Origin of the sequence: Micromonospora sp. C31 (genome assembly GCF_018070575.1) — a bacterium.
Classification (GTDB): domain Bacteria; phylum Actinomycetota; class Actinomycetes; order Mycobacteriales; family Micromonosporaceae; genus Micromonospora.
This window is the reverse complement of record NZ_JAGPXN010000002.1, coordinates 236,131-291,618: the sequence shown is the minus strand read 5'-3', so window position 1 is coordinate 291,618 and position 55,488 is coordinate 236,131. Positions and strand designations below refer to the sequence as shown.

Annotated in this window: 56 protein-coding genes and 2 riboswitches (1 of these 58 only partly in view); of the genes, 19 read left to right on the top strand and 37 right to left on the bottom strand. The window is 74.4% G+C overall.

What is annotated here, in order from left to right; translation table 11 throughout:
• Nucleotides 1-1,071: the 5' portion of a serine protease gene (locus tag KBX06_RS06205; RefSeq protein ID WP_210833207.1), read on the bottom strand. The gene continues 159 nt to the left of window position 1, outside the view; only the first 1,071 of its 1,230 coding nucleotides appear in the window; its start codon is at nt 1,069-1,071; the stop codon falls past the left edge of the window.
• A 196-nt stretch (nt 1,072-1,267) separates the two neighbouring features.
• Entirely contained in the window at nt 1,268-2,875 is a 1,608-nt protein-coding gene (locus KBX06_RS06200; RefSeq protein ID WP_210833206.1) for an amidohydrolase, read from the bottom strand.
• A gap of 201 nt (nt 2,876-3,076) precedes the next feature.
• On the opposite strand from KBX06_RS06200, the gene KBX06_RS06195 reads away from it, so the two are divergent.
• Both KBX06_RS06195 and KBX06_RS06190 read left to right on the top strand, forming a co-directional pair.
• Entirely contained in the window at nt 3,077-3,643 is a 567-nt protein-coding gene (locus KBX06_RS06195; protein WP_210833205.1) for a sigma-70 family RNA polymerase sigma factor, read from the top strand.
• An 89-nt stretch (nt 3,644-3,732) separates the two neighbouring features.
• The gene (locus tag KBX06_RS06190; RefSeq protein ID WP_210833204.1) at nt 3,733-4,488 is read left to right on the top strand and encodes a zf-HC2 domain-containing protein; all 756 of its coding nucleotides are present in this window, start codon (nt 3,733-3,735) and stop codon (nt 4,486-4,488) included.
• 38 nt (nt 4,489-4,526) lie between these two features.
• On the opposite strand, the gene KBX06_RS06185 is transcribed toward KBX06_RS06190, so the two are convergent.
• The 12 genes from KBX06_RS06185 to KBX06_RS06130 form a co-directional block, all read right to left on the bottom strand.
• Nucleotides 4,527-4,892, bottom strand: a complete 366-nt coding sequence (locus KBX06_RS06185) for a hypothetical protein (RefSeq protein ID WP_210833203.1) — start codon at nt 4,890-4,892, stop codon at nt 4,527-4,529.
• Nucleotides 4,889-5,656, bottom strand: a complete 768-nt coding sequence (locus KBX06_RS06180) for an ABC transporter ATP-binding protein (protein WP_210833202.1) — start codon at nt 5,654-5,656, stop codon at nt 4,889-4,891. Before KBX06_RS06180 ends, KBX06_RS06185 begins: the two co-directional genes overlap by 4 nt.
• The gene (locus KBX06_RS06175; protein WP_307854451.1) at nt 5,656-6,783 is read right to left on the bottom strand and encodes an iron chelate uptake ABC transporter family permease subunit; all 1,128 of its coding nucleotides are present in this window, start codon (nt 6,781-6,783) and stop codon (nt 5,656-5,658) included. Before KBX06_RS06175 ends, KBX06_RS06180 begins: the two co-directional genes overlap by 1 nt.
• 5 nt (nt 6,784-6,788) lie before the next feature.
• Nucleotides 6,789-7,802 carry an ABC transporter substrate-binding protein gene (locus tag KBX06_RS06170; RefSeq protein ID WP_210833201.1) on the bottom strand — a complete coding sequence of 338 codons (1,014 nt, stop codon included), beginning with the start codon at nt 7,800-7,802 and terminating at the stop codon, nt 6,789-6,791.
• Nucleotides 7,803-7,830: 28 nt separating this feature from the next.
• A riboswitch (cobalamin riboswitch) is annotated at nt 7,831-8,012 on the bottom strand.
• Nucleotides 8,013-8,123: 111 nt separating this feature from the next.
• A complete protein-coding gene (locus tag KBX06_RS06165; protein ID WP_210833200.1) occupies nt 8,124-8,795 on the bottom strand; it encodes an ABC transporter ATP-binding protein in 672 nt (223 codons plus the stop codon).
• A gap of 48 nt (nt 8,796-8,843) precedes the next feature.
• Entirely contained in the window at nt 8,844-9,938 is a 1,095-nt protein-coding gene (locus KBX06_RS06160; RefSeq protein WP_307854450.1) for an ABC transporter ATP-binding protein, read from the bottom strand.
• Nucleotides 9,935-10,804 carry an ABC transporter permease gene (locus KBX06_RS06155; RefSeq protein WP_210833199.1) on the bottom strand — a complete coding sequence of 290 codons (870 nt, stop codon included), beginning with the start codon at nt 10,802-10,804 and terminating at the stop codon, nt 9,935-9,937. The genes KBX06_RS06160 and KBX06_RS06155 overlap by 4 nt, the downstream gene beginning before the upstream one ends.
• Nucleotides 10,797-11,840 (bottom strand): ABC transporter permease, encoded by a 1,044-nt coding sequence (locus KBX06_RS06150; protein WP_307854449.1) that lies wholly within the window; start codon nt 11,838-11,840, stop codon nt 10,797-10,799. The genes KBX06_RS06155 and KBX06_RS06150 overlap by 8 nt, the downstream gene beginning before the upstream one ends.
• A complete protein-coding gene (locus KBX06_RS06145; protein WP_210833198.1) occupies nt 11,837-13,438 on the bottom strand; it encodes an ABC transporter substrate-binding protein in 1,602 nt (533 codons plus the stop codon). The genes KBX06_RS06150 and KBX06_RS06145 overlap by 4 nt, the downstream gene beginning before the upstream one ends.
• Before the next feature lie 304 nt (nt 13,439-13,742).
• Nucleotides 13,743-14,501 carry an SRPBCC domain-containing protein gene (locus tag KBX06_RS06140; RefSeq protein WP_210833197.1) on the bottom strand — a complete coding sequence of 253 codons (759 nt, stop codon included), beginning with the start codon at nt 14,499-14,501 and terminating at the stop codon, nt 13,743-13,745.
• 2 nt (nt 14,502-14,503) lie between these two features.
• The gene (locus tag KBX06_RS06135) at nt 14,504-15,112 is read right to left on the bottom strand and encodes a helix-turn-helix domain-containing protein (RefSeq protein ID WP_210833196.1); all 609 of its coding nucleotides are present in this window, start codon (nt 15,110-15,112) and stop codon (nt 14,504-14,506) included.
• Between the two features lie 69 nt (nt 15,113-15,181).
• Complete coding sequence (locus KBX06_RS06130) at nt 15,182-17,407, bottom strand: heavy metal translocating P-type ATPase (RefSeq protein WP_247685263.1); 2,226 nt, start codon at nt 17,405-17,407, stop codon at nt 15,182-15,184.
• Between the two features lie 141 nt (nt 17,408-17,548).
• Here KBX06_RS06130 and KBX06_RS06125 point away from each other — a divergent pair, with 141 nt between their 5' ends.
• From KBX06_RS06125 to KBX06_RS06110, 4 genes are all read left to right on the top strand, one after another.
• Entirely contained in the window at nt 17,549-18,004 is a 456-nt protein-coding gene (locus KBX06_RS06125) for an ATP-binding protein (RefSeq protein WP_210833195.1), read from the top strand.
• A 175-nt stretch (nt 18,005-18,179) separates the two neighbouring features.
• Complete coding sequence (locus KBX06_RS06120; protein ID WP_210833194.1) at nt 18,180-19,013, top strand: MEDS domain-containing protein; 834 nt, start codon at nt 18,180-18,182, stop codon at nt 19,011-19,013.
• Nucleotides 19,010-19,969, top strand: coding sequence for a sensor histidine kinase (locus KBX06_RS06115; protein WP_210833193.1), 960 nt, complete (start codon nt 19,010-19,012; stop codon nt 19,967-19,969). Before KBX06_RS06120 ends, KBX06_RS06115 begins: the two co-directional genes overlap by 4 nt.
• 322 nt (nt 19,970-20,291) lie before the next feature.
• Nucleotides 20,292-21,533 (top strand): DUF2786 domain-containing protein, encoded by a 1,242-nt coding sequence (locus KBX06_RS06110; protein WP_210833192.1) that lies wholly within the window; start codon nt 20,292-20,294, stop codon nt 21,531-21,533.
• Nucleotides 21,534-21,647: 114 nt separating this feature from the next.
• Here the strand turns inward: KBX06_RS06110 and KBX06_RS06105 are convergent, their stop codons facing one another.
• The 5 genes from KBX06_RS06105 to KBX06_RS06085 all read right to left on the bottom strand — a co-directional run bounded on the left by KBX06_RS06105 (nt 21,648) and on the right by KBX06_RS06085 (nt 26,184).
• Nucleotides 21,648-22,148, bottom strand: coding sequence for a hypothetical protein (locus tag KBX06_RS06105; protein ID WP_210833191.1), 501 nt, complete (start codon nt 22,146-22,148; stop codon nt 21,648-21,650).
• A gap of 185 nt (nt 22,149-22,333) precedes the next feature.
• Nucleotides 22,334-22,507: a CsbD family protein gene (locus tag KBX06_RS06100; RefSeq protein ID WP_210833190.1), complete on the bottom strand. Its 174-nt coding sequence runs from the start codon at nt 22,505-22,507 to the stop codon at nt 22,334-22,336.
• A gap of 178 nt (nt 22,508-22,685) precedes the next feature.
• Nucleotides 22,686-24,935 (bottom strand): cation-translocating P-type ATPase, encoded by a 2,250-nt coding sequence (locus KBX06_RS06095; protein ID WP_210833189.1) that lies wholly within the window; start codon nt 24,933-24,935, stop codon nt 22,686-22,688.
• 11 nt (nt 24,936-24,946) lie between these two features.
• Nucleotides 24,947-25,945: a hypothetical protein gene (locus KBX06_RS06090; protein WP_210833188.1), complete on the bottom strand. Its 999-nt coding sequence runs from the start codon at nt 25,943-25,945 to the stop codon at nt 24,947-24,949.
• A 29-nt stretch (nt 25,946-25,974) separates the two neighbouring features.
• Nucleotides 25,975-26,184 carry a heavy-metal-associated domain-containing protein gene (locus KBX06_RS06085; protein ID WP_210833187.1) on the bottom strand — a complete coding sequence of 70 codons (210 nt, stop codon included), beginning with the start codon at nt 26,182-26,184 and terminating at the stop codon, nt 25,975-25,977.
• 150 nt (nt 26,185-26,334) lie between these two features.
• Here KBX06_RS06085 and KBX06_RS06080 point away from each other — a divergent pair, with 150 nt between their 5' ends.
• Entirely contained in the window at nt 26,335-26,637 is a 303-nt protein-coding gene (locus KBX06_RS06080; RefSeq protein WP_089002271.1) for a metal-sensitive transcriptional regulator, read from the top strand.
• Nucleotides 26,638-26,840: 203 nt separating this feature from the next.
• Here KBX06_RS06080 and KBX06_RS06075 read toward each other — a convergent pair whose 3' ends face one another.
• Together KBX06_RS06075 and KBX06_RS06070 are read right to left on the bottom strand one after the other, a co-directional pair.
• Complete coding sequence (locus KBX06_RS06075; RefSeq protein ID WP_210833186.1) at nt 26,841-27,467, bottom strand: DUF305 domain-containing protein; 627 nt, start codon at nt 27,465-27,467, stop codon at nt 26,841-26,843.
• A gap of 80 nt (nt 27,468-27,547) precedes the next feature.
• Nucleotides 27,548-28,075, bottom strand: coding sequence for a hypothetical protein (locus KBX06_RS06070; RefSeq protein ID WP_210833185.1), 528 nt, complete (start codon nt 28,073-28,075; stop codon nt 27,548-27,550).
• A gap of 289 nt (nt 28,076-28,364) precedes the next feature.
• Here KBX06_RS06070 and KBX06_RS06065 point away from each other — a divergent pair, with 289 nt between their 5' ends.
• Nucleotides 28,365-29,714, top strand: a complete 1,350-nt coding sequence (locus KBX06_RS06065) for a YibE/F family protein (RefSeq protein WP_210833184.1) — start codon at nt 28,365-28,367, stop codon at nt 29,712-29,714.
• 166 nt (nt 29,715-29,880) lie between these two features.
• Nucleotides 29,881-30,012: riboswitch (cyclic di-AMP (ydaO/yuaA leader) on the top strand.
• Nucleotides 30,013-30,015: 3 nt separating this feature from the next.
• Nucleotides 30,016-31,032 carry a hypothetical protein gene (locus KBX06_RS06060; RefSeq protein WP_210833183.1) on the top strand — a complete coding sequence of 339 codons (1,017 nt, stop codon included), beginning with the start codon at nt 30,016-30,018 and terminating at the stop codon, nt 31,030-31,032.
• 75 nt (nt 31,033-31,107) lie between these two features.
• Here the strand turns inward: KBX06_RS06060 and KBX06_RS06055 are convergent, their stop codons facing one another.
• Nucleotides 31,108-31,860, bottom strand: coding sequence for a carbonic anhydrase (locus KBX06_RS06055; RefSeq protein WP_210833182.1), 753 nt, complete (start codon nt 31,858-31,860; stop codon nt 31,108-31,110).
• 249 nt (nt 31,861-32,109) lie between these two features.
• On the opposite strand from KBX06_RS06055, the gene KBX06_RS06050 reads away from it, so the two are divergent.
• Entirely contained in the window at nt 32,110-32,451 is a 342-nt protein-coding gene (locus KBX06_RS06050; RefSeq protein ID WP_210833181.1) for a helix-turn-helix domain-containing protein, read from the top strand.
• Nucleotides 32,452-32,578: 127 nt separating this feature from the next.
• Here KBX06_RS06050 and KBX06_RS06045 read toward each other — a convergent pair whose 3' ends face one another.
• Nucleotides 32,579-33,826 (bottom strand): S8 family serine peptidase, encoded by a 1,248-nt coding sequence (locus KBX06_RS06045; RefSeq protein ID WP_210833180.1) that lies wholly within the window; start codon nt 33,824-33,826, stop codon nt 32,579-32,581.
• Nucleotides 33,827-33,908: 82 nt separating this feature from the next.
• Nucleotides 33,909-34,091, bottom strand: coding sequence for a hypothetical protein (locus tag KBX06_RS06040; protein WP_210833179.1), 183 nt, complete (start codon nt 34,089-34,091; stop codon nt 33,909-33,911).
• Between the two features lie 57 nt (nt 34,092-34,148).
• Here KBX06_RS06040 and KBX06_RS06035 point away from each other — a divergent pair, with 57 nt between their 5' ends.
• The 6 genes from KBX06_RS06035 to KBX06_RS06010 all read left to right on the top strand — a co-directional run bounded on the left by KBX06_RS06035 (nt 34,149) and on the right by KBX06_RS06010 (nt 38,153).
• Complete coding sequence (locus KBX06_RS06035) at nt 34,149-34,508, top strand: hypothetical protein (protein ID WP_210833178.1); 360 nt, start codon at nt 34,149-34,151, stop codon at nt 34,506-34,508.
• 250 nt (nt 34,509-34,758) lie between these two features.
• Nucleotides 34,759-35,577 (top strand): hypothetical protein, encoded by an 819-nt coding sequence (locus tag KBX06_RS06030; RefSeq protein ID WP_210833177.1) that lies wholly within the window; start codon nt 34,759-34,761, stop codon nt 35,575-35,577.
• 46 nt (nt 35,578-35,623) lie between these two features.
• A complete protein-coding gene (locus KBX06_RS06025) occupies nt 35,624-35,950 on the top strand; it encodes a DUF1232 domain-containing protein (protein ID WP_210833176.1) in 327 nt (108 codons plus the stop codon).
• Between the two features lie 31 nt (nt 35,951-35,981).
• Complete coding sequence (locus KBX06_RS06020) at nt 35,982-36,389, top strand: pyridoxamine 5'-phosphate oxidase family protein (protein WP_210833175.1); 408 nt, start codon at nt 35,982-35,984, stop codon at nt 36,387-36,389.
• A gap of 355 nt (nt 36,390-36,744) precedes the next feature.
• Entirely contained in the window at nt 36,745-37,413 is a 669-nt protein-coding gene (locus KBX06_RS06015; protein WP_210833174.1) for a C39 family peptidase, read from the top strand.
• Between the two features lie 137 nt (nt 37,414-37,550).
• Nucleotides 37,551-38,153 (top strand): hemerythrin domain-containing protein, encoded by a 603-nt coding sequence (locus KBX06_RS06010; protein ID WP_210833173.1) that lies wholly within the window; start codon nt 37,551-37,553, stop codon nt 38,151-38,153.
• Between the two features lie 87 nt (nt 38,154-38,240).
• On the opposite strand, the gene KBX06_RS06005 is transcribed toward KBX06_RS06010, so the two are convergent.
• From KBX06_RS06005 to KBX06_RS05995, 3 genes are all read right to left on the bottom strand, one after another.
• Nucleotides 38,241-38,477, bottom strand: a complete 237-nt coding sequence (locus tag KBX06_RS06005) for a ferredoxin (RefSeq protein ID WP_210833172.1) — start codon at nt 38,475-38,477, stop codon at nt 38,241-38,243.
• Between the two features lie 4 nt (nt 38,478-38,481).
• A complete protein-coding gene (locus KBX06_RS06000) occupies nt 38,482-39,687 on the bottom strand; it encodes a cytochrome P450 (protein WP_210833171.1) in 1,206 nt (401 codons plus the stop codon).
• Between the two features lie 195 nt (nt 39,688-39,882).
• The gene (locus tag KBX06_RS05995; protein ID WP_089002298.1) at nt 39,883-40,065 is read right to left on the bottom strand and encodes an antitoxin; all 183 of its coding nucleotides are present in this window, start codon (nt 40,063-40,065) and stop codon (nt 39,883-39,885) included.
• A gap of 199 nt (nt 40,066-40,264) precedes the next feature.
• Here KBX06_RS05995 and KBX06_RS05990 point away from each other — a divergent pair, with 199 nt between their 5' ends.
• Nucleotides 40,265-41,386 carry an AI-2E family transporter gene (locus KBX06_RS05990; protein ID WP_210833170.1) on the top strand — a complete coding sequence of 374 codons (1,122 nt, stop codon included), beginning with the start codon at nt 40,265-40,267 and terminating at the stop codon, nt 41,384-41,386.
• A 15-nt stretch (nt 41,387-41,401) separates the two neighbouring features.
• Here KBX06_RS05990 and KBX06_RS05985 read toward each other — a convergent pair whose 3' ends face one another.
• Nucleotides 41,402-42,061 carry a dienelactone hydrolase family protein gene (locus KBX06_RS05985; RefSeq protein ID WP_210833169.1) on the bottom strand — a complete coding sequence of 220 codons (660 nt, stop codon included), beginning with the start codon at nt 42,059-42,061 and terminating at the stop codon, nt 41,402-41,404.
• Between the two features lie 166 nt (nt 42,062-42,227).
• Between KBX06_RS05985 and KBX06_RS05980 the strand changes: the two genes are divergently transcribed.
• Complete coding sequence (locus KBX06_RS05980; RefSeq protein WP_210833168.1) at nt 42,228-42,404, top strand: hypothetical protein; 177 nt, start codon at nt 42,228-42,230, stop codon at nt 42,402-42,404.
• A 45-nt stretch (nt 42,405-42,449) separates the two neighbouring features.
• On the opposite strand, the gene KBX06_RS05975 is transcribed toward KBX06_RS05980, so the two are convergent.
• From KBX06_RS05975 to KBX06_RS05935, 9 genes are all read right to left on the bottom strand, one after another.
• On the bottom strand, nt 42,450-44,822 hold the full coding sequence (locus KBX06_RS05975; RefSeq protein WP_210833167.1) for a glycoside hydrolase family 65 protein: 2,373 nt from the start codon (nt 44,820-44,822) through the stop codon (nt 42,450-42,452).
• On the bottom strand, nt 44,819-45,571 hold the full coding sequence (locus KBX06_RS05970; RefSeq protein ID WP_210833166.1) for an HAD-IA family hydrolase: 753 nt from the start codon (nt 45,569-45,571) through the stop codon (nt 44,819-44,821). The genes KBX06_RS05975 and KBX06_RS05970 overlap by 4 nt, the downstream gene beginning before the upstream one ends.
• A gap of 61 nt (nt 45,572-45,632) precedes the next feature.
• Complete coding sequence (locus tag KBX06_RS05965; protein WP_210833165.1) at nt 45,633-46,097, bottom strand: DUF4442 domain-containing protein; 465 nt, start codon at nt 46,095-46,097, stop codon at nt 45,633-45,635.
• A gap of 46 nt (nt 46,098-46,143) precedes the next feature.
• Nucleotides 46,144-47,439 carry an ABC transporter ATP-binding protein gene (locus tag KBX06_RS05960; RefSeq protein WP_210833164.1) on the bottom strand — a complete coding sequence of 432 codons (1,296 nt, stop codon included), beginning with the start codon at nt 47,437-47,439 and terminating at the stop codon, nt 46,144-46,146.
• A 191-nt stretch (nt 47,440-47,630) separates the two neighbouring features.
• A complete protein-coding gene (locus KBX06_RS05955; RefSeq protein ID WP_210833163.1) occupies nt 47,631-49,835 on the bottom strand; it encodes a bifunctional glycosyltransferase family 2 protein/CDP-glycerol:glycerophosphate glycerophosphotransferase in 2,205 nt (734 codons plus the stop codon).
• 16 nt (nt 49,836-49,851) lie between these two features.
• Nucleotides 49,852-51,843, bottom strand: a complete 1,992-nt coding sequence (locus KBX06_RS05950) for a DUF5941 domain-containing protein (RefSeq protein ID WP_210833162.1) — start codon at nt 51,841-51,843, stop codon at nt 49,852-49,854.
• Nucleotides 51,840-52,589 carry an ABC transporter ATP-binding protein gene (locus KBX06_RS05945; RefSeq protein ID WP_210833161.1) on the bottom strand — a complete coding sequence of 250 codons (750 nt, stop codon included), beginning with the start codon at nt 52,587-52,589 and terminating at the stop codon, nt 51,840-51,842. Before KBX06_RS05945 ends, KBX06_RS05950 begins: the two co-directional genes overlap by 4 nt.
• 2 nt (nt 52,590-52,591) lie before the next feature.
• On the bottom strand, nt 52,592-53,419 hold the full coding sequence (locus KBX06_RS05940; protein WP_210833160.1) for an ABC transporter permease: 828 nt from the start codon (nt 53,417-53,419) through the stop codon (nt 52,592-52,594).
• Between the two features lie 59 nt (nt 53,420-53,478).
• Nucleotides 53,479-54,849, bottom strand: a complete 1,371-nt coding sequence (locus tag KBX06_RS05935) for an L-serine ammonia-lyase (RefSeq protein ID WP_210833159.1) — start codon at nt 54,847-54,849, stop codon at nt 53,479-53,481.
• A gap of 315 nt (nt 54,850-55,164) precedes the next feature.
• On the opposite strand from KBX06_RS05935, the gene KBX06_RS05930 reads away from it, so the two are divergent.
• Nucleotides 55,165-55,371, top strand: a complete 207-nt coding sequence (locus KBX06_RS05930) for a PspC domain-containing protein (protein ID WP_210833158.1) — start codon at nt 55,165-55,167, stop codon at nt 55,369-55,371.
• The last annotated feature ends 117 nt before the right edge of the window (nt 55,372-55,488 follow it).

Genomic DNA, 55,488 nt, shown 5'->3' with positions numbered 1-55,488 from the left:
GCTGATGTTCCAGCTGTTGTAGTTCGCGTTCTTGACGGTGCACGTCGCGCCGTTCTGGGTGTCCTCGAAGATCGAGAGGCGCTTGGGCCTGCCGTCGCCGTGCGCCGGGATGTACATCCGCGTGCCGGTGCTGGTGGCGGTCGTCGCGAGGTACAGCGTGCCGAAGCTCTGGATGCTGGTGAAGTTGTTCACCGAGTACAGCGCGTAGTCCAGCTCGCCGGATCCGCCGCTGCTCACCTTGTAGAGCGTGGCGCCGCTGACCTTGGTGCCGGCGCCGGGGTTGTTGCCGCCGCAGGTGGCGCACTGGTAGTTGAACTGCATCTCACTGCCGCTGACGGCGGACTGCGTGGAGAAGCAGTGCTTGTTGGTCAGCATGCGGTTGGTGTTGCCGACCCGCCAGGTGGTGCACATGCCGCCGCCGCTGATCAGCAGCCGCGCCACGGCCCTGCCGCGCGCGTACTCGGTGGGGTGGCTGTTCTGGTAGCAGACCGCGTCGCGGCGGGCGTCGGTGCTGCAGACGGACTGCGTGGAGAGGTTGTGCTGCGCGATCTCGGTGCGGTCGTAGCCGCGCCAGAACCGGTCGATGGTCGCGACGTTGCCACGGGAGGCGCGGCTGCTGTGCAGCGTCACCACCGCCGTGTCGCCCTCCACCGACATCGCCCAGAAGCCCGGCAGACCGTCGGTGGTGTAGTCCGAGCCCGTGGCCCGGTTCAGGTAGCGGTCGTAGCGGTGGCTCTCGCGGCCGTCGGGGCTCGACACCGTGACGTAGTCGCCGTGGGCGAGCCGCAGCGCGCTGAAGTGCACCTTGACGTACGACGCGCCGGGGTGCCGGATGATCTGCGTACGGCCGTCGCTGGCGGCGGAGAGCGAGCCCTCGACGGTGCGCAGCTCACCGACGGTGGTGACGCCCTCCGCTTGGAACTGGTCCGCTTCGGGCGCCCGCTGGGAGTGCGGTGCCAGAGGTTGCACCGCGGACGCCTCGGCGGCGGGTACCGACAGCACACTCAGCCCGAGCGTGCAGGCGCCGAGTGCGACCGCCGCCGTTCGCAGGCGGCGTAGGGCGTGTTTCATCGTCGCTCCCTCCAAGAACCAGCACCGGACGTGCTTCCCGTCTTCATACACGAGGGCAGGCAAGACATGCAAATATATCAATGGCTTTTCGAGGCCTCGGAGGAGTTGCGCGGCGGGTGGCGACGCGGTCAGCGGCGCAGGGTGCTCCTCGATGCACAACATCGACGAGACGGCGCACCGCCGAGCGCGCCGCCGGTCAGCGCTGCCAGCGCACGACCCCGCCGACCACGGTGAGCGCCACCGTGAGGTCGCGCAGGGCCGCCGGCTCGACCTGGTACGGGTCGGTGGGCAGCGCGATGAAGTCCGCGAGCATCCCCGGGGTCAGCCGCCCCTTCAGGTGCTCCTCGTAGGAGGCGTACGCGCCGGCCTCGGTGAAGCAGCGCAGCGCGGTGTCGAGGTCCACCCGCTCGTGCGGGTCCACACCGCCGGGCGGGGTGCCGTCGGGCTGCTGCCGGGTCACCGCGGCGTGGATGCCGAAGAACGGATCCGGGTCCTCCACCGGGGCGTCCGAGCCGAACGCCACCGTCGCGCCGGCGTCCAGCAGGCTCCGCCAGGCGTACGAGGCGAGGTCCCGGCCGGCGAGCATCCGGCTGGTCAGGGGGATGTCGCTGGTGCAGTGGGTGGGCTGCATCGAGGCGGTCACGCCCAGCCGGGCCAACAGCGGCACGTCCACCGGCCGCAGGTGCTGGGTGTGCTCGATCCGGTGCCGCAGCCGCCGTACCGCCCCGGCGACGGTCGGGTCGGTGCGCGCCGACTCCTGCCAACGGGCGTACGCCCGCAGCACCATCTCGTTCGCCGCGTCGCCGATCGCGTGCGCCGCGACGGCGATGCCGGCGCCGGCCGCCTTCGCCACCAGCCGCTCGAACTCCTCCGCCGGGGTCACCGCGATGCCGTGGTTGTGCGGCTCGCCCTCGTACGGCTCGGTCATCAGGCAGGTGTGCGAGCCGAGCGCCCCGTCGGTGAAGATCTTGACCGGGCCGGTGCTCAGCCACCGGTCCCCGTCACCGGTGGCCCAGCCCCGGTCGATCACCTCGTCCAACGCGGTCGACGGGATCGACTTGTGCACCCGCAGCGGCAGCTCACCCCGGGCGTACAGGGTCTCGTAGGCGGCCCGGCAGTCCTGCCCGTCGAGGTCGTGGATGCTGGTGAGGCCGGCGGCGAGCAGCCGGGGCAGGTGGGTACGCAGCTGCGCGACCAGGTCACCGGCGAGCGAGGAGCGCATGACGTCGTACGCCGCGTCCCCGGCCGCCTCCCGCAGGATGCCGGTCGGCTCGCCGCGTTCGTCGCGGGCGATCTGCCCGCCGATCGGGTCGGGGGTGTCGGCGTCGATGCCGAGCCGCCGGAGGGTGGCGGTGTTGACCCAGGTGGTGTGCCCGTCGATGCTGGGCAGCACGGCGGGCCGGTCCGGGCAGACGCGGTCCAGGTCGGCGCGGGTCGGCTGCACCGGCCGGTCCCACTTGTGGCTGTCCCAGCGCCCGCCGAGGAGCCAGGCGTCGGGCGACAGGGTGGCGGCGTGCCGGGCGATCCGCGTCAGCGCCTCGTCGAGGCTGGTCGTGCCGCGCAGGTCCACCTGCTCCAGGCCGCGCACGTAGAGCGCCGAGTGCAGGTGGCTGTCGATCAGCCCGGGCAGCACGGCCATGCCGGCGAGGTCGACCCGGCGTACCCCGGCGCCGGCGCGGTCGCGGCACTCGTCGAGGTCCCCGACGGCGACGATGCGCTCGCCGCGCACCAGCATCGCCTCGGCATGTGGACGGGCGGGGTCGAGCGTGTGGATCCGGGCGTTCTCGAACACCGTACCGGTCATGGGCTGCCTGCTTCGACGGTCGGGCGGGGGCCGTCCATGCTAGACAGCTCCCGGCCTTGGACGCCGGGCACCCGGGGTGTGCGGCGGTGAGGACGGGCCCGCGCGGGGGCCGCTTGCGGTACGCTACCCGGCAGTTACTACTACAACCTGTCGTGATTGTCGTCGGACATCACCTCCGGCGGCCCGACGCGGAGGTGCCGGATGGCCGACGACGCGGAGTTGACCGCGTGGGCGCTGGCCGCCGGCCGGGGTGACCGCAGCGCCGCCGCCTGCCTCGTCCGGGCTACGCAGCAGCAGGTGCGGCGCTTCCTCGCCGCGCTGGTCTCGCCCCGCGAGGCCGACGATCTGACCCAGGAGACCTTCCTGCGGGCGGTGCGGTCGTTGCCGTCGTACGCCGGACGTTCCTCGACGCGGACGTGGCTGCTCGCCATCGCCCGCCGGGTCGCGGCGGACCACGTCCGCACCCTGACCTCACGGCCGCGCACGGTGTCGATGCCGGCGGGCTACGACGCACCCGACCCGGCGCACAGCGGCTTCGACCGGCAGGTCGTGCTCGAACGCCTCATCGCGGCGTTGCCCCGCGACCGGCGGGAGGCGTTCGTCGCCACCCAGGTGCTCGGCCTGTCCTACGCCGAGGCGGCGCAGGTGTGCGGCTGCCCGGTGGGCACCATCCGTTCCCGGGTGGCGCGGGCCCGGGAGGATCTGGTCGCCGCCGCGCGGAGCTGGTCCGAGCCGGGCGCACGCCGGGGCGGCGACGCCACCGGATGAGCCGCGCTCCCCCGCGCTGACCTGCGGGCGGGCGATGGCCCGCCAAACTGCGCGGGAACCAACCACGCCTTCGCGCCGACTACCGGTACATGGGGTGTGAGCAATGGCGCGAGGTGCTGTCGGCGCGGTTGGACGGGGAGGAGACCGCCGCCGAGCGGGCGGCGGTGGCGGACCACCTGGCCGGCTGCGCCGGCTGCCGCAGGTGGTACGACCAGGCCACCGCGGTGACCCGCCGGGCCCGGCTCTCGGTCGCCGTCGCCGGTGACGACCTCACCGACGTCATCGTCGCCGCGCTGCCCACACCGTCCCCACGCCGTTGGCGGGATCGGGTCGTGGTCACCCTGCGGGCGGTCCTGGGTCTGGTCGGGGCGCTGCAACTCGTGCTGGGCCTGGCGCAGGTCGGACGCGGCACCGCGAGCGCGCACGCGCACGCGGCGCCCGGCGGGCTGGTGTCGGGGCACCTGTGGCACGAGTCGGCGGCGTGGAACGTCGCCGTGGGCGCCGGCTTCCTGTTCGTCGCGGCCCGGCGCACACCGCCGACGGGGCTGGTGCCGATGCTGAGCGCCTTCGTCGGCATGCTGGCGCTGCTGTCGGTCAACGACCTGCTGACGGAGCGGGTGGACACCACCCGGCTGGTCAGCCACGGCTTCCTCCTCGCGGGCTACCTCATCGTCGTCGCCCTGTCCCGCCCGGGGCTGCGCCCCGACGGTCCCGCCCGGCGCAGCCGTCCGGACGAGCCCCGCTGGAGCCTGCCCGCCGACGAGCCCACGGAGTCGCCGGGGCTGCGGCTGCTCCCGTCGCCGTACCCCGGCTCGGCGTGCGCCTCCGACCGCCGCGCGGCCTGAGGCGGTCCCGGGGCGCGGCGCAACCGGCTGAGGCCGCCTCACCGGCCGGGGCGCAGCGCCGGGGTGACCACCGACAGCTCCAGCGCGGCGGGCAGCGGCGCCACGCCCGGCCCGCCCGCCCGGACCCACCCGGTGATGTCGTCGACGACGGTGTCGTGCAGGACCAGGCCGAACCAGACCGGCCGCGCACCGGCGCGGCGGGCCGCCGGCGCGGGGTGGACGACGACGAGGTTCGACTGCGCGCAGAGGTCGAGGCAGTCGCTGACCCGTACCCGGTGCGGTGCCGGCAGCCCGGCGCGCAGCCGCCGCAACTGCGCGTCGTGGTCGACGGACGGGTGCTTGCGGGTGCTGCCGCAGCAGCAGTCGCGGCAGACGGTGACGAGGCAGCCCGGTGCGACGGTCATGGCGCGGGCGGGTGGTAGGTGATGGCGGGCCGCCCGGTGACCGGGTGCGCCACCACGTCGGCCCGTACGCCGTAGACGTCGGCGAGCAGCCCGGGGGTGAGGACCTCGGCGGGCGTACCGGCGGCGACGACCCGCCCGGCGGCCAGGACGACCACCGCGTCGCAGAACATGGCGGCCAGGTTGAGGTCGTGCAGCGCGGCCAGGGCGGTGATGCCCGAACGGCGGACCAGGTGCAGCAGGTGCAGCTGGTGGCCGATGTCGAGGTGGTTGGTGGGCTCGTCGAGCAACAGCAGCAGCGGTTGCTGGGCCAGGGCCCGGGCCAACTGCACCCGCTGCCGTTCGCCGCCGGAGAGGGTGTGCCAGCGGCGGTCGGCGTACCCGTCCAGGTCCACCCGGGCCAACGCGTCGGCCGCCGCGACGCGGTCGGCGGCGCTGTCCGACCAGCGCGAGCCGCGGTGGGGCGTACGGCCGAGCAGCACCACCTCGCCGACGGTGAGGTCCAGTTCCGTGTCGGCGTGCTGGGCGAGCAGCGCGGCGCGGCGGGCCAGCGTGCCCCGGGACAGGGTGGCGACGTCGTCGCCGCCGACCGTGACCAGCCCGGCGTCCGGCGCGGCGAGCCGGGCGACGATCCGCAGCAGGGTGGTCTTGCCGCAGCCGTTGGGGCCGAGCAGCCCGACGAGGCCGCCCGCCGGCACCGCGCAGGTGACGTCGTCGAGGATCCGCCGGGCCGCGACGGACCAGGACACTCCGGTGACGGTGAGCATCAGCCACGCACCTTCCGGCGGCGCAGCAGCACCACGAAGGCGGGCACCCCGAGCAGCGCCGTCAGCACGCCGACGGGCAGTTCCCGGGGCGCGAACAGGGTCCGCGCGGCGGTGTCCACCCAGACCAGGAAGATCGCCCCGGCGAGGACGGCGACGGGCAGCAGGCGCCGGTGGTCCGCCCCGGTGAGGAACCGGGCGGCGTGCGGCAGGATCAGCCCGACGAAGCCCACCGCGCCGCTGACGGCGACCAGCGCCGCGGTGAGCAGCGCGGTGGCGACCAGCAGCAGCCACCGCACCCGGCCGACGGGGACACCGAGGGTCGCCGCGGCGTCCTCGCCGAAGGCGAACGCGTTGAGCGTGCGGGCGTACGCCGCCACCAGGGCGAGCACGGCGGCCAGGACCGGCGCGGCCCAGGCCAGGGCGGCCCAGTCGACGCGGGCCAACGAGCCGGAGAGCCAGAAGGTGATGCTCTGGGTGGCGTGCGGGTCGGCGACCCAGATGATGACGAACGAGGTCGCGGCCCCGCAGAGCTGCGCGACGGCCACGCCGGCCAGCACCACCCTGGTGGGGGCCAGTGCGGCCCGCCGGCCGGCCACCGCGGCCACCACCGCGAACGCGGCCAGCGCCCCGGCGAAGGCGCCCCCGGTGAGCGCGGCGACCCCGCCGCCGAAGCCCAGGACGAGGACCGCGACCGCGCCGAGCGACGCCCCGGAGGAGACCCCGAGCAGGTACGGGTCGGCCAGCGGGTTGCGGGTGACGGTCTGCATGACCGCGCCGACGGCCGCCAGCCCGCCCCCCACCGCGGCGGCCCCGAGCACCCGGGGCAGGCGCAGCCGCCAGACGATGTGCTCGCGCAGCAGGGGCACCTCGGCGTGCGGAAGCCCCAGGCGGTCGGCCACGACCGACCAGACGGTCGACACGGGGATGTCGGCCGGCCCGATGGTGACGGCCACGCCGATCGACACGACCAGCCCCGCCAGCAGGGCCACCAGCAGCGCCGCCAGGCCGACCGGATGCGCCGCGCGGAACCCGGCGTGGCCGGCACGGCGGACAGCTCCGGGACCGGTGGGTCGGGTCGGGTCGGCGGCGTCGGTGCGGCTGTCCGGGTCGGCGGCGCGGCGGGCCACGGCGGTCAGCGGTCCACCCCGGCGGGGAGCCGCGCCACGCCCGCGGCGAGCGCCTCGACGCCGAGCACGACGCGCACGCCGGCGGAGGTGGACGTGAACGGGATCACGACGAAGCGTTGCCCGGCCACCGCCGGCAGGTCCTTCAGGGTGGGGTGCCGGGCCAGGAAGGCCCGCTTCGCGGTGGCCTGGTCCCAGCTCGCGTCGACCAGCACGATCGCGTCGGGATCGCGGTCCACGACCGCCTCCCAGCTGGTGTCGGCCCACGCGCCGGTGAGGTCGCCGAACGCGTTGCCCACCCCTACCGCTGACATGATCATGTTGGGGCTGCCGCAGCAGGCGCCCACGCTCGGGGCGTCGGTGCCGGCGTCCCACCAGAGCACCGACACGTCCCGCGCGCCGCCGATCCGGGCGGCCGCCGTGGCGATCCGGGCCCGCTGCTCGGCGATGAGCTTCTCGGCCCGCTCCGGCACCCCGAAGACGGCCGCCACGTCCCGGATCTCGGCGAACACGTCCTCGACGGTCAGCTTCGCCGGTCGGTGCTGCTTCGGGCAGCCGGCCGGCGAGAGGTACGTGCCGATGCCGAGCCCCGCCAGCGCGGCGCGGTCGCCGACGCCCTCGTCGCCGAAGGCACTGTGGAACGAGGCGTAGACGAAGTCCGGTGCCGCCTCCAGCAGCTTCTCCTTCGCCGGGTACCTGTCCGACAGCACCGGCACGGTGGCGTACGCGGCGGCGTGCTCGGGCAGGATCGCGTCGTCCAGGTACGCCGTGCCGGCCATCCGGTCGGCGAGGCCGAGCGCCAGCATGATCTCGGTGGCGGGCTGGTTCAGGGTCACCGCCCGCGCGGGCGGGGCGGCGACGGTGACCGGCGTACCGCAGTTGGTCAGCGTGACCGGGGCGGCGGACGGCGGGGGCGTCGTGGCCGGATCGTCCGTGGCGCAGCCGCCGAGCAGGACGACGAGGACGGACAGGGGCGCGGCGACGCGCCGGGACAGGGTGGACCGCACAGCGCGCACGCGCATCGGGACCGCCTTCCAACACCTCGTGGACGGGTCATCGCAATGCCGTGGCCGGTCTCCTGGCTGACGGGAGGTGCGTCCGTGGCCGGCCTTCCCAGGCGTGTGACGCCCAGTGACCTCTTACGACGAGGGCCGCGAACTTCCCGATCACAGTGGCGAGGGCCGCACCGGTCTTGCACCGGCTTCCCGAACACCACGGCAGCGTCACCCTAGCCGCCGGACGGCCCGGAAGTCACGTGACGAACACCATCGGGGACGACCCGACCGAGGGCGCCCGGCGGTGCGGGACGCCCGACGGTGCGGGACGCCCGACGGTGCGGGCGGTCAGGACTGTGGCGGAGGCGGCAGGTCGACCACCCGCGTCGCCCAGCGGGCCATCAGCGCCGGGTCGTGGGTGATGAGCAGGACCCCGGCGGCGTGCTGCCGTTGGTAGTCGGTGACGACGGCCGCGAGGTGCGCCTGGGTGGAGGCGTCCAGCATGGCGGTGGCCTCGTCGCAGAGCAGGTAGTCCGGCCGGTGCACGAGCGCGCGGGCGAGGCAGGCGCGTTGCAGCTGCCCGTCACTGACCGCGTGCGGGCGGCGGGTGAGCAGGTCGGGCGTGAGGCCGACGAGGTCGGCCAGCTCCGCCGCCCGGGCCCGCGCCCGCTCCTCGGGGGTGCCGGTGGCGCGGAGTGGTTCGGCGATGATGTCGGCGAGGCCCAGCCGGGGGTCGGTGGCGGCGCGGGGGCTCTGGAACAGGATCGCGACGCGCGTACGGACGGCGGCGGGCAGCCGGTGCCGGGCCCCCGCCACCCGGTGGCCGTCGAGGGTGACGTGCCCGGCCTCGGGGGCGTGCAGCAGGGCCAGCACCCGGGCCAGGGTGGACTTGCCGCTGCCCGAGGGCCCGCGCAGCCCGACCGTCTCGCCGGGGGCGACGCGCAGGTCGACGCCGTCGAGGACGCGCCGGCCACCGTACGAGACGGCGACCTCGTGGGCCGCGAGCGCGGTGCTGGTCATGCCGGCGCTCCGGCGGTGCTGGTCATGCCGGCGCTCCGGCGGTGCTGGTCATGCCGGCGCTCCCAGGGTCAGCGGGTGGTGGCAGGCGACGCGTCCCGGCGTGCCCGCCGGAGGCGTGGGCGGGGTGCGGCAGACGTCGGTGGCGCGCTCGCAGCGCGGGGCGAAGGCGCAGCCGGGTGGCAGGTCGGTGAGCATCGGCGGGTGGCCGGGGACCGGCCGGAAGGCCCGTTCGGGCAGGGCGTCGAGCAGGCCGGCGGTGTACGGGTGGGCGGGCGCCGCGAACAACTCCGCCGTCGGCCGCCGTTCCACGATCCGGCTGGCGTACATGACGGCGACCGTGTCGGCGACCCTGCGGGCGGCGGCCAGGTCGTGGGTGATGAGCAGGACGGCCCCGCCGGCGTCGCAGCGGCGACGCAGCAGGTCGAGGGTGTGGTCGACCAGGGGCCGGTCGAGGCCCGTGGTGGGTTCGTCGGCCAGCAGCAGCGGCGGGTCGGGGGCGAGGGCGAGGGCGGTGGCCAGGCGCTGGGCCATGCCGCCGGAGAGCTCGTGGGGATAGCGGTCGAGGTCGGCGGGGTCGAGACCGACGTCGGCGGCGACCCGCTCGGCCGCCGCGGGCGCCTCGCGCCGGGTGCGCCCGTGGGCGCGCAGGGTCTCCTCCAGCAGCCGTCGGCCGGTGCGTACGGGGTTCAGCGCGGTGGCGGGACTCTGCGGCACCAGCCCGACCGCCCGGCCGCGTACGGCGCGGGCGAGGTGACGTTCGGAGGAGGCGACCAGGTCGACCCGCTCCCCGGCGGGCCGACGCAGGCGGGCGTGGCCCGTGAGAGTGGCGTTGCCCGGAAGCAGGCCGAGCAGGGCGTGCGCGAGCACCGACTTGCCGCAGCCCGACTCCCCGACGACCGCCAGCAGTTCGCCCGCGTGGACGGTCAGGTTCAGGTCGGTGACGGCCTGCACCACGGCGTCGCGAAGCTGGAAGCGGACGGTCAGCCCGTCGACCTCCAGCAGGCCGGGCCGGCCGGCGGTGCCGGCCGGAGCGGCGGTGCCGGCCGGAGCGGCGGTGCCGGCCCGGTTGACCGTTCCGGAGTCGGCCGGCGCGACGGTGCCGGTGCCGGACGGGACGGGCGTGGGCTGGCGGGTGGTGGTCACAGGTTCAGCTCCGCTCGTACGCGCGGGTCGAGGCGGTCGCGCCAGCGGCCGGTGAGGGCGGCCAGGGCCAGCGTGACGACGACCAGGAGCAGGCCGGGCACGATGCTGGCCCACCACGCGCCGGTGAGCAGGGACCGTTGCCCATCGTTGATCATGTTGCCGATCGAGGCCAGGTGCGGGGGCAGGCCGAGGCCGAGGAAGGACAGCGCGGTCTCGTGCCAGACGGCGTGCGGCACCATCAGCGTGGTGGCCAGCGCCAGCCGGGGCAGCACGTGCGGCAGCAGATGCCGGGTGATCACCCGGGTACGGCTGGCGCCGCCGGAGATCGCGGCGTCGATGAACGGTCGGGTGCGCAGGCTGAGCAGCTCCGAGCGGACGATGCGGGCGGTGGAGAGCCAGTGCGTCAGCCCGATCGACAGGATCACCGCGCCCAGGCTCGGGCGCAGCATCGCGACGATGAAGATGCCCAGCAGCAGGTGCGGCAGCGCCGCCATGGTGTCGACCACCCGCATCAGCACGCGGTCGACCCAGCCGCCGAGGGTGCCGGCCACCGCGCCGACGAGACCACCGATCACGGTGGCCACGAGCGCGGCGACCGCGCCGACGAGCAGCGAGACCCGCAGGCCGTACAGGCTGCGGTGGGCCACGTCGCGGCCCAGGTCGTCGGTGCCGGCCGGGTGCGCCCAGGAGGGCGCTAGCCGGGTGCGGGCCAGGTCCACGGCGCTCTCGTCGAGCGGCCAGAGGACGGGGGCGAGCAGGCAGGCCAGGCCCGCGCCGACGAGCACGGCCCAGGCGGCGGCGGCACCGACGCGACCCGTACGCGGCTTCGACCGCCGGAGCCGGACGGGCAGGGCGAGGTCAGTCATCGAGGCGTACCCGTGGATCGGCGGCGGCGTAGGCGAGGTCGGTGCCCAGGTTCGCGGCCAGCACCACGACGGTGGTGGCGAGGGTCGTGGCGGCCAGCAGCGGGAAGTCGCTGCCCAGCGCGGCCTGGACGGTGACCGCGCCGAGGCCGGGCAGGGAGAACACGGTCTCCACCAGGACGGCCCCGCCGATGAGTTCGGGCAGGTGGGTGCCGACGAGGGTGAGGAACGGCAGCAACGCCGTGCGCAGGGCGTGGCCGAACAGGACGGTGCGGCCGGGCAGGCCCCGCGCCCGGGCGGCGAGGACGTGGTCGTCGCGGAGGCTGTCGGCGACGGCGTCCCGGATGAACAGCACGAACCACGGCAGCTGGGCGACTGCCAGCACGCCCACCGGCAGGATCAGGTGCCGGGCCACGTCGGCGGGGTCGGTGCCGGTGGCGGTGATGTCGGTGAGCCCGCCCGCCGGCAGCCACCCGAGGGTGAGGGCGAACAGGGCGATCGCGGCCAGCCCGATCCAGAACACCGGCATCGACTGCACGGCGTACGCGGTGGCGCGCAGCGCCCGGTCGAACCAGCCGCCGCGCCGGTACGCCGCCAGCGTGCCCAGCAGCAGGCTCGCCACCAGGACGAGGGCGAGGGCCGCGCCCACGAGCAGCAGGGTCCAGCCGGCGCGGGCGGCGAGCACGGAGGTGACCGGTTCGTGGCGGCTGGTGGACCAGCCCAGGTCGCCCTGGAGCAGGTTGCCCACCCAGCGGAGGTACTGCACCGGCAGCGGGTCGTCGACGCCCCAGTTGGCGCGGATCTGCGCGAGGTTCTCCTCGGTGGTGGTGAACGCCGCCGCGCCCGCGTACTGCTGGGCGGGGTCGATCGGCGAGGCCGCGCCGAGGGCGAACATGCCGGCGCTGGTCGCGGCGAGGATGGGCACGGCCACCAGCAGCCGCCGCCGGACCACCGCGCCGGCTCCCGCCAACCGGCGCGACCGGCGCCGGGGGGTGCTCTCCGCCGGTGCCGGCGCGGCTGTCGGGGCGGGTGTCGTCACGACTTCCTCGTCCAGGTGTGGATGTTCCACCAGAGGCTGTTGGCGACGTCGTGCTCGTGCGGCTCCACGCGCGGGGTCACCCCGGCGAGCCCGTCCTTCACCACGTAGGTGTGCTGGAGGTAGGTGAGGAACACCCACGGCATGTCGGTGGCGAGCTGCTTCTGGAACGTGGCGTACGCGGCCTTGCGGGCGGCCGGGTCGGCGCTGGCGCGGCCCTCCTGCAACGCCCTGTCCACCACGGGCGACCGGTAGCCGCCGGGGTTGAAGAAGCCCTGGCCGGCGAAGGCGGAGCCGAAGAGCTTGTAGGAGACGAAGTCCGGGTCGTACGGGGTGCCGTAGCCCATCACCAGCGCGTCGCTCTTCATCCGGGGAGTGATCGCGTCCCAGGTCAGGCCCTCGGGGGTGATCTTGATGCCGACCTTCTTCGCGTCGGCGGTGACCGCGAGGGCGAGTTCCTTGCGGAGGCTGTCCGTGGCCGGGTACATCAGCGCGAACGCGGCCTGCCGGCCGTCGCGGACGCGGATCCCGTCCGGGCCCGGCTTCCAGCCGGCGGCGTCGAGGGCGGCGGTCGCGGCGGCCGGGTCGGCGGCCGGCTTGCCGACGATCGAGGGCTCGGCGAACTCCGACGTCGGCGGGACCGGCCCGAACGCCGGCTCGCCGGCCCCGCCCAGCAGGCCGGTGACCATCGCCGCACGGTCCACCGCCGCGTTCAGCGCCTGCCGCACCGCGAGGTCGGCGGTGACCGGGTTGCCCATCGGCAGCATCACGCCCCGGTAGTCGGCGGTGGGCACCCGCTGCACCCGGTAGCCGGCCTGGCCGTCGAAGCCGACGGCCAGCTTCGGCGCCAGCTCCGCCGCGTCGAACTCCCCCGCCCGTGTCCGCTGCGCGCGTACGTTGTCGTCGGCGACGAACGCCACCACCACGCCGCCGTTGGCGGGCCTGCCGCCCCAGTAGCCGTCGTTGGCCGCGAGCACGAGCCGGTCGCCCGGGGTCCAGGACGTCACGCGGTACGGGCCGGTGCCCACCGGCTTGCGGTTGAACTCGGCCTTGTTGATGTCCTGCCCGGTCAGCGCCTTGGCCGGCACGATCCCGAGGGCCAGCCGCTGCGGAAAGGGCGCGTAGGCGTACTTGAGGGTGAAGACCACGGTCGACGGGTCGGGGGCGGTGACCGAGGCGAGCATGTCCAGGTCGGAGCGGAGCGTGGAGTCGACCTTCGGGTCCAGCACCGCCTGGTAGGTGAAGACCACGTCCTGGGCCGTGAACGGGCTGCCGTCGTGGAACAGCACGCCCTCGCGCAGCTTCGCGGTGATCGTCCTGCCGTCCGCCGACACGGTGGGCAGTTCCCGGGCCAGCGCCGGCACCAGTTCGTTGCGGGCGTCGCGGGCGACCAGCCCGTCGAAGATCAGGGAGCCGCCGTCGACCCCGTAGTTCAGCACCGGGTTCAGCGCGTCCGGCTCACCCGCCGTCGCCACGACGAGGGTGCCGCCGTCGCCCGCGCCCGTCGACGTGGTCGTCGGCGACGAGCAGGCGGTCAGGGCGAGGACGCCGGCGACGGCCACGGCCACCGCCGTCACGCGCTTGGACACACGCGTACCCATGACATGCTCCCGGGTCTGTTCGTCGCACGACCGCCCGGTGTCACGCCGGGTGGGCGTCCTGCTCTGGCCGACCGCGCCCGCGGCGGTCCACGGTCACGAGCGGGCGGCGCCCCGGCGATCGTCTGATCATCGCGTGCCGGGGCAGCCGGCCACTAACGCCAGCATCCCGCAATTGCCAAAGTAGTGCAACAAGCACCGGGCACCGGGGCGCGGCCGGCGACCGGAAGCAGGGTACGCCGACGGCACGCGGCCGACCGTACCGACCGCGCGGCGACGCGGCGGGCGGCCGACCGCCCGTTCACGGTCAGCCCAGGGGCAGGGCGGTGAGCCAGTCCCGCCAGGCCCGCTCGGCCGGGGCCGGGTCCTGCCCGGCGGCGAAGACGTGGTGGCCGAGGACCAGGGCGTCGCCCCGCTCGGCACCGGAGTGCAGGAACCGGTAGAGCCCGTCGGCGGTGCGGACACCGACATAGGTCGGGAGGCCGGCCAGGTCGACGACGCCCTCGACCGGCGGGAGGCCGTCGACGGTGAACCGGACCCGCGCCTCCTCCGCGAGCGGCCCCGCGACGCCGAGGGCGTCGGCCACGGCCGCCCATGCCCGATCCGCGCCGCCCACGCCCGAACGGAACGCCGAGACCGGGGTCGCGGTCCGACCGGGGAAGTGGGCGAGATACGCGGCCAGCGTCCCGAGGTACATGTCCCAGCCGACCGCCATCGCCTCGTACTCGGTCTCCCAGTCGTCGCCGAGGACACCGCTCTGCACGAGCCGCAGGGTCGTGCTGCCCCGCTCGCGGCCCTCGATGAGGTATTCCGTGGCCATGAACGTGCCGTCCGGGGCCGTTCCGGTGCGGTCGGCGAACCGCTTGCCGGGCTCCCACGCGGTGATTGTCGCCTCCTCCACGTGCCCGGCCATCGTCAGGCGGGTCAGGCCGCCCTCGCCCGGCTCGACCTCGCTGCGGCCCATGAACCAGGAGTCGATGCCGGGGCCGGTCGCGATGGCCTCCCACACCTGCTCGGGCGTGGCGGCCAGCTCGACGTCCTTGCGCAGCTCGAAGTGGTGTCCCATCGTCAGTGCTCCTCGTTCGCGGTTCTGTCGTCGGGGCCGGCGTCGGGGTGCAGGGCGACCACCACCCGGTGCTCGCGACCGCCGGGGGCGTTCTCGTCGTGGTACCTGCCGACCAGGGCGCTGACGGTCGCCGCCAGTTCCTCGGCGAAGGCCGCCCGGTCGCGCGCCGAGGCGAACCGGACGGTGCCGTCGACGGCGAACGTGGCCACCCGTTGCTTCGTCCGCTCGGCGCCGGTGATGAGCGCGCCGACGTCCTGCACGAGGCGGGCGGCCAGTGCCAGCAGCCACCGCGCCGACAGCCGGTCCGGCGACTGCGCCGGGTCGGGCCGCACGGCGGCGAGGGCCGCGGGCGAGATCACGTAGGACGCCGCCGTCGCCCGCATGACCCGCTCGGTCACGTTGCCCTTCCGGCGCTCCTCCACCAGCTCGATCAGGCCGTGCTGCTCCAGCGCCCGGAGGTGGTAGTTGACCTTCTGTCGGGGCAGGCCGACGCGGGCCGCGAGCATCGTCGCCGAGGCCGGTTCGGCGAGCGCGGCCAGCAGCCGGGCCCGCATCGGGTCCAGGGAGGCCTCGGCCGCCGCCGGATCCTCGATCACTGCGATGTCGAACATGACCACAGCGTCTCACCGACAATTTTTTCTGTCAAGACAACGAAGCTGTTCGGCGGGAACCTCGCCGCCTCACTCCTCCCGAGGGCGCAGGCGCACGCCGCGCAGCAACTGGGCGTTGAGCGCCACCACGATCGTCGAGGCGGACATCAGGATCGCGCCGACCGCCGGGCTGAGCGTCACCCCGGCCCACGCCAGCACGCCCGCGGCCAGCGGAAGGGCGACGACGTTGTAGCCGGCCGCCCAGGCCAGGTTCTGGATCATCTTGCGGTACGAGGCCCGGGACAGCCGGATCACGCCGGTGACGCCGCGCGGGTCGGACGAGGCGAGCACCACCCCGGCGGACTCGATCGCCACGTCGGTGCCGGCGCCGATGGCGATGCCCACGTCGGCCCTGGCCAGGGCGGGGGCGTCGTTCACCCCGTCGCCGACCATCGCCACCCGTAACCCCCGCCGTTGCAGGTCGGCCACGGCTTCGTCCTTGTCGGCCGGCAGCACCTCGGCGAAGACCTCGTCCACGCCGGAGCGGAAGCCGAGGTCGGCGGCGACCGCCTCGGCGACCGGCCGGGCGTCCCCGGTGATCATCACGATCTTGCCGACGCCCTGCTGCCGCAGCTCGGCGATCGCCGCCCGAGCCTCGGGGCGGACCTGGTCCTCCAACGCGAGGGCGCCGAGCACGGAGGCCGCGTCGCCGTCGAGGCGCAGCAGGTGCAGCACCGCCGCGCCCCGGCGCGACCAGTCGTCCTGCCGGTCGGTCAGGTCGGCCGGCACCTCCGCGTGCAGCTCGCGCAGCAGGGCGGGCCCCCCGACGGCGTACGCCGTGCCGTCGACCTCGGCGCGCACGCCGCGCCCGGCCAGCGAGCGGAACCCCGTCGCCCGCCGCGCCACGCCGCGCTCGGCCCAGGCGGTCACGATGGCCCGGGCCAGCGGATGCTCGCTGTCCGCCTCCACCGCCGCCGCCAGGGCGAGCACCTCGTCCTCGCTGCCGCCCCCCGTGGCCGCCACCCCCGACACCACGTGCTCGCCCCGGGTCAGGGTGCCGGTCTTGTCGAACAGCACCGCGTCGACCGTGCGCATCCGCTCCAGCGCCAGCCGGTCCTTGACCAGGATGCCGCCCTTGGCCGCCACGGCCGTCGAAAGCGCGATCACCAACGGAATGGCCAGGCCGAGCGCGTGCGGGCAGGCGATCACGAGCACGGTGACGGTACGCACCACGGCCCCACCGAGGTCGCCGAGCACCGCCCAGGTCACCAGGGTCGCCAGGGCCGTCCCGGTCGCGACGTAGAACAGCCAGGCGGCGAAGCGGTCGGCGAGCACCTGCGCGCGACCGCTGGACTGCTGGGCCTGGGCCACCAGGCGCTGGATGCCGGCCAGCGCGGTGTCCTCGCCCACCGCCTCGACGCGCACCCGGACCGCCGCGTCGGTGGCCACCGTGCCGGCGACCACCCGGTCCCCGACGCCCCGGGAGACCGGCCGCGACTCGCCGGTGACCATGGACTCGTCCAGCTCGGCGGCGCCCTCGGTGATCCGCCCGTCGGCCGGCACCCGCGCGCCGGGGCGGACCAGCACCAGGTCGTCGACCCGCAGGTCCGCCACCGACACCGGCTCGACCCCGCCGTCCGCCGTCACCCGCTCGGCGTCGTCGGGCAGCAGCGCCGCCAGTGCGGACAGCGCGCCCTGCGCCTGCCCGATGGCCTTCATCTCCTGCCAGTGCCCGAGCAGCATGATCGTGACCAGGGCCGCGAGCTCCCACCAGAAGTCCAGGTCGAAGGCCCCCAGCGCGGTCGCCGCCGAGGCGACGTAGGCCACCGTGATGGCCATCGCGATCAGCAGCATCATGCCCGGCGCCCGGTCGCGCACCTCCCGCACCGCGCCGAGGAGGAACGGCCAGCCGCCGTAGAGGAAGACGACCGTGCCGAGGACCGGGCCGACCCACGCCACGCCCGGGAACTCCAGCCGGTAGCCGAACCAGTCCATCACCATCTCGCTGGTCAGCACGATCGGCACGGTCAGCGCCAGGCTCAGCCAGAACTTGCGGCGGAACTGCTCCGGGTCGTGCCCGGCGTGCTTGTCGTGCCCCCCGCCGCCGTGCCCGGCGTGCTTGTCGTGCCCCCCGCCGCCATGTCCGGCGTGCTCGTCGTGCCCGGCGGAGCCCTGGGCGCGCCCGGCAGACCCGTCCGCGCCGGCACGCTCCTCATGGCCGGGGGACCTGGCCGCGTGGCTGGCGGCGGGTGGTCCAGCCGGTGCCGGGCCAAGGTGCCGAGGGCCGTGGTGCTCGTGGCGCGGGTCGTGGGACATGGTCGCCTCCTCCCGACCACCCTATACCCCCCTCGGGTATACGGTCGCCATTCCCGGAGATCCGGGAAGAGCCGAGTCGCACCCATGCGCTTACCGGCTGCCCCTGGCGTGAGCCGGCCGGAGATCGGGTAGAACGGGGCCATGGGCCAGCTGAGCAGTTCCCCACCCCCACCGCAGTCCGTTGAGCTGCGCCGGTGGACCTTGTCGGAGGCAGCCCACCTGCGCGCCCTGCGGGCGTCCCTGCACGAGGAACTGACCGGCGACGTGCTCGGCGAGGGCGAGTCGCTCCAGGAGGTCCCCGAGCTGGTCGCGCTGATCGCGACGGAGCTGGCCACGAACGCCCTGCGCCACGGGATCCCACCGACCATCGTCCGGCTGCTCGCGACCGACGACTACCTGATCCTGGACGTCGCCGACCACGACCTGGGTTCCCTGCCGAAGCTCGCCGAGGCCCGGCCGGTCGGCGACGGCGGGCGCGGCCTGGAGCTGGCCCGCGCCCTGTCCCTCGACGTCGGCTGGTACGCCACGGGCACCACCAAGAACATCTGGGCGTCCTTCCCCCGCACCGAGCGCCTCCACACCGCACCAACCCCCTGACCACCCCGCCCCCACCCCGGCCGATCATGCAGCCGTGGTGCCCGTTCGACACCCGTCCGGGCGGTTCGTGCCCCACCACGACTGCATGATCGACGCGGGCCCCATCGTTCAGGCAGGTCGCGAGCCTGGTGCGCGTTTCCGGGCGGCCTACACTGGTTGCCGTGAGGCACTCGGCATGACCAGCAGCGAACGGCGGACCGCGCCCGGCGGTCATCTCTGCTGGTCGTACGACGACCCGGAGTCCCTCGCCGACCAGACGGAGCGCCACCTCGCCGCGAGCCTCGCCGCCGGCGAGCGCTTCTGGTACGTGACGCCGCGCCCCTCGGATCTCGTGGCCGAGCGGCTGCGCGCCCTGCCGGGCTTCACCGACGCCGTCCGCCGGGGGGCCGCCGAGGTGATCCCCCTGATGTCGACCTATTCGCCCGACCACGTCGTCGACCCGCCGGCGCAGGTCGCCGCCTACGCGGGCGCGACGGACGAGGCGCTGGCCGACGGGCACACCGGGCTGCGCGTGGTCGCGGAGGCCACCGAGCTGGTCCGCACCCCGGCCCAGCTCGACGTCTTCACCCGTTACGAGCATCTCATCGACCGCTACATGCGCACCGGGCCGTTCAAGGCCGTGTGCGCCTACCACCGGCCGAAGCTGGGCGACCGGACGATCACGGAGCTGGCCTGCATGCACCCGCAGACCAACGTCGAGGACCTGCTGTTCCAGCTGTACGCCGTGGCGCCCGACGACGGGCACGCCGCGATCGCCGGCGAGCTGGACATGTCGAACCACGAGCTGTTCCGCACCGCCCTGGACCGCGCCGACCTGCGGCCCGTCGACGGTGAGCTGATCCTGTCGGCAGCCGACCTGCGCTTTCTGGACCACCGCGCCCTGACCCTGCTGGCCGAGTACGCGCACCGTCGGGGCGCGACCGCTGTGCTGCGTACGCCCCGCCCGGCCGCCGCCCGCCTGGTCGACCTGCTGCGCCTGCCCGCGATCCGGGTCGAGGTCACGGCATGAGGACGGGCGCTGCCGCCGGGCACCACGGCTACTACCACGAGGCCCTCCGTTACGGCTCCGACGACGATTTGCTCGCGGTGGTGGTGCCGTTCCTGCTCGGCGGCGTCGACGCGGGTGAGCCGACCTTCGTCGCGCTGGGCGAGCGCACCGGCGGGCTGGTCCGCTCGGCGCTGCCGGCCGGTTGCCCGGTCGAGTTCCTGCCCGGTGGCGATCTCTACGCCCGGCCCGCCGCCGCCATCCGCTTCTACCGCCAGCTCCTCGCCGAGCAGGTGGCCGCCGGCGCGGGGCAGATCCGGATCATCGGTGAGGTGCCGTCGGCCTCGTTCGGCGCGACCTGGGACTGGTGGGCCCGCTACGAGTCGGCGATCAACCACGCGTACGACGAATTCCCGCTGTGGAGCATGTGCGCGTACGACTCCCGGATCACGCCGCCGGCGGTGCTGGCGGACGTGGCCCGGACGCACCCCCGGTTCGCCACCCCCGGCGGGCGGCACGTGCCGAGTCCGACCTGGACGCCGCCGAGGGACTACCTGCGGCAGGCGCTGCCGGTCGTGCCCGACCCGCTCCAGGCGCAGCCGCCGGCCGTCGAGCTGACCGACCCGACGGCCGCCGAGGCGCGTACCGCCGTACACAAGGCCGACCAGGGCCAGGTGCCGGTCGACGACGTGGAGGATCTGGTCGTCGCCGTCAGCGAGATCGTCACCAACGCGCTGCGCCACGGCAGGCCGCCGGTCCGGCTGCGCGTCTGGGCCGGCGACGACCGCATCGTGGCGACGGTCAGCGACGCCGGCGACGGGCCGGGCGACCCGTTCTGCGGGCTGCTCCCCGCGTCCGACGGTGCGCCGGGCGGGCTCGGCCTCTGGATCACCTACCAGTCCTGCAACCACGTGACCTGGCAGCGCGACGACGACGGCTTCACCCTGCGGCTGACGGCCGGGAACGCGTACACCGGCTGACCGGGGCGGGCTCGCGCCCTGGTGCCGGACCGGGCGGGCCGGCGACACCGCGGTGGCGATGGCCGACCGGCGGAGGTCGGGTGCCTCGGCGCCGCTCGCCGGCACTTTCGCCATCTGAGTCACCTCATCACTCGCATCCGTGCCGAACTACCCGGGGGCGACCGAACCGTGCGCAAGCCCCCACGACGGGATGGTCGTGCCGGGCGGTTCCGGTGGCACCGGTCACCACCGGCGGACGGCGGACGGGCCCGGAGGTACCTTCGGCGGGCGGGCGACGATCGTTTCCCGGCGCGGGAGACGCAGACCCCAGGAGGACACGGCCGTGCCGGACGCCGAGGAACTGGTCAGTTACGCGCTCGCGGCGGTGCGTGGCACCGACGTACGCCTCGCGGAGCGGCAGCTGGACCGGCTGATGATCGGGACGGGCGCGGCGGACGGCGCGGCGGCGGTGGACGCCGCGCTCCTGCGCCGCCTGGTGGGGGGCGTGGAGCGGCTGGCACGGCACGGCTGGCAGCCGGTGGACCTCGGCCGGCTCGCCGCCCGCCGGCTCGGCCCCCGGGCGTCGGGGCTGGTCACCGACGCGCTCGCCGCGCACCGCCGCGACCTGGCCGGGCCGGTGCCGCCGTGGTGGGACGACCAGCTCCGCGATCTCGGAGCGGCGGTGTGGTGGGACGCCGACGAGGGCCACCTGGCCGCCTGGTCGACCCGCGTCGGGTGCGACCGGTTCACCGCCCTACGGGCGGCGGTCGACGCGCTGGCCGTGGTCGAGGGGCTCCCGCCGATCGCCGTGCTGCGCCCGCCGCCCGGCGTGCCGTCGACGGGCGTCGCGCACGGCGGCGGTCCGGGTGGCGGTTCCCGCATGCTCGACCGGGTGCGGGCGCTGCTGGCCAAGGCGGAGTCGACCACCTACCCGGCCGAGGCGGAGGCGCTGACCGGCAAGGCCCAGGAGCTGATCGCCCGGCACAGCATCGACCAGGCGCTGCTGGCCGGTGTCGCCGAGCCCGCCGACCGGCCCGGAGGGCTGCGTCTCGGCACCGAACCCCCGTACGCGGGCGCGAAGGCGCTGCTGGCGCAGGAGGTGGCGGCGGCGAACCGCTGCGAGGCGGTCTGGTCCGACGACCTCGGGTTCACCACGGTGCTGGGCTGGCCGGCCGACCTGGAGGCGGTCGAGCTGCTCCACACCTCGCTGCTGGTGCAGGCCACCACCGCGATGCTGCGCGGCCGGGTTGAACGGCGGGCCAGGGGCACCGGCCGGCGGACCCGGGACTACGACGAGTCCTTCCTGAACGCCTTCGCGCTGCGGATCGGCGAGCGGCTGCGGGCCGCCACCGACACGGCCGACCGGGAGGCCACGGCGCAGGCCGGGTCGGAGCGGCTGCTGCCGGTGCTCGCCACCCGCGCCGAGGCGGTGCGCGAACGCCTCGACACGCTCTTTCCCGGCGTCGTCCGGGGCCGGCTCACCGTGCGCGACGCCGAAGGCTGGTCGTCGGGCACCTCCGCCGCCGACCGGGCCTCGCTCGGCGCCGGTCCCGCCCCGAAACGCCAGGTACGCGGCCGGCGCTGAGGTTCCGCCCGGCCCGCTGTCGAATCGGGTGCGGGCCCACGTCGGCGGTGCCGGGCTGGACCGGGCCGGGTACTCCCTCGGGCCTGGCCGGACGGCAGGTCGGTGCCCACCGGCTCAGGCGCGGCACTCGCGGGTCAGCTTGGGCGGGATGCCGGTGAAGGTGGCCGCCATCCAGGCGGCTGGCCGCGACGCCCGGGAACCGGCGTCGATCCGCTCGGCGGTCTCCTCGATCAGGGCGCGGATCTGCGGATCTGCGGCCCGGCGGGCCTGCGCGCGCACGTCGTCGGCCAGCTCCGCCAGGTTGCGCCGAAGCTGGTCGGCTACCTGTTGCCCGGTCAACTCGCGGGTGACGGAGGCCGCCGAGTCGGTGGCGATCCTCCGGCTGCCGGCGACGATGGCCCGGTCGACCTCGCGGCAGACCTCGGCGGTGTTGGCGGCGGTCGTGGCGACCGGGGACGGGCTCCGGTAGCCGGCGCTCGCCGGGGCCGTCGGGCTCGGCGGGGACGCGCCGGTGGAGGCCGCCTCCTTCCGCGCGGTGTCCTGGCAACCCATGGCCAGCACCCCGAGCGCCACCGTGGCGGCGGCGCGGCGCGCGTAGACGACGGATCGGGACACGGGACCTCCCGTTCGGGGGCTCGGCCGTCCTGCGGGTGACGGCCCGGGTTCGGCCGACGTCGGGCGGCGGGCACGTCGACCTGGCAACGAGGGGCCACCCCCGCAGGACACGTCCCGCCGGATACGCCAGTACGCCCTCCGCCGGGTCGGCTCAGGACCGATCCGGCGGAGGGCACGTACGCGGGTCAGCTCTTGAAGGCGTCCTTGATCTTCTCGCCGGCCTGCTTCAGCTTGGCGCCGGCCTGGTCGTTGCGGCCCTCGGCCTCGAGCCGCTCGTTGTCGGTGGCCCGGCCGGCGCCTTCCTTCAGCTTGCCGGCCGCGTCCTCGGTCGTGTTGTTGATCTTGTCGTCGAAACCCATGTCAACCTCCCGAATTGGCGGTGCCGGTACGCCCCTGATGTACCCCGCCCCGCCGTCGTCCAACCGTCCCCGGTCACGCAGCGTCGACCATAGGCCCGCGCCGGCACGCCGCGAGATCCCGCACGACCGCGCCGCCGACCCTCTCGGCGTGGTCGGCGGCACGGTGCGGTGCGGCAGGTCAGGCGACCGTACGGAAGCTCCGCAGCCGGAGGCTGTTGGCAACCACGAAGACCGAGGAGAAGGCCATCGCGGCGCCAGCGATCATCGGGTTCAGCAGGCCGGCCGCGGCCAGCGGCAGGGCCCCCACGTTGTAGGCGAACGCCCAGAACAGGTTGCCCTTGATGATGCCGAGGGTGCGCCGGGCCAGCCGGATCGCGTCCACGGCGGCCATCAGGTCGCCCCGGACCAGGGTCAGGTCGGACGCCTCGATCGCCACGTCCGTGCCGGAGCCCATGGCCAGGCCGAGGTCGGCCTGGGCCAGCGCGGCGGCGTCGTTGACTCCGTCACCGACCATCGCCACCGTCCGCCCCTCGCCCTGGAGTCGCCGTACGACGTCGACCTTGTCGGCGGGCAGCACCTCGGCGACCACCTCGTCGATGCCCAGCTCGGCGGCCACCGCGCGGGCGACGGTGGTGTTGTCGCCGGTCAGCAGCACCGGCGTCAGGCCGAGCGCGCGCAGCCGTACGATCGCCGCCCGGCTCGTCGGCCGGACCACGTCGGCCACCGCGAGGACCCCCCGGGCCCGGCCGTCCCAGCCGGCCAGCACCGCCGTGCGGCCCTCGGCCTCCGCCGTGGCCGCCGCCCGCTCGACCTCCTCCGGTACGTCGAGACCGTGCTCGCGAAGCAGCCGGGATCGGCCGATCAGCAGCTCCCGGCCCTCGACGGTCCCGCTCACCCCGAGCCCTTCGGCGTTGGCGAAGCCGGCCACCGGCGGCAGCGTGCCCGCCTCGGCCGCGCCGGCGGCGATGGCCCGGGCGATGGGGTGCTCGGAGGCGGACTCCAGCGCCCCGGCGAGCCGCAGCAGCTCCGCGCGGTCCTCACCGGTCGCCGGTACCACGTCCACCAGGGTCATCCGACCGGTGGTCACGGTGCCGGTCTTGTCCAGCACGACCGTGTCCACCTGCTTCGTGGACTCCAGCACCTCCGGGCCCTTGATCAGGACGCCGAGCTGCGCGCCCCGGCCGGTGCCGACCAGCAGCGCGGTCGGCGTGGCCAGCCCGAGGGCGCACGGGCAGGCGATGATCAACACCGACACGGCGGCGGTGAACGCGGCCGTGGCGCCCGACCCGCTGCCGAGCCACCAGCCGAGGGTGCCCACCGCGAGGGCGATCACGATCGGCACGAAGACGCCGGAGATCCGGTCGGCCAGCCGCTGCACCGCCGCCTTGCCGGTCTGCGCCTGCTCGACCAGCCGGGCCATCTGGGCCAGTTGGGTGTCGCCGCCGATCCGGGTGGCGGTGACCACCAGTCGGCCGCCCGCGTTGACGGTGGCGCCGACCACGGAGTCGCCCGGACCCACCTCGACCGGGACCGACTCGCCGGTGAGCATGCTGGCGTCGACCGCCGAGGTGCCCTCGTCGACCACGCCGTCCGTGGCGATCTTCTCGCCGGGCCGGACCACGAACCGGTCCCCCACCACGAGCTGGTCCACCGGGATCCGGGTCTCGGTGTCGCCGCGCAGCACCGCGACCTCCTTGGCGCCCAGTTCGAGCAGGGCGCGCAGCGCCGCGCCGGCGGTCCGCTTCGCCCGCGCCTCGAAGTAGCGGCCGGCGAGGATGAACACGGTCACCCCGGCGGCCGCCTCCAGGTAGATGTTGCCGGTGCCGTCGGTGCGGTTGATGGCGAGACTGAACGGGTGGGTCATCCCCGGCGTCCCGGCGGTGCCGAGGAAGAGCGCCCAGACCGACCAGCCGAACGCGGCCAGGGTGCCGACCGAGATCAGGGTGTCCATGGTCGCCGCGCCGTGTCGCAGGTTGATCCAGGCCGCCCGGTGGAAGGGCAGGCCGCCGTAGGCCACGACCGGGGCGGCCAGGGTCAGCGACAGCCACTGCCAGAAGTCGAACTGCCAGGCGGGCACCATCGCCAGCGCGATCACCGGCACGGTGAGCACGGCCGAGACCCACAACCGGGTGCGCAGGACGCGCAACTCGTCCACGGGCTCGGCGACCGGTGCACCACCGGCGGGCGTGGGCGGAGGCGGCAGGGCCGCGGTGTAGCCGGTCTTCTCCACCGTCGCGATGAGGTCGTCCGGGCTGACCTCGTCGGCGTACCGGACGGTGGCCTTCTCCGTCGCGTAGTTGACGGTTGCGGTCACCCCGTCCATCCGGTTCAGCTTCTTCTCGATCCGGGCGGCGCAGGAGGCGCAGGTCATGCCGCCGATCGCCAGCTCGATCTGGTTCGGCGCCATCAGCAGGGGCTTGGTGGTCATCACGCTTCCCGTCAGTCGTGCCCGTGGCCGGGGACGCCGTGGCCGGCGTCGGCGGTCGGGGAGCTCGTGGCGGCGGGTGTGCCCGCCGTCGGGGAGCCGGTCGCGGCCGGGACACCCGGCGCGGTCGGGCTGCCGGCGACGACCGTGAACTCGGCGGTACGCACGACGCCGCCGTGCTTGAAGTCCAGGTAGAGCCGGTAGGCGCCCGCCGACGGCATCTCCGCCGAGAAGCTCACCTCGGGGCCGGGCCGCGTCCGCCCGTCGCCCGGCTCGCCGTGCGGGTGCACGTGCAGGTACGCGAGGTCGCCCTGGCGCAGCGCCACCAGGTGGCCGTACGCGCCCAGGTAGGGCTCCAGGTCGGTGACGGGCGCGCCGCCGCGGCTCACGCTCAGGGTCAGCTCGGCGGTGCGCCCGGGCTCCGGGGCACCGGCGAGCGTGACGGTGTAGCCGTCGACCGTGGTGCTGGTGGCCGGCGCGGGCAGCGGCCGCCCGGTCAGCTCGCCGGGGACGGTCACGTCGACGCCGAGGGTCAGCGCCTCGCCCCCGGTCGGGGTGAAGTCGGCGAACGCCCGCCAGACGCCGGGCCCGGCGAGCGGCGAGTCGACCCGCCAGGTGCCGTCCGGCGTCATCTCGGGGTGCACGTGCCGGAAGCCGGAGAGGTCACGGCGGGCCACGATCAGGTGCATGCGCTTGTCGTGCGCCACGTCGTACGCGGTCACCGCCCGGCCGTCGGGGCCGGTGACCTGGAACGCGAACTGCCCGGCCGGGGCGTCCACCGGACGCAGGGTGTACCCGCGGTCGGAGACGAGCAGCCCGCCGGGCAGGTGCGCCGCCGCGCCGTTGTCGCCCCCGTGTCCGGCTCCGCCGTCGTCGCCGTGCCCCCCGCCGGCGTCGTGCGGGGCCTCGGCGGGCGGCGTCACGGGGTCGGCCACCCGACCGACCCCGTACGTGGCGCCGAACACCACCGCGAGGCCGAGGGCGAAACCGCTCAGCTTCGTCGCCGTGTTCATGGTGTGCCTCGTCTTCCCCGTGCCCGCTCTCAGCCGCCGACGAGGTCGTAGCCGGCCTCGTCGACGGCGGAGCGCACGGTGTCGGTGTCCAACGGGCCCTCGCTGGTGACGGTGACCCGACCGGCGGCGACGTCGACCTGGACGTCGCTGACGCCCGGGATCGCGCCGACCTCGTTGCTGACCGCGGTGGCGCAGTGCCCGCAGGTCATGCCCTGCACCTGGTAGGTGGTGGTGGTCATCGAACTCTCCTCTCGACGCCTCCATCCTATACCCCCCAGGGGTAATTCGGAGGCGGACGGGCGCCTGTGCCGTGTACCGGTACCCGGTGGGGGTATCTCGGCCACGGAGGACCGTACCATACCCCCGAGGGGTACGGTACGCTCGACCCCATGACCACACCGACGCCCACCCCGACCAGGGGCTACACCGCCACCAAGGACCAGCTGCTCGCGCGGCTGCGCCGCGTCGAGGGGCAGGTCCGTGGCATCGAGAAGATGGTCGACGACGACCGCTACTGCATCGACGTGCTCACCCAGATCTCCGCGATCCAGGCCGCCCTGGACAAGGTCGCGCTCGGCCTGCTCGACGGGCACGCGCGACACTGCATGCACGAGGGTGCGGCCGAGGGCCGGGCCGACGAGATGGCCACCGAGATGATGGCCGCCGTCGGCCGCCTGATGAAGCGCGGCTGAAGCGCGGGCTGCACCACCACGGCCACCCGCCGGCAGCGGCGGAGCGTGGCGTGACGTGCAGCCGCACTCCCGCTCCTGGTCACGTCGGTGGGATTGGCCAGCGCCGGGCCGGGCCGGGCCGAGGACGCTCCGCCCGGCGACGCCGGGCGCCTCCCGGCCGGGGCACCCCGGCGCCCCCGGGTGGGAGCGCCGGGGCGACCGGGTCAGAACCGGCCGAGGATCTTCCTCATCGTGTCGATCTCGGCCTGCTGGGTGCTGATGATCTGCTGGGCCAGCGCCTTGGCCTCCGCGTGCGCACCCCGGGCGAGCACGTCGCGGGCCATGGTGACCGCGCCCTCGTGGTGGGCGATCATCATGGTCAGGAACTGCCGGTCGAACTCCCGGCCGGCGGCGGCCCCCAGCTCTGCCATGTCGGCGTCGGACATCATGCCCGGCATGGCGTGGTCCATGTGCGGCATCCCGCCCGGCGACGGCACCGGCCGCCCCCAGGCCGCCAGCCAGCCGCTCATGGTGGCGATCTCGGGCGCCTGGGCCGCCTTGATCTCCACGGCGAGCCGCTTGACCTCCGGGTCGGCCGCCCGCGTCGCCGCCAGGTCGGCCATCTCCACCGCCTGCCGGTGGTGCGGGACCATCATCTGGGCGAACATCACGTCGGCGTCGCCGAACGCGGCCGCGCCGGTGGCGGTGACCGCCGGGCCGCCGGTGCCGGAGGTGCCGTGTCCCGCGTCCGGGGACGAGTGGTCGTCGCCGCCGCAGGCGGCCACGGCGAGGGCGACGGTGACGACGACGCCGGCCAGGGCGGCACGGCGCGCGAGGGTACGAGTGGTCATGACTGAGCCTTTCGGTGTCGGAACGTACGCGGCATGACGGGGACGCGGAACGACGTGAGCCGCCCCGCGCCGAACGCGTCCTACCTGCGCAGCACCGAGACCGTGGCGAGCCGCAGACCGACCGGCCGGGGCGGCGGGGCCCGGGGCGACGCGAGGGAGCCGACCGGACCGCCCCCCGCCGGGCCGACGGCGCGTACGCGGGCCGACAGCAGCGCCGCCAACACCAGCGAGGCCGCGAACGCACCCAGCACGGCCAGGCACGCCCCCCACCCGGGCATTTCTCCACCGGTGCCGCCGGACGGCAGGAGCCGGTCGGGCACGCAGCCACCGGAGCAGCCCACGACGGCCTGGAGAGCCGCCACGGCGGCGTGGGGAAGCCCGATGTCAAGCGACGGCGCGACGGCGGCGTGCGGCCCGCGGGGAGCCGTGTCACGCGGCGCCACAACGGGCGCGGCGGCGTGCGCGGCGGCGGCGTGCGCCGACGGGTCGACGGAATGACCGGTCGGGTGCGAGTCGTGACCGATGGTGTGCATCGCGGCCAGACCGAGCAGCGTGCCGACGAGCAGCAGGAGCCGCGCGCCCCGCGCCGCCGTCACTGTCGTCCGCACATCCGTCACGCTAGCGCGTCGACCCGCCCTGCGGGGACCACCGCGCGGCACGATCCCGGACGGCTGCGCGGGCTACCATTCGGCCGGTGGCCCTCCGGTTTCCGCACCGCCCGCCCCGCACTCCCCGCCGGGCGGCGCATCGAGCACCCGTCACCGGGCAGGGGCCGAAGACGACGGTAAGTGACCGCACCGCCACATGGAGGCGGTCCACCGTCCCGGCCACGCGGCGACGCTGAACCGACCGGCCCGCCGGCCCGTACCCCGCCCTGGATTCGTTGGGAGACACTCGATGGGCGCCGACCACACCCGTCCCGCTCCGTCCGCCCCGCCGAGGGTGCGGCGGATCCTCGTCGCGACGGTGGTGCCCCTCTTCGTCGCCACCCTGATCGCGGCCCTGGTGCTGTGGCCGTCAGACACGCCCGACCCCGTGGCGGGCAGCGAGCCGCCCCGCCACCACGGCACGGTGACGCGGGTGGTGACGGAGCCGTGCCCGCCGGCCCCGGAGACCCCCGAGGGGGGCCCCGGCGCGACGCGGGGCCCCTGCGGCACCGTCACCGTACGGGTGGAGGGCGGTCCCGACGCCGGCCAGCAGATCCAGACGCCGGTCCCGGCCGGTCCCGGGGCGCCGACCGTCGCCGTGGGCGACGAGATCATCCTGGTCGAGCTCACCGACCCCGCCGACCCCACGGTCAGCACCTACAACATCGCGGAGCACCAGCGCGGCAAGCCGTTGATCTGGCTGGTGGCGCTCTTCGCGGCGGCGATCGTCGCCTTCGGGCGGTGGCGCGGGCTGGCCGCGCTGGCCGGTCTGGCGGCGAGCTTCGCCATCCTGCTGACCTTCGTGCTGCCCGGCATCGGCGCCGGCAGCCCGCCGCTCCTGGTCGCGGTCGTCGGCGCCGCTCTGATCATGTTCGTGGTGCTCTACCTGACCCACGGCGTGACCGCGCAGACCTCGGTCGCCGTGCTCGGCACGCTGGGCAGCCTGGTGCTGACCGGTGTGCTCGGCACGATCGCCACCGCCGCGACCCACCTGACCGGGTTCGGCTCCGAGGACGCCACCACGCTGTCGATGTACCAGGCAGACGTCGACCTGCACGGGCTGTTGCTGGCCGGGATCATCATCGGCTCCCTCGGTGTGCTCGACGACGTCACGGTCACCCAGGCCGCCACGGTCACCGAGCTGGCGCACGCCAATCCCGGGCTGTCCCGGGTGCAGCTCTACCGGGCGGCGACCCGGGTCGGACGGGCGCACATCGCCTCGACGGTGAACACCATCGTGCTGGCGTACGCCGGCGCCTCGCTGCCGGTGCTGCTCCTGCTGACGGCCGACTCGCGGGCGGTGACCCAGCTCCTCACCAGCGAGTTCCTCGCCCAGGAGATCGTCCGCAGCGCGGTCGCCACCCTCGGGCTGATCGCCGCCGTGCCGCTGACCACCGGGCTGGCGGCGGTGGTGACCACGGCGGGCCGGCGCGGCGGCGACGCCGCCGACGGCAGCCCGCCCCCGGCCGCGCCGGCGCCCCGACCGGCGGCCGACCGGTCGGAGGCGCTGGAGGCACTCGGCGGGCCCCGCGGCGGCGACACGCCGTCCAGCGCGCCCGGGTGGCCCGGTCGGGCCGGGAACACGGACACCGGATGGTGACACTCCTGAGCGTCACCGATCGGGGCGTCCGTCCTGATAAACGCGTCACTGGTCACCGTGCGCCATTACGAAATAACGCATTTAGTCGGCTTAGGGACGTAGATCCCCGGGAGTGCTCTCGGGTAACCTCGCTGCCGGTCACCGCCGAAGGCGCGCAGCGGCGCCTGCGGTGCCGCCGCCCAATCGCCACCAGGCGAGCCGGGGACCCAGGTAACTGGGGTGAATCCGCGACAGCGGTAGGGGCCACTTCCGCCCCGAACCCGTCAGCTAACCCGGTCGGCGGTCGACGGAAGGGAAAACTGTGACGGCACCCCTACGCCGCTGGTTGACGCCCGTGGTGGCCGCACTCGCCGCCCTGGCGGTCTTCGCCGGGCCACTCCCGGCAGCGGCCGCGCCCACCCCGCCCAAGCCCTCCGGGCACGGCGACGACGAGCCCAAGCTGCTCGACGACCTGATCGAGGCCCGGAACCGGTCCTACGTGCAGGCCAAGGCGAAGCTGGAGAAGTCGAAGAAGCGCCAGCTCGAACTGGCCCTGGAGGTCAACCGCGCGCAGGCCGAGCTGGACGCGCTGGCCCCGCAGGTCAGCCAGATCGCCGCCCAGTCCTACCGGACCGGGCGGATCGGCGCGGTGTCGATGCTGCTGGACACCGCCAGCCCCGACTCGTTCGTCAAGCGCGCCGCCGCCCTCGACGAGCTCAACCTGGTCAACTCCAAGAAGCTCGCCGAGGTGAACGCGGTCAAGGACCGCGCCGAGCAGGCCAAGCTGGCGCTCGACGCCGAGGTACGCGAGCAGCAGAAGCTGACGAACGAGATGGCGCGCGGCAAGCGCGAGGCGGAGAAGGCGCTCGCACTGGTCGGCGGCAGGGGGCTGACCAGTGGCAAGGTGGTCGCCACGTCGCCGGTGGCGAAGATGGCGCCCGGTCGTACCGCCGACGGCGACTGGAAGCCCCTGTCCTGCACAGAGGACGACCCCACCACCGGCGGCTGCATCACCGCGCGCACGCTGCACATGTACAAGGAGGTCAAGCGGGTCGGCTTCAACCGGTTCGTCGGCTGTTACCGTCCCGGCGGGCCGTACGAGCATCCGAAGGGCCGAGCCTGCGACTGGTCGTTGCAACGCAGCGGCTTCTCCCCCTGGCACAACGACGACACCTACATGTACGGCAACAACCTGACCGCGTTCCTGGTCCGCAACGCCGACCGGCTCGGTATCTACTACGTGATCTGGAACCGGCAGATCTGGTTCCCCGCGACGGGCTGGAGTTCCTACAGCGGCCCGTCGAACCACACCGACCACGTCCACGTGTCACTGCTCTAGCCGCGACCAGCGGTCGCACCAGCGAGAACGCGGACAGGGCCGCCCCGCCTGACGCGGGAGCGGCCCTGTCTCGTCTCAGGCGAGCGCGGCGCTGGCGGCCGGCTCCGGCGCGTCGACCGTACGGGCGGGCACCCCGGCCACCGTCCGCACCTCGCCGGCGGTCAGCCGGTACGACATGCCGACCACCCCGCAACGGCCGGCGGCCACCTCCGCGGCGAGCACGGCGGACCGGCCCAGCATCGCCTCGACGGTGTACGCGATGTGGATGTCGACGATCCCGTCGATGTCCGCCACGCCCTCGGCGGCGGCCCGGCGCAGGCTGGGCACCACGGCGTCCACCACGGCGCACAGGTGCCCGACCGGTGGGGTGCCGGTGGCGTCCGCCGTACGCGCCGCCTGGACCGCCCCGCAGGAGTCGTGCCCGAGCACCACCACCAGGGGCGTGCCCAGGACCGTGACGGCGTACTCCACGCTGCCCAGCACCTCGGGGCCAATGGTGTGCCCGGCGGTGCGGACCACGAAGAGGTCACCCAGGCCACGGTCGAAGATGATCTCTGCGGCGAGCCGGGAGTCGGAGCAGCCGACGATCACCGCGAAGGGGTGTTGTCCGTCGGCGACCGCGGTGCGGTGCACGGCGTCCTGGTTGGGGTGGCGCGGGGCGCCGGACACGAACCGCCGATTGCCGGCGTACAGCTCGGCGAGCGCCTCCTCGGGACTCGCGGGGGCAGCCGGCGCGATTCCGACGTCGGCCGGGGCAGTGCCCGTGGTCGACACCGGGAGCGTCCGCTCCGGGCCCGGTTGAGTGCCTGGCGATCCGGGACGGTTCATCCCACACCTCGCTCCCTGACGTGAACGGCCTGGTCACCCGGGCCGACGCTGGACGCGGGCTGCCACCACCGTCACACGCACCGAAAGGTACGTCAAGGTATGCGTGATATCCATTTCATATGTTCGCCGGCCTCCGGTACGGCGGTCGCCGGCGTCCGGTACGGGCGGCGACCGGCCCGGCCGCCCCGCCGGGCACGAGGACGCGCAGCCGCGAGGGCGCGCAGCAAAACACGAAGCAGGGGCCATACGATGACGGACATGGCGACGACTGGGGAGAACGAGAGCACCCGCAACTGGACGTTCCTCACCAACCACGGGCACGTGCTGCTCGCCATCGCCCGCAACCCCACCGCCCGACTCCGCGACGTCGCCGACGAGGTGGGCGTCACCGAGCGGGCCGCCCAGGCGATCGTCGCCGACCTGGAGGCCGGCGGCTACCTGCACCGCACCCGGGTCGGCCGGCGCAACGAGTACACGCTCAACCCCGCCGGGCGGTTCCGGCATCCCGCCGAAGCGGACCGGCAGGTCGGCGACCTCCTCAACCTGTTCGCCGACGAGCCGGAGCCGGCCAAGGCCCCCGAGCGCCCCTGACGGCGACGCCCCGCCGCCCGCGTCGCCTCCGGCCCACCAGGCCATCGTCAGCCGGCCCCCGGCCCACCCGGCCGCCGCCCGCGTCCCCAGCGTCCGCGTCCCCTCCGGTCGGCCAGGCCACCGTCAGCTAGCGGAGCCGGCGGGGGTGGGCGGTGCCGTCGGCGCGCTGCCGGGCGACGGCCGTCTTCCGGCGGGACCGGCGTACCAGCAGGATCACGAGGATCAGCGACGCGACGGGTACGAGCAGGCAGAGGGCCCCCTGGACCAACGCACCGGCGCCCTTCTTCATGCTGATCGACACCGCCGGCCTGTCGTCCCCCCGCGAACCGGCCGCGCCGGCGGACGGGGCGGCACCGTCAGGGGCGCCGGCGAGCAGCGGGTGTGCGTCCACCGCCGGCACGGAGCGGGTCAGCGCGGCGAGCGGATCGATCGCGCCGAAGCCGTACTGGCTGTCGCGGCCGTTCGGGCCCTGGTCACGGGCGGTGCGGATGAGTCGGTTGACCACGTTGGCCGCGTCGAGGTCCGGGTACTTCGCGCGGACCAGCGCCGCCACGCCGGAGGTGATGGCGGCAGCGTCGCTGGTGCCGCTGCCGATGCCGTAACCGTTGGACGACACCGACGTGGACCGGGGAGAGATGATCTCCTGCATCGGCGCGGCGAGCACGGCCTCCCGACCGGTGGCACTCTGCGCGAAGAACTCGCCGTTCTTCCCCAGCCCGGTCACTGCGACGACGCCGGGGATGTTCGCGGGGCTGGTGACGACGCGGTCGTTCTGCAGCCGGTTGCCGGCAGAGGCGATCAGCACGACGTCCTTGTCCAGGGCGTACCGGACGGCGGCGATCTCGTCGGGGGTCGCCGCCGTGCCCGTCCCGACGGACAGGTTGATCACGTCGGCGCCGGCGTCGGCCGCCCAGCGGATGCCCGCCGAGAGGTCTGCCGAGTCGAAGGACCTGCCGACCGCGACGGGCAGGATCTTCGCCTCCGGCGCGATGCCCAGGTGCCGCATCGGGCCACCACCCCGGGACGCGATGATCCCGGCCATCGCCGAACCGTGGGCCTTCCTGGTGTCGTCGTCACGGCGACCGTCGGCCGCCGTGCCGGAGGCGACGCCCCTGCCCGGCAGGATCTGGCCGCGCAGGTCCGGCAGGTCGGGGTTGACTCCGGTGTCGATGACCGCGACGGTGACGCCCTTGCCCTTGGTGAGCTTGTGGGCCTGCGGGATCTGCAGCGTGTCGAGGTACCACTGGAGGCCCCGTACCGTGTCGGCGCGTGCCGGAGCGGGCGCGACCAGTGGACCGGACCCGGCGCCGACGAGCAGCGCCAGCGCCGCGGCGGCCAGCCTGAGCTCGGGCCACGAAGGCTTCCCCGCACGCATGATTCTCCCAGAACCTGTCGACGCACAACGTGACGTGGCTCCGACCCGATCGAACCGGACCGGAGCCGCGTCGGCGATTGTGTCAGTTCCACGCCATGGCGTCGTTCATCTCGGTGCCGACGTGGTTCTCGCGGGCCAGACCGACGGCGTCGCCGCGCAGTGGACGGCGCTCAAGGGCATGCTCGACGGGCTGTCCCGCGACCTCGACAAGCTCGGTAGCGCCCACCGCCGGTTGATCCATTTCGGACATCGTGGCGCCGTTCATCCGATCCCGGGCCGTCGCCGCACTGCACGGGCCGGGCGCGAACGATAGGTTGGACGGGTGCCGTCCGTAGCGTCCGTCGACCCGTTCTGGTCGGTCACGCTGCGCTGCCTGCGCGAGCTGACCCGCCTGGCGGTCGCCGCGCTCGTGCTCGCCGTTGGCCTCGGAGGCGCCACCCCCGCGCCGGCCGCGACGCCGTCCGCCGCCGTCACCGTCGCCGACGCCGCCCGGCTCGCGCAGCCACCGTCGCGTCGCGAACCGGTGGCGGAGCTGGTCAACGGCGCCGCTGCCCCGCCTGCGACCCGTCCCGTCGCCGACGCTCCGGCCGACACCTCCGTCGTTCCGGTCGCGCGCCCGGGCGGCCTCGCCCGCGACCCCGGCCGGGGCGTTCCCGCCCGGCGCGGTCCGCCCGCCCCCTGACCGTCGGCCACCGGCTCCGCGTCCGGGGCACCGACCGCGACGGATCGCCGCCGCGCGACGCGGGTCGGTCCGGCCCGGCCCCCGCGCTCCGGCCGTCGTCTCGCCGGCGTCCACCCCGTAGCCTGCCGCCCCCCACCGTCGGCGCGGCCACCACCGCGGTACGCCCCGCACGCAGGCCCGATACCCACCCCGCCCGTACGCCGGGCACAGATCCTGTCGATTTCCCTCGATCGACCGCGAGGTGCTGACCATGCAAAACGTGTTCTCCTCCGTCCTGCTCGACGTGCCCCGGGCCGCCGTGATCTGGCTGAGCCTGCTCGGCGTCGTCGCCGTCGCCGTGGCCGGCCTGCTGCTGCGACCCGGCCGGCTCACGATCGACGCCGGTTCCCGGATCCGGCGTGCCGCGATGCCGAGCGAGTTGGAACGGGCCGAGGAGGCGCGCGAACGTTCCCGGTACGCCGGAGAGGTCTCGGTCGCCGCGGAGCGGGCCGCCACCACCGCCGCCCGGCTGCGGGCCGAGTGGCTGGCCGCGCAGGAGGAGGTCGAGGCGGCCTGGCTGGCGCACGAGGCCGCCGAGGCGGACGTCCACCGGCTGGCGGTCGCCGAGGCGATGCCTCTTCCGCGTACCGTCCGGACGCCCGCCGAGTACGCCGAGCGCGAGCGTTTCCTGCACCGGGCCGCCCTCGACGCGTACTGGCGCAAGGAACTGTCGGTGGAGCAACTCAGCGACGTCTTCGCGCACCGCAACGGCTGGGACCCTCGGCTGCACCCGGTCGAGCAGGAACTGGTGCTGCGCCGGGCGGTACGGGACAACCTGCTCGCCCGCCAGCGGGCGGCCCGGGAGCGGGAGCAGGCCGCGTGGCGGGCCGCCGAGACCGCCGCCGAGGCGGCGCGCAGCCTGCGGGACGAGGCGTTCGCCGCGGTCAACCGCCGTCCCGAGGAGTCGCCGTCGCTGCTGCCGCTGATCGAGCGCGCCGGTGCGGCGGAGCAGACCCGGGAGTTCCCGACGGTGACCGGTCGCGACGTGCCGCCGGTGGCCCGGGGCCGGGCGGCCGTCCCCGCGTACTGACCGGCGGGGCCGGGCGGAACCGGCCCCCCTGGGCTAGCGTGACGGTGTGTCCAGACAGGCGTGGGTCGTCGTCGGCGTCGTGGCAGTCGTCACGTTGGTCGGCGCGGTGGTGCTGGCCGTCCGCCTGATCCGCACCCGCCGGCTGCTCGGCACCCTCGGGGTGAACGGCAAGGTCGCCTTCTACGGCGCACTGCTCTACACCGTCTCGCCGGTCGACCTGCTGCCCGACCCCATCTACCTGGACGACATGGCGGTGCTGACCGGCGCGCTGCTCTACCTCGGTCGCCTGGCCCGGCAGCGCCGCGCCGCGAACCGACCGCCGACCGCCGCGCCCGACGTGCCGTCCGCACCCGACCGGCGCCGCGTGCCATGACCGGTACCGCACCGCGAGACAGGGGACGCCCGTGCCCGGCGACCATCGGTTGACGCCCCACGACGAGCGGGTCGTGGCGTTCTGCCGGGAACGGCACCTGGCCACGTTGACCACCCTGCGCGCGGACGGCACCCCGCACGTCGTTCCGGTGGGGGTCACCTTCGACGCGTCGGCCGGCCTGGCCCGCGTGATCACCGGCGGCGCCTCCCGCAAGGCGCGGCACGTCGCCGCCGCCGGCCCCGGGGGCGCCCCGGTGGCCGTCTGCCACGTCGACGGGCGGCGCTGGCTGACCATCGAGGGCCGGGCCGTCGTGCGCTCCGACCGGCCCGCCGTGGCCGAGGCCGAACGCCGGTACGCCGAACGCTACCGGACACCCCGCCCGAATCTGGACCGCGTGGTCATCGAGATCGCGGTGACCCGCCTGCTGGGCAGCCTGTGACCGGCTGACCGGTTCGTCCCGGCCCGAGCCCCGACGCACCGCCCGACCGGTCCGTCCCTCCCGCCTCGGCGCGACCGGCGCACCGGCCGGCCACCGGACGGCACCCGCGCCGGGGCTGTGACACGGGGCATCCGTACGCCGGAATCCCGCTGCCCGCGGGCCGGTTGCACCCGACGTGCGGCCGGCATGCCCGGCCGCGGGGCCCCGGAATGCCCGCCGGAGCAGGCCCGTTGCATCCCTGAGTACGCCCGTGGGCCGACCGCTGCGGGCCGTCGAGTCCCCCGAGCCGTGCGCCTTTCCCGGTGCTGCGCGCCCCCGGCCCCCGGTGGCGTCGACCCCCGATTGGAGCCCGACCATGAATTCGATCGCGCAGCGGAGCGGCCTCTCCGTCGCCGGCCTGCTGGTGGCCGGCGGATGCCTCGCGGGCCCTGCGGTCACCGCCCAGGCCCCGCCGGCGGCGACCACTCCGGTCGGCGCGGCGCAGACCGACCGGGACGGCCGCGCCGACAAGGACGGCCGGCCTGCCGAGCGCACCGTGGGCATCGAGTACCAGGCCCAGCCCAACTTCTACTACTGCGGCCCGGCCGCGACCCGGATCGCCCTGTCGGCGCTGGGCAAGGCGCTGTCCCAGGACGAGGTCGCCAGGAGGCTGGGCACCACCGAGGCCGGCACCGACTCGGCCCTGGACACCACCCGCGTGCTCAACGAGCTGACCGGCCGTCGATACCGGACCACCGAGATCCGGGACTCGGTGGCCAGGCCGGAGCAGGTCGACCGGCTGCGGTCGGACGTCGTCACGGCCCTCGAAGAGGGCCGGCCGGTGGTGGCCAACGTCAAGGGCACCGCGGTCGACACCGTCGGCAACCCCCACTCGTACGAGGGCGGGCACTACCTGGCCCTGGTGGGCTACCGGGACGGCGGGAACCTGATCCGGGTCGCCGACCCGGCCGCCCCCGAGGCCGAGTACTGGATGACGCTGGAGAAGGTCGCCAACTGGATCGCCGAGCGCGGCTACTCGTCCTGATCCGACCTGAGCGCCGGCCGGCCCGAGCGGGGGCCGGCCGGCGCTGAGGCACGTCGATCGACCGCGCCCCGGGTTCGGTCGACGGTTCGCGGGTACAGGTGGACAGCCGACCGTTCCGCAACCGGTAAGGGGCAGAGATGACCAAAGCAAACGACACCAGCGGCCAGGACGTGGTGGACGTCCTCACCGCCGACCACCGGGAGGTCGAAGCGCTCTTCGTGCAGTTGGAGAGCCGGCAGGGCACCCCCGAGCACCGCCGGCAACTGGCCGATGTGATGATCGCGGAGCTGGTTCGCCACGCCGTCGCCGAGGAGATGCACGTCTATCCGGCCGCCCGCAGGGCGCTGCCGGACGGCGACCAGGTCGCCGAGCACGAGATCTCCGAGCACGCCGACGCCGAGCGGACCATGAAGGAGCTGGAGTCGGTCGACCCGTCCGACCCGCGCTTCGACGAGTTGCTGACGCACCTGACCAGCACGATCCGGCACCACGTCAAGGACGAGGAGTCGGATCTCTTCCCCCGCCTGCGCGCCGCGGTGGCCGCCGAGGAGATGGTCGAGCTGGCCGGGAAGGTGGAGGCGACCAAGAAGACCGCACCGACCCGACCGCACCCGGCCGCGCCCGACCACCCACCGGCGAACCGCCTGCTCAACCCCGGAGCCGGCCTCGTGGACCGGATGCGGGACGCGTTCAGTGGCCGCACCACGTCCGTGTCGGAGCTGGGCGAGAAGCAGCGCTGACCGACCGTTGCCGTCCACGGTGGCCACGCCCGGCACGGGGCGTGGCCACCGGCGTTCCCACCGGCCGGGCCGGTCTCCGCCGCCGGCTCAGGGCTCCGGCGCGACCCGGCGCAGGCCGTCCGCCTCGGAGACGATCACCGCCTCCATCGGGCAGGAGTCCGCGGCGTCCACCAGCGCGTCGTCCGGCGCCACCCGCTCGGCCAGCGGGCGGGCCAGCCCGTGCACCAGCACGAAGTGCTTCGGCGCGATGCCCGCGCAGATCCCCGACCCGATGCACCGGGTCGGGTCCACGTGCACCCGCCACTGCTCGTTCGTCGTGCTCATCCGTTCACCAACTCACCGGCATGGCGACGAGCCCCCGCACCAGCAGGCCGCTCTTCCAGATCAGTTCGGACTCCGGCACGGCCAGCCTCAGGTCGGGCGTGCGGGCGACCAGCGTCTCCAGGACGACCTGGAGTTCCATCCGGGCGAGCTGGGCGCCGATGCAGTGGTGCACCCCGTGCCCGAAGCCGAGGTGGGGGTTGACCTGCCGGGTCAGGTCGAGCCGGTCCGCCTCGGGGAAGACCGTCTCGTCCCGGTTGGCCGACGAGATCGACACCACCACCGGTTCGCCGGCCCGCACCAGCACGCCGCCGAGCTCGACGTCCTCCAGGGCGTAGCGGGCGAAGGCCGAGGTCGCACCGAGCGGCACGAACCGCGTCAGCTCCTCCACGGCACCCGGCACCAGGTCCGGCCGCGCCCGCAGCCGGGCCCACTCGTCGGGGTGGGTGAGCAGCGCGTACACGAAGTTGGGGATCTGGGTCACCGTCGTCTCGTGCCCGGCGGCGAGCAGCCCGGCGGCCAGCCGCACGACCTCGTCCTCCGCCAGCCGGTCGTCGGCGTCCCGGGCCCGGACCATCGCGCCGAGCAGGTCGTCGGTGGGCTGCTCACGCCGCCGCGCGATCAGCTCGCCCATGTACGCGAAGAGGCTGTCGATGTACTCCTGGGCCCGCTCCGGGCTCAGCGAGGTGGTCGACACGATCGCCTCGGACCAGGTGTGGAAACGGTCCTGGTCGGCCACCGGAACGCCGAGCAGGTCACAGATGACCCGGATCGGCAGCGGGGTGGCCAGGTGCTCCACCAGGTCGGCCGGCGGACCGGCGGCGAGCATGCCGTCGACCAGCTCGTGGGCCACCTGCCTGGTGCGGGGTCGCAGCTCCTCCACCCGCCGGGCGGTGAACGCCTTCGCCACCAGCCGACGCAGCCGGGTGTGTTCCGGCGGATCCATCGACAGGATCCCGCCCTCCTGCTGCCGCGGCGTGTTGCGGGGCTCGTCCCGCCCCACGGAGGCGGCCCGGCTGAACCGGGCGTCGCCGAGCACGGTCCGCACGTCGGCGTGCCGGGTGGCGAGCCAGACCGGCTCGCCGTACGGCAACCGGATCCGGGTGAGGGGTTCGTCCCGGCGCAGCCGGGCGTAGCGCGGGTCGAGGTTGAGCCGGTCGGGTTCGCTGAACGGATAGCGCTGGGGGGCGGTCGTCTCGGGGGCCTCGGTCACCGGATGACTTCCTCTCGTCACGGCACCCCAAGGGGTGGGCACCGGTCCGGTCGGGGGTGACTCCACTTTGAGTCATGTTCCGACTGCGGATAGTAGCGAGAGTGGTCGATCCTTGGCTAGCGGTACGCGTCGAACGTCCGGAAACGGCGTCCCGGGCCCGTCGACCGCGCGACGGCCCGGGACGGCCCTACCTGCTCAGCGGACCTGGTCGCCCTCACCGGTACGCGTCTGCGCCTGGTCGACGCCCTTGTCGATCTGCTCGTCGTACTTGCCGCCGGTGCGCTTGTCGGCCATGTCGCCGCCCTTCTCCAGGCCCTGGTCGACCTGCTTGTCGTGCTTGTCGGCGAAGTCCTTGGCCTTGTCCATGAAGTCGCTCATCGGGTCCTCCTCGAATCCGGTCCGATCTCTGCCTTCCCTGAGGCCGGGGGCGCAAACGCGACGGCGGGGCCACCGGAGCGCGATCCGGAAACGGCCGGTGCTCCCCGACACCTCGTCCACCATCTAGCGTGAGAGGGGACGCGGGTGTCGGAGGGACGCTGGCCGGGTACCGACTCGCCGGAGATCGAGGAGGGCCGACGTGGTCGCAGACGATGCCGGGCGTACGCCCGACGGGACGACGGATCGGGGCGCGGGCCCCCGACAGACCTGGGCCGGGCTTCCCTGGCTGGTCCGCTCGGCCGTGGTGTGGAGCGCCTGCCTGGTGGTGGTCGTCGCCGGGCTGTACCTGCTGGGGAAGATCGCGGTGCTGCTCGCGCCGCTGGCCATCGCGTTGGCCGCCACCGTCTTCCTCGCCGCGCTGCTCGATCCGGTGCAGCTCGCCCTGCGTCGGCTCCGGCTGCCCGCCGCACTCGCCGCCCTGCTCACCGTGCTGCTGTTGCTCGGCCTGCTGTTCGGCGTCGGCGCGCTGGTGTGGACTCTCACCGCGGGCCAGTTCAGCGAGTTGAGCGAGGAGTTGGGGCGGGGTCTGCAACGCACCCGGGACTTCGTGATCTCGACGCTGCCGGTCACGGACCAACAGCTCGACCGGCTGCTCGACCAGGCCCGCCGAGGGCTCGGGCAGGGCACGGACCCGGTCTCGGGGGCCAGGACGGCCGTGGAGGTTCTCGGCTCGGCGCTGCTCGCGCTCGTTCTGCTGTTCTTCCTGCTCAAGGACGGCCGGTCCATGTGGCAGTGGACCCTGTCCCGAGCGGCCGGGCCGAACCGGGAGGTGACCGCCGAGGCCGGTCGGGTGGGCTGGCGGACGCTGGGGGCGTACAGCCGGGGCACGATGATGATCGCCGCGATCGACGCGATCGGCATCGGCCTGGCGCTGGTGGTGCTCCGGGTGCCGCTGGCGTTTCCGCTCGCGCTCATCACCTTCTTCGGGGCCTTCGTCCCGATCATCGGGGCGACCGTGACGGGCGCCGTGGCGGTGCTGGTCGCCCTCGCGGCGAAGGGGCCGGTGACCGCGCTGCTCGCCCTGGCCGCCGTGATCGCCGTGCAGCAGATGGAGGGCAACCTGCTGGAGCCGCTGATCATGAAGCGTCAGGTGCGCCTGCACCCGGCGGTGATCCTGGTGGCGGTGACCGCCGGCACGCTGATCGCCGGCATCGCCGGAGCCTTCGTCTCGGTGCCGATCACCGCCGTCGTCTGGCGGGTCGTCGACACCGTCCAGCAGCACCGCCAGCACCCGACGACCCCACCCGTGGCCCCCGCCTGACCTCGGCGGCGGCGCTCAGCGGGAGCCGGGGAGGTGGGTGGTGAACCAGTCGGCGGCGCAGTGGGCGACCTCTTCCAGGGTGCCGGGCTCCTCGAAGAGGTGGGTCGCCCCCGGGACCACCGTCAGCTCGGCCGACTCCGGCAGCGCCTCCTGAGCCTGCTCGTTGAGCGTGATCACCTGCTCGTCCAGGCCGCCGACCAGCAGCAGCGTGGGCGCGCGTACCTGGTCGAGGGCCGGGCCGGCCAGGTCGGGACGGCCGCCCCGGGAGACCACCGCGCCGACGAGGTCCGGTCGGGCCGCAGCCGCCACCAGGGCGGCGGCGGCCCCGGTGCTGGCCCCGAACAGCCCGATCGGCACCGCGCCGAGGGGCCGCTCCGCCGCCAGCCAGTCCACGATCCCGGCGAGCCGACCGGCCAGCAGGGGGATGTCGAAGCGCAGCTCGGCGGTCCGGGCATCGACCTGGTCCTCGGCGGGGGTGAGCAGGTCCACCAGCACGGTGCCGAGGGCGCTGCGGTTGAGCACGTGCGCCACCGCCGTGTTGCGCGGGCTGTGCCGGGAGCTGCCGCTGCCGTGCGCGAAGAGCACCACGCCGGCCGGCTCCGCCGGAACCAGCAGGTCGGCCGGGAGGTCGACGTCTCCCGCCGGGATCGTCACCGCACCGCTACGCGCGTCCATCTCGCCTCCGTACGCCTCGGTCGTCCCCGGCCGGCCGCATACCCGTCCCCGACGCCGGCAAGCAGCCCCGGCGAGCCGGCGTTTGTCGCCAGGGGGCCCGGGTAGGCGGCGGGTGACCGCAGACCGTACCGGCGCACCCGCGCCCCGACGGATCGCGAGGATCGCCATGACGCAGCAGCGAGAGACCCGGCAGCAGGACACCGACCGGGACCGGCGGGAACAGCAGACCGAACGCGGCCGGGACTGGGCGGACGACGCGGCCCAGGCACGCACGGCCGACGACCCGCGGGCGATGGCGCCCCGCGACGCGGCCGGCCGGCCGTCACAGGGCAGGCCCGTCTGACCCACGCCACCGGCCCGCCTCGGGCGTACGCGGGCCGGTGGCCGGTCACGGCTCGTTCTCGGGCAGGCGCAGCAGGGGAGCCCGGCCCGGGACCTGCTCCGGGGCCGGCCCGGCGACCTCCGCCGAGGGGACCGGCATCGTCACCGGCTCGTCGCAGGTGACGTGGACCGGCTCGCCGTGGTGGCGCAACTCCAGCACGTCGCCCGGGTCGCCGTGGCGCAGTTCGTAGGTGGTCTCGTGCGGTCGGACGTCGACCCGCAGCCGCAGCCCGCGCCACTGGAGCGAGAACTCCAGCCGCTCCAGCCGGCTCGACAGCCGGGGCGCGAAGGAGAGGTTGCCGTCGTGGTCGCGTAGCCCGCCGAACCCGGCCACCAGTGCGATCCAGGCGCCGGCGAGCGAGGCCATGTGCACGCCGTCACGGGTGTTCTCGTTGAGGTCGTGCAGGTCCATCAGCGCGGCCTCGCGCAGGTAGACGTGCGCCAGCTCCGGGTGGCCCACCTCGGCCGCCAGCACCGCCTGGGTGCACGCCGACAGCGAGGAGTCGCGCACCGTCCGCCGCTCGTAGTAGAGGAAGTTGCGCAGCTTCTGCTCCGGCGTGAACGCGTCGCCCCGCCAGTGCATGGCCAGGACCAGGTCCGCCTGCTTGACGACCTGCTTGCGGTAGAGGTCGAAGTACGGGTAGTGCAGCAGCAGCGGGTACTTCTCCGGCGGCGTGTGCCCGAAGTCCCACTCCTGGAGCCGGGTGAAGCCCTCGACCTGCTCGTGGACGTCGATCTCCTCGTCGTACGGGACGTGCATGGAGGCCGCCGCGTCCCGCCAGGCCGCCGCCTCCTCGTCGGTGACGCCGAGGTGGAAGGCCTCGTCCCGGTAGCGCGACACCGCGTCGGCGGCGGTGATCAGGTTCCGCTGCGCCATCAGGTTGGTGTAGATGTTGTCGTTCTTCACCGCCGTGTACTCGTCGGGGCCGGTGACCCCGTCGATGTGGAACTGGCCGTGCCGGTCGTGGTGGCCCAGGGACCGCCACAGCCGGGCGGTCTCGACCAGCAGCTCCAGCCCGATCTCGCGTTCCAGGTCGGTGTCCTGGGTCACCTGCACGTAGCGTCGCAGCGCGTCGGCGACGCCGGCCGCGATGTGGAAGGCGGCGGTGCCCGCCGGCCAGTAGCCCGACGACTCCGGCCCCTCGATGGTGCGCCAGGGGAACGCCGCCCCCTCCAGGTTGAGTGTCCGGGCCCGCTCGTGGGCGGCGGCCAGGGTCCGGTACCGCCAGTGCAGGGCGTCCCGCACGGCGGGCGGGTGGGTGTAGGTGAGCACCGGCAGGACGAACATCTCGGTGTCCCAGAACGCGTGCCCGTCGTACCCGGGGCCGGTCAGGCCCTTCGCGGCGATGGGCCGCTGCTCGGCCCGGGAGCCGGCCTGGAGCACGTGGAACAACCCGAACCGGACCGCCTGCTGGATCTCCGGGTCGCCCTCCACCACCACGTCGGCGACGTCCCAGAAATTCTCGAGGTACTCGCGCTGCTCGCGGCAGAGCCCGTCCCAGCCGTCGAGGCGTGCCCCCGTCAGGGCGGCCTTGACCTGGTCGCGCATCGCCGGCAGCGACCGGCGGCTCGACCAGCCGTACGCGAGGTACTTGACCACGCGCAGCTTCTCGCCGGGCCGGAGCACGCACCCGATCGTGGTACGCACCCAGTCCTCGTACCCCTCGGACTGGATGGTCTTGCGCGCCGGGGCGTACACCTCGTGTTCCATCGCGGCGGCCACCCGCAGCCCGGAGACCTTGGTCCGGTGGATCAGCAGCCCGCCGTCGGCGGTGGTGAGTTCCTCCTCGGCCTGCAGCGGCGACTCCAGCACGGCCGCGACGCGCGGGTCCCGGCTCTGCGGGGGCAGGGTCTCGTTCGCCACCAGTTCCGACTGGAGGATCAGCCGCAGCGGACCGTCCACCGCCTCCACCTCGTAGTTGATCGCGGCGACGGCGCGCTGGGTGAACGAGACCAGCCGGGTGCTGCGGACCTTGACCTCGCGGCCGGCCGGGGAGCGCCAGTGCAGCTCCCGGTGCAGGGTGCCGGCGCGCAGGTCGAGGACCCGTTCGTGGGCGAGGAGTTCGCCGTAGCGGACGTCGAGCGGCTCGTCGTCGACCAGCAGCCGGATCAGCTTGCCGTTGGTCACGTTGACGATCGTCTGGCCGGACTCGGGGAACCCGAAGCCGGCCTCCGCGTACGGCAGCGGGCGCAGCTCGTAGAAGGAGTTGAGGTAGGTGCCGGGCAGGCCGTGCGGCTCGCCCTCGTCGAGGTTGCCGCGCAGCCCGACGTGCCCGTTGGAGAGGGCGAAGACCGACTCCGACTGGGCCAGGACGTCCATGTCCAGCCGCGTCTCCCGGACGTGCCACGGCTCGACCGGATAGGCGCGTTCCCGGATCACGCGGGCCGCCCGGTGTCGAGCAGGTCGGCGAGGTCGGTGACCACGACGTCGGCGCCGTGGGCCAGCAGTTCGGCGGCCTGGCCGACCCGGTCGACGCCCACCACGTACCCGAATCCGCCGGCGCGTCCGGCGGCGACCCCGGCGAGGGCGTCCTCGAAGACGACGGCGTCGCGCGGGTCGACCCCGAGCAGCTTCGCGCCCGCCAGGAAGGTGTCCGGGGCCGGCTTGCCGCGCAGTCCCTCGGCGCGGGCGACGAGCCCGTCGACCCGGGCCTCCAGCAGGGGTTCCATCCCGGCGGCGGCCACCACCTCCCGGCCGTTGGCACTGGCGGTGACGACCGCCCGGCGCAGGCCGGCGGCGACCGCCGCCTCCAGGTAGGCGACGGAGCCGGGATAGACGTCCACCCCGTGCGTGCGCAGCTGTTCCAGCAGCAGCACGTTCTTGCTGTTGCCGACCCCGTTGACGGTGTCGGCGTCCGGCGGGTCGTCGGGCGATCCCTCGGGCAGCACGATGCCCCGGGAGGCGAGGAAGGTGCGCACCCCGTCGGCGCGCGGCCGGCCGTCGACGTAGCGGTTGTAGTCCGGCCCGGGGTCGAAGGGGCGGAACTCCTCGCCGGTGACGGCGGCGCGGCGGCGCAGGAAGCCGTCGAACGTCGCGGTCCAGGCGGCGTTGTGCACCCTGGCGGTCTGCGTCAGCACACCGTCCAGATCGAAGAGACAGGCGGTCACGTGAGCAGGCAGGCCCAACACGGTACGAATCTATCCAGACCTCCGGGCCCGCAAACCGCTTTCGGTCCCCTTGCCGCCCGGCTCAGTTCGGGCGCAGCGTCCAGACCACGGTCATCTCCGAGGTCGGCTTGCCCTCCTCGGTGGCGATCTCGACGTGTACCGGGAACTCCGGCCGCCGCCCGGCCTCCAGCTCCGCGACCACCTCGGCCACCGCGCGCCCCAGCCGGGCGGTCGCGCGGACCGGCCCCTTGGCGAGCTTCCGGTACGCGATGTCGGCGCGCACCGCCAGGGGCGTGGCCCGGTCGAGCAGGTGCCCGAACGCGACGAGCACCACCGCGCCGGAGGCCGTCTCACCCAGGGTGAACATGGCACCGGCGTGCGGCCCGCCGACGTGGTTGTGGGTGGCCGGCGAATCGGGGAGCCGGACCACGGCCCGAACCCCACCGTCGGCCTCGGGGGCCACCTCGACGATTTCGAGTCCGAGCGTACGGGCGAAGGGCACCGCGTCGAGCAAGCCGGCCGCCACCTGGCGCGAGTCGATGGTCATGAACCGACGTTACTATTCGGTAACTTCTCCGGCAAGGGCCGCCCCGTCAACGCCAGCCCACGTCGATGCGGTCGCCGCGCTCGTCGAAGAAGTGCAGCGCGTCCATGCGTACGGAGACCGCCAGGGCGTGACCGGCGGAGACCCCCGGGTACGGCGCGAGCCGGACCGCGAGTTCGGCGGGGCGACGGTGGTGCCGACCCGGGTCGTTGAGCACGCTGGTGCGCGCATCGGTGGCCGGGGCGGTCTCCTCCTCGGCGGCACGCCCGGTCAGCCGCTGCACGACCTGCCCGAAGCGACGACGGCCGCGCTGACCGCTGGGCGCGTCGACCTGGGTGCCCATCTCGTCCACCAAGATCGCGGTGGCCCCGACGTCGAGGAAGGCGAGCGACTCGTGCCCGTGGTGCTCCAGATAGCGGATCCGGCCGTGCAACACGGCGCCCTGCGTGTCCGGCGCGACCGGGGTGAGCGCCTCGGCCCGCATCCCGACCACGATCCGCTCCCCGTGGTAATGCGCGACCGCCCGGCTGCGGATGTCGTCCCACGGCAGGTAGAGCGCCTGCTCGCCGAGGGTGAGGGTGACGTAGCGGTCGAGGTGGACGTAGACCGAGGCCTCCAGCAGGTTCATCCGCGGGCTGCCGAGGAACGCCGCCACGTAGAGGGTGGCCGGGCGGCCGTACACCTGGGTGGGGGTGCCGACGTCCTGCAGGACGCCCTTGCGCATGATGGCGACCCGGTCGGCCATGGTCAGCGCCTCGGCCTGGTCGTGGGTGACGTAGATGGTGGTGACGCCCAGTTCCCGGGTCAGGCCGGAGATCTCCGCGCGCAGCTCGGCGCGGAGCCCGCTGTCGAGGTTGGAGAGCGGCTCGTCCATCAGGAACACGCCGGGGCGGCGCACGATCGCCCGACCCATCGCGACCCGCTGCCGCTGCCCGCCGGAGAGCTGGCTGGGCTTGCGGCCGAGCACGTCGCCGATGCCGAGCGCGCTGGCCACGTCGGTGACCCGCTCGCCGCGCGGCTCGGGCTCCAACCCGGCCAACTTGAGCGGGAAGGCGATGTTGTCGCCGACGGTCATGTGCGGATAGAGCGCGAAGTCCTGGAAGACCATCGCGATCTTCCGGTCGCGCGGCGGCAGGTCGTTGGCCAGCTCGCCGTCGAGCATCACCGCGCCCGACGTCGGCTCCTCCAGCCCGGCCACCATCCTCAGCACCGTGGACTTCCCGCAGCCCGACGGGCCGAGCAGCACCATGAACTCGCCGTCGTCGACGTCGAGATTGACGTTGTCGACGGCGAGGGTGCCGTCCCTGAAGACCTTCGTGACGTCCTTGAGCGCGACGGTTGTCACCGTGCCCTCCCCCCAGCTCGTCGGCCGAACTCGGAATGACTGTGACGAGGACCATCCGGTTCGCACATCGGGTAAACGTGCCATGTTCGGCTTGTGACGACCCTGTGACGCCCACCCGCCGGGACGACGCCCCCTCCCCGAGCTCCTCCTTCCGGTCCCCGACGCGGGCCCGGGACGGGCTCCCCCCGCACTCACCCGTGGGCCGCGGGCCCCTCGCCGAGGAAGACCCGCCGGACCACCCGCTCGGCGGCGTGGCCGTCGTCGAGCGCGCAGAACCGGGCCCGGAACCGCTGCCGGGCCTTGCGCGCCGCCTCCGAGTGGACCTCGCCGGCGCGGAACAGGTCGAGCAGGTCGGCGAAGCGGGTGGCCACCGCGCCCGGCGGCTGCGCGGTCACGTCGAAGTAGACGCCACGGGCCAGCCGGTACGCCTCCCAGTCGGGGGCGTACACGACGATCGGCCGGTCGAGCACGGCGTAGTCGAACATCGCCGAGGAGTAGTCGGTGATCAGCACGTCCGCCACGAGGTAGAGATCCTCCACGTGCGGGTGGTCGCTGACGTCGCGTACCCGGTCGCGCTCCGCCGGGCGCCCGGCGTGGCGGTCCCGGTCGTGGAAGTAGTGGCTGCGCATCAGCAGCCGGCCGGTCGGTCCGAGCACGTCGAGCAGCCGCTCCGCATCGAAGGGCGGCTGGTAGCCGGGCAGGTGCTCGCGGTGCGTCGGGGCGTACAGGACGACCTGCTCGCCGAGCCCGAGGCCGAACCCGGCGCGCAGCCGGAGCACCTCCTCGGCGGTGGCGGTGACCAGCCGGTCGTTGCGCGGATAGCCGACCTCCAGCGTGGTGTACGCGGCCGGGTACGCGCGCTCCCACATCTGGCTGGAGAAGCTGTTCGCGCTGACGCTGTAGTCCCAGCGGTCCACCCGGCGCAGCAGCCCGACGAAGTCCATCCCGACCGCGCCGACCGGGTACCGCTGCTGGTCGAGGCCCATCACCTTCACCGGCGTGCCGTGGTGGGTCTGCACGTGCACGGTGCCCGGCCGCTTGCGGACGTGGTCCGGGAAGTTGACGTTGTTGACGAGCCACCGCGCCCGGGCCAGCGCCCGGTAGTAGGCGCGGGTCCCGGCGACCACGTACGCGACGCCGTCGGGCACGGTGTGCGCCCGGTCGCGCCGGACGATCCACACCCCGCGCACCTCGGGTGCCAGCCGGCGGGCCGCCTCGAAGACGGCCGCCGGGTTGTCCGCGTACCCGCGGTACCAGTAGGCCGCGTAGACGGCCAGCGTCGGGTCGACCGGCCGGCGCAACTCGGCCCGGTAGTACTCGCGCAGCAGGGTGTCCCGGGCCAGCCGGGCCGCGAGCCGGGCCGGGGGTGCGACCCGCCGCCTCGCGTTCCCGGCCGTCCGGCGGGCGACGTCCCGCGCCCGGTAGGCGGCGCGCAGCGCGCTGAACGTGCGCCAGCGGCCGGCGGCCACCAGCCGGTGCTTGAGCCCCTCGGCACCCGTCGGCGTCGGGTAACCGCCCGGCGGCAGCCAGCGCGCGTGGTCGGCGGCGATCCGGGCGAAGAAGGCCGGGCGCAGCTCGGGCGCGATCCGTTCCCCGTTGCCGAGCACGGTCAGCTGGTGCCAGATCATCCGCTCGAACAGCGCGGGGCGCAGGTCGTCGACGGCCGGCCCCCGGTCGTCCATCAGCCGGAACACCCGGTGCCACTGCCCGAACACCTCGAAGTGCCGCTCGCCCCTGGTCCTGGTGATCGCCCCGGTCCGGCGCTGCCGGTAGTTGACGCAGACCCGGTCCAGCACCCCGATCCGCTCGGCGGCCAGCAGCACCGGGTAGCTGAACGAGACGTCCTCGTACCAGCCGGGGGCGAAGCGCAGGCCCTGCTCGAGCAGGAACCGCCGGCGGACCAGCCGGTTCCAGGCGGTGTGCAGCAGCCGCAGCGTCTCGGGCCGCTCGCGCAGCCGGAAGGTCGCCTCGCCGGGCGGCTCCGGGAACACCTCCGCCATCGCGCTGCGGCTGATGGCGTTGTTCCAGTGCGTGCGGACGTGGTCGACCAGGAGCACGTCGGGGCGCCTCGCGCGCAGGCGCCCGGCCACCTCGGTCAGGCAGTCCGGCGCGAGCCAGTCGTCGCCGTCGACGAACCAGACGTACTCGCCGGCGGCCCGGTCCAGCCCGACGTTGCGGGCCGGACCGAGCCCGACGTTCTCCGCCAGCCGGACGGCGTGCACCCGCGGGTCGCGGGCCGCGTACTCGGCGAGGATCTCGCCGCTGTCGTCCGGCGAGCAGTCGTCGACGCCGATCACCTCGATGTCGGCGACCGGCTGGGCGAGGATGGAGTCCAGGCACTCGCGCAGGTAGCCCTGCACCCGGTAGGCCGGCACGACGAAGCTGATCAGTGTCATCGGCCGGCCCCCTCCGTCAGCCCGGCGAGCGACCTCCCGCGCCGACCAGGCCCACCGACGCCCGCGCGGCGCGGGCGGGCAGGACCACCCAGGCGAGGGCCACACTCCCCACAAAAACCACGAGAAGGTACGTACCGAGTGTAGCCATCCCGATACCGGCAATACCGGCGATCGCCGCCAGGGCCAGCAGCACCGAACGGCCCTCCCAGCCCAGTGTGACGCCGTGCAGCGGCGGGGCGGACTGCCGCTTCTCCAACCGCGCGGTCAGGTCGTAGTGGTGCAGGGTCAGCACGAAGACGTACCCGAAGACCAGCCACGCCGGCACGTCACCGACCACGCCGACCGCGATGGCGAACAGGTACTCGCCCGCCCGCAGCGCGGCCGGCACCAGCCAGTCCAGCGGCCCGTTGTGTGCCGCGCCGGCACCGAGGCCGGCGGCCAGCAGCACCAGCAGCGCGGCCGGCACCGCCCACCGCAGGCCCTCCGCCCCCGCGCCGTCGCGGGTCAGCAGCGCCGCCACCAGCAGCGCCGCCGAGCCCAGCGCCGCGCCGACCGCCAGCGTCAGCGGACCCACGGGCCGCAGCACCGGCAGGAGCCGGGCCAACGGCCCGTCGTCACGGTGCAGGGTGGCGTCGACCGTGTCCAGCACCGGCACCCACATCCAGCGGGCCCGCAGCGTACGCAGCGCCCCGGTGTACGCGAACGCCAGCACCCCCCAGGCCAGCACCGCGTACAGGCTGACCAGCGGGCCGAACAGCGCCACGGTGATCGCGATCAGCGCCCACCGCTCACCGATCGGGAAGACCACCGTCCGCTTCAGCCAGTACGACACCGAGCCCGTGTCGGCCTGCACCCGGTTGGAGGCGGCGTTCAGCCTGTCGCCGATGCCGCCGCCGGAGGTGCCGACCGCCTTCGGCCGGCGGGCCGCCTCGTCGTGCAGCACGCCGTACCAGGTGTCGGTCATGTGCCGGACGGTCTGCAACGTGATCGCGGCGATCGCCAGCGCCCAGCCGTACCGGAAACCGGCCTGGGTGGCCCCGTAGCCGAGGCCGGCGTAGACCACGTACTCCTTGGCCCGGTCGGCCATCGTGTCCAGCCAGCCGCCCCAGGCGCTGAAGTGCCGGGTGTAGCGGGCAAGCTGGCCGTCCACGCAGTCGAGCACGAAGCCGAGGTAGAGCAGCACCGCCCCGGCGAGAAGCGCCACCCGGCCACCCGTGCCGAAGAGCACGGCTGCGGCCACCGCGAACGCCACCGAGATCATCGTGACCGCGGTGGGGCCGAGCCCGAGCTTCGCCGACGCCTTCGTCACGTACGGCGACCAGGTGCTGACGAAGAAGGTGGTGAAGAAGTCGTCGCGCTCCTTCACCGAGAGCCTCAGCTCGGCCCGGTCCTCGTCGACGGCGGCCACGGCCGCCTCCGCGGCGGCCAGCCCCGCCGGGTCGGCCACCCGGTGCGCGACGAGCAGGCGTACGCGCTGGGCGAAGGTCAGCGTGCCGAGCCCGGTGAGGCCCGCGAAGAGCCGGTCCACGGCGGGCCCGACCGGCGCGGCGGCCGGCGCCACCCCGGCGGCGACCGCGCGCGCGGCGGCGGCGAGCGACGGCAGGTCGTCGACGCCGACCCGCAGCGCGCCGCCGAAGACGCCGGTGGCCTCACCGTCGAGCGCCTCCGGCGGCCCGGCACCGACCACCTGGCCGCGCTCCTCGCGCACGGCCGTGCGGCCCTCGCCGGGCGGGTCGGTGAGCACCAGCGCCACCGTCGGCCCGACGGGGCTGGTGGCCAGGTGCCGCAGGACGGCGGTGTGCGCGACCAGGTCGGCGCCGGTGACGAGCACCGGGTGCGTGGCCGCGTCGGCGAGGGCGGCCAGCTCGCCGAGGTCGGCGACGTGGCGCACCTCGTCCGCCCCCGCACGCCGGAGCTGGCCGGCCAGCCGGTCGGCGACGGATTCGCCCGAGCGGGTCGGCAGGCTCGCGGCCGGAGCGTCGGCGGCGAGCACGATCGCGAGCGTCACCACGGAACCGCGGCGTGGTACGCGTGCAGCGCCTCGGCGATCGTGCCGTCGACGCTCAGCCGGCCCGCGTCGAGGTAGAGCCCCCGACGGCAGAACCGGGTCAGGTCCTTTTCGTTGTGTGACACCAGCACCAGAGTGCGCCCCTCCCCGAGCAGACGGTCGATCGTCGCATAACACTTGTTGCGGAACTCCTCGTCCCCGACCGCGGTCACCTCGTCCATGAGCAGGATCGGGTGCGGCAGGTGCGAGATGATGGCGAAGCCGAGCCGGACCTTCATGCCGGACGAGTAGTGCCGCACCGACGTGTCGACGGCCCGCTCCACCTGCTCACCGGCGAACGAGACGATGTCGTCGAAGTGCCGGCGCAGGTAGCCCGACGCAAGCCCGTGCAGGCCACCGACCAGGTAGAGGTTCTCCCGACCGGTCAGGTCGCCGGAGAACCCGGCGGAGAGCTCCAGCAGCGGCGCGACGTCCCCGCGCACCCGGATGCGGCCCTCGTCGGGGATGAGCACGCCGGCGATCAGCCGCAGCAGGGTGCTCTTGCCCGTGCCGTTGCGGCCGACCACGCCGACGGTCTCCCCCGCCCGCACCGAGAACGACACGTCCCGCAGCGGCCAGAACCGGCCGTCGTCGGCCGCACCGCGCCGCCCCCGGTGGATGAACAGCTCCCGCAGCCGCAACTGCCGCCGCCGGTTGCGGACGAACCGGATGCCGAGCCCGTCCGCCTCGATGATCGCCTCGGCCATCCCTACAGCTCCTTGAGCACGGCGGGCTCGAGCCGGCGGAACGACCACCAGCCGGCGGCCAGCACCAGCAGGCTGACGCCGACGGCGGTGGTCAGCAGCCGGGCGTCCGGAAACTCGTCGGGATACCAGACCGCGTGGTGCAGCTGGAAGATGCCGACCAGCGGGTTCAGCTCGTACGCGACCTTCAGCCAGCCCGGCAGGTCGGCGTCGCGCACGAGGCTCAGCGGGTAGATGATCGGGGTGGCGTAGAAGAGCACCCGGACAGCCAGCCGCATGAACCGCTCGACGTCGCGCATCAGCACGTTGGCCGCCGAGAGCAGCAGCGCCAGCCCGACCAGCAGGACGCCCTGCACCACCACCGCCAGCGGCAGGGCCAGCAGCGACCAGCCCGGCTCGACCCGCCCGGACGCGGCGTACCCGACGGCGACGGCCAGCAGGATCGGCAGGCCGGCGGCGTACTCGGCGAAGCGGCCGGTGACCCGGCCGATCGGGAAGACCTGCCGCGGCAGGTTCATCGTGGTGATCAGCCGGGCCTGGCCGGTCAGCGCGTTGGTGGCCTCGCTCAGCGCCGAACTGGTCCACATCCAGGCGAAGATCCCGGTGAGCAGGAACAGCGGGTACGAGTCGGCCGCGTCACCGAGGTGGCGGCTGGTGTCCCGCGAGTAGAGGACGCCGAAGACGAACCAGTAGATCGCCCCCAGGCCGAGGGGCTCGATCAGCGACCAGAGATACCCGAGCACGGACTGCTGGTACTTCACGGCGAGGTCGCGCCTGACCAGGATGCGCAGCGAGGTGCGGTGCGACCACAACGCCGCGACGCCAGAGGTCACCGCCGCCTCCCGCCTCACCGGACGGACGACAGGTTAGCAGTCGGTGAACGAACGCCCCCTCAGCACTCGATCACGTTGACGGCCAGTCCGCCACGCGCCGTCTCCTTGTATTTGACCTTCATGTCCGCGCCGGTCTCGCGCATGGTCTTGATGACCTTGTCCAGCGAGACGTGGTGCACCCCGTCGCCGCGCAGCGCCAGCCGGGCGGCCGTGATCGCCTTGATGCTAGCCACCGCGTTCCGTTCGATGCAGGGGATCTGCACCAGACCACCGACCGGGTCGCAGGTCAGCCCGAGGTTGTGCTCCATGCCGATCTCGGCGGCGTTCTCCACCTGCTCGGGGGTGCCGCCCAGCGCCTCGGCCAGGCCGGCGGCGGCCATCGAGCAGGCCGAGCCCACCTCGCCCTGGCAGCCCACCTCGGCGCCGGATATCGAGGCGTTCTCCTTGAACAGCACCCCGATCGCGCCCGCCGCCAGCAGGAACCGGACCACGCCCTCCTCGGAGGCGCCCGGCACGAAACGGGTGTAGTAGTGCAGCACCGCCGGGATGATCCCGGCCGCCCCGTTGGTCGGCGCGGTGACGACCCGGCCACCGGCCGCGTTCTCCTCGTTGACGGCGAGGGCGAAGAGGGTCACCCAGTCCATCGCGCGCAGCGGGTCGGCGGGATCGGGCTCCGTCTCCAGGCTGCGGCGCAGCTCGGCGGCGCGGCGGCGGACCTTCAGCCCGCCGGGCAGCACCCCGTCGCGCGAACAGCCCCGCTCGACGCACTCCCGCATCACCCGCCAGATCTCCAGCAGGCCGGCGCGCACCTCGCCCTCGCCGCGCCAGGAGAGCTCGTTGGCGAGCATCACCTCGCTGATCGACAGCCCCGTCGACGCGGTCACGCCGAGCAGTTGCGCGCCGGTGAGGAACGGGTGCCGCACCCGGGTGGCGTCGGGCCTGATCCGGTCCGCGCCGGCCGCCGCCTCGTCCACCACGAACCCGCCGCCGACCGAGTAGTACGTCCGCACCCGCTGCTGCGCGCCCGCGTCGTCGTACGCCACGAAGGTCATTCCGTTGGGGTGGTACGGCAGCGACCGGCGCCGGTGCAGCACCAGGTCACGGTTCGGGTCGAAGTCGATCTCGTGCGCGTCGAGCAGGCTCAGCCGCCGCTCGGCGCGGATGCGGGTGACGCGCGCGTCGACCGTGTCGGTGTCCACCGTCTCCGGGGCCTCGCCGGCCAGCCCGAGCAGGACGGCCCGGTCGCTGCCGTGGCCGTGCCCGGTGGCGCCGAGCGAGCCGAAGAGCTCCGCCTGCACCCGTGCCGTGCCGGTCAGCAACCCGTCGGCCTTGAGGCCGGCGACGAAGGTGCGGGCGGCCCGCATCGGCCCCACCGTGTGGGAGCTGGACGGCCCGATGCCGACGCTGAACAGATCGAAGACGCTGATCATGGCTGCACTTCCTCGCCGTCGTACCTCATGGGTCTGCGGCACGGTCGTGGCCGGCCCCGGTCGGGGCGGCCGTCCGGCACCCGGGGGTGTGGGTGCCCGACCGGCGAGCCTACCCGCCCAGCTCAGCCCCTGCCCGTCGTCCGCTCGCCGGCCGTCGCAGCGTCGACGGGCCCGGGGGCGTCGCGGGGCCGGTTCCCGGGTAACCACCTACGGGGACACGCACCGGCGCTCCTCCTCCCGACCGAGGGCACGGTGGCCACCCCTTCCTACCGTTGAGGGCAGAGGCGGCGAACGCCGCAGAGTGGGAGTACGACGATGAGTCGCAAACTGGTCCGCCCCCGTCAGGGGCGCATGATCGCCGGCGTCTGCGCCGGCCTGGCCCAGCGTTTCGGCAGGTCGGCCGGCTTCATCCGGCTGCTGTTCCTGCTGTCGCTGCTGCTGCCCGGCACCCAGGTGGTCGTCTACCTGGTCCTCTGGCTCCTGATGCCGAACGAGGACCGCCACGCCGCCACCCGCTACTGAGCCCACCCCGCCCCCCGCCCGGCGCGGGGGGTGAGCCCGAGGCGCCCGTCCCGTGGACCGGGGCGGGCGCCGTCACGCCGGGGCGAGCGCCGTCACGCCGGGGCGAGCGCCGTCACG

Bases quoted from the DNA above. Each gene is read 5' to 3' on its own strand.
- KBX06_RS06120 (WP_210833194.1), top strand. From the start codon at position 18,180: ATGACCAGCAGCGAACGGCGGACCGCGCCCGGCGGTCATCTCTGCTGG.
- KBX06_RS06010 (WP_210833173.1), top strand. From the start codon at position 37,551: ATGACCAAAGCAAACGACACCAGCGGCCAGGACGTGGTGGACGTCCTC.
- KBX06_RS06180 (WP_210833202.1), bottom strand. From the start codon at position 5,656: ATGCTCACCGTCACCGGAGTGTCCTGGTCCGTCGCGGCCCGGCGGATC.
- KBX06_RS05935 (WP_210833159.1), bottom strand. From the start codon at position 54,849: ATGATCAGCGTCTTCGATCTGTTCAGCGTCGGCATCGGGCCGTCCAGC.
- KBX06_RS06135 (WP_210833196.1), bottom strand. From the start codon at position 15,112: ATGTTCGACATCGCAGTGATCGAGGATCCGGCGGCGGCCGAGGCCTCC.
- KBX06_RS06165 (WP_210833200.1), bottom strand. From the start codon at position 8,795: ATGACCAGCACCGCGCTCGCGGCCCACGAGGTCGCCGTCTCGTACGGT.
- KBX06_RS06155 (WP_210833199.1), bottom strand. From the start codon at position 10,804: ATGACTGACCTCGCCCTGCCCGTCCGGCTCCGGCGGTCGAAGCCGCGT.
- KBX06_RS06050 (WP_210833181.1), top strand. From the start codon at position 32,110: ATGACGGACATGGCGACGACTGGGGAGAACGAGAGCACCCGCAACTGG.
- KBX06_RS06200 (WP_210833206.1), bottom strand. From the start codon at position 2,875: ATGACCGGTACGGTGTTCGAGAACGCCCGGATCCACACGCTCGACCCC.
- KBX06_RS06095 (WP_210833189.1), bottom strand. From the start codon at position 24,935: ATGACCACCAAGCCCCTGCTGATGGCGCCGAACCAGATCGAGCTGGCG.
- KBX06_RS05985 (WP_210833169.1), bottom strand. From the start codon at position 42,061: ATGGACGCGCGTAGCGGTGCGGTGACGATCCCGGCGGGAGACGTCGAC.
- KBX06_RS05965 (WP_210833165.1), bottom strand. From the start codon at position 46,097: ATGACCATCGACTCGCGCCAGGTGGCGGCCGGCTTGCTCGACGCGGTG.
- KBX06_RS06100 (WP_210833190.1), bottom strand. From the start codon at position 22,507: ATGGGTTTCGACGACAAGATCAACAACACGACCGAGGACGCGGCCGGC.
- KBX06_RS06115 (WP_210833193.1), top strand. From the start codon at position 19,010: ATGAGGACGGGCGCTGCCGCCGGGCACCACGGCTACTACCACGAGGCC.
- KBX06_RS06045 (WP_210833180.1), bottom strand. From the start codon at position 33,826: ATGCGTGCGGGGAAGCCTTCGTGGCCCGAGCTCAGGCTGGCCGCCGCG.
- KBX06_RS05980 (WP_210833168.1), top strand. From the start codon at position 42,228: ATGACGCAGCAGCGAGAGACCCGGCAGCAGGACACCGACCGGGACCGG.
- KBX06_RS06090 (WP_210833188.1), bottom strand. From the start codon at position 25,945: ATGAACACGGCGACGAAGCTGAGCGGTTTCGCCCTCGGCCTCGCGGTG.
- KBX06_RS05930 (WP_210833158.1), top strand. From the start codon at position 55,165: ATGAGTCGCAAACTGGTCCGCCCCCGTCAGGGGCGCATGATCGCCGGC.
- KBX06_RS05995 (WP_089002298.1), bottom strand. From the start codon at position 40,065: ATGAGCGACTTCATGGACAAGGCCAAGGACTTCGCCGACAAGCACGAC.
- KBX06_RS06055 (WP_210833182.1), bottom strand. From the start codon at position 31,860: ATGAACCGTCCCGGATCGCCAGGCACTCAACCGGGCCCGGAGCGGACG.
- KBX06_RS06190 (WP_210833204.1), top strand. From the start codon at position 3,733: ATGGGGTGTGAGCAATGGCGCGAGGTGCTGTCGGCGCGGTTGGACGGG.
- KBX06_RS06015 (WP_210833174.1), top strand. From the start codon at position 36,745: ATGAATTCGATCGCGCAGCGGAGCGGCCTCTCCGTCGCCGGCCTGCTG.
- KBX06_RS06030 (WP_210833177.1), top strand. From the start codon at position 34,759: ATGCAAAACGTGTTCTCCTCCGTCCTGCTCGACGTGCCCCGGGCCGCC.
- KBX06_RS06005 (WP_210833172.1), bottom strand. From the start codon at position 38,477: ATGAGCACGACGAACGAGCAGTGGCGGGTGCACGTGGACCCGACCCGG.
- KBX06_RS06130 (WP_247685263.1), bottom strand. From the start codon at position 17,407: ATGTCCCACGACCCGCGCCACGAGCACCACGGCCCTCGGCACCTTGGC.
- KBX06_RS06185 (WP_210833203.1), bottom strand. From the start codon at position 4,892: ATGACCGTCGCACCGGGCTGCCTCGTCACCGTCTGCCGCGACTGCTGC.
- KBX06_RS06040 (WP_210833179.1), bottom strand. From the start codon at position 34,091: ATGAACGGCGCCACGATGTCCGAAATGGATCAACCGGCGGTGGGCGCT.
- KBX06_RS06125 (WP_210833195.1), top strand. From the start codon at position 17,549: ATGGGCCAGCTGAGCAGTTCCCCACCCCCACCGCAGTCCGTTGAGCTG.
- KBX06_RS06075 (WP_210833186.1), bottom strand. From the start codon at position 27,467: ATGACCACTCGTACCCTCGCGCGCCGTGCCGCCCTGGCCGGCGTCGTC.
- KBX06_RS06080 (WP_089002271.1), top strand. From the start codon at position 26,335: ATGACCACACCGACGCCCACCCCGACCAGGGGCTACACCGCCACCAAG.
- KBX06_RS06085 (WP_210833187.1), bottom strand. From the start codon at position 26,184: ATGACCACCACCACCTACCAGGTGCAGGGCATGACCTGCGGGCACTGC.
- KBX06_RS05955 (WP_210833163.1), bottom strand. From the start codon at position 49,835: ATGACACTGATCAGCTTCGTCGTGCCGGCCTACCGGGTGCAGGGCTAC.
- KBX06_RS06170 (WP_210833201.1), bottom strand. From the start codon at position 7,802: ATGCGCGTGCGCGCTGTGCGGTCCACCCTGTCCCGGCGCGTCGCCGCG.
- KBX06_RS06065 (WP_210833184.1), top strand. From the start codon at position 28,365: ATGGGCGCCGACCACACCCGTCCCGCTCCGTCCGCCCCGCCGAGGGTG.
- KBX06_RS06140 (WP_210833197.1), bottom strand. From the start codon at position 14,501: ATGGGACACCACTTCGAGCTGCGCAAGGACGTCGAGCTGGCCGCCACG.
- KBX06_RS06195 (WP_210833205.1), top strand. From the start codon at position 3,077: ATGGCCGACGACGCGGAGTTGACCGCGTGGGCGCTGGCCGCCGGCCGG.
- KBX06_RS05945 (WP_210833161.1), bottom strand. From the start codon at position 52,589: ATGGCCGAGGCGATCATCGAGGCGGACGGGCTCGGCATCCGGTTCGTC.
- KBX06_RS06145 (WP_210833198.1), bottom strand. From the start codon at position 13,438: ATGGGTACGCGTGTGTCCAAGCGCGTGACGGCGGTGGCCGTGGCCGTC.